General features: G+C 67.4%; 50 protein-coding genes (2 of these 50 only partly in view). 27 read left to right on the forward strand and 23 right to left on the reverse strand.

Annotated elements, in window-relative coordinates:
* The 3 genes in view from tssG to tssA are tightly spaced (at most 44 nt apart) and all read left to right on the forward strand, a layout consistent with a single transcriptional unit that may run on beyond the window.
* On the forward strand, positions 1–967 hold the 3' portion of the coding sequence (gene tssG, locus AC5LXX_RS02095) for a type VI secretion system baseplate subunit TssG (protein ID WP_493410335.1). It extends 134 nt beyond the left edge of the window; 967 of the gene's 1,101 nt are visible here — the last part of the coding sequence; its start codon lies beyond the left edge, outside the window; the stop codon is at positions 965–967.
* A gap of 43 nt (positions 968–1,010) precedes the next feature.
* Positions 1,011–3,680: a type VI secretion system ATPase TssH gene (tssH, locus tag AC5LXX_RS02100; protein ID WP_493410336.1), complete on the forward strand. Its 2,670-nt coding sequence runs from the start codon at positions 1,011–1,013 to the stop codon at positions 3,678–3,680.
* A gap of 44 nt (positions 3,681–3,724) precedes the next feature.
* Complete coding sequence (gene tssA / locus AC5LXX_RS02105) at positions 3,725–4,846, forward strand: type VI secretion system protein TssA (protein ID WP_493410337.1); 1,122 nt, start codon at positions 3,725–3,727, stop codon at positions 4,844–4,846.
* Positions 4,847–4,936: 90 nt separating this feature from the next.
* Here tssA and AC5LXX_RS02110 read toward each other — a convergent pair whose 3' ends face one another.
* The 4 genes from AC5LXX_RS02110 to AC5LXX_RS02125 form a co-directional block, all read right to left on the reverse strand.
* Complete coding sequence (locus tag AC5LXX_RS02110; protein ID WP_493410338.1) at positions 4,937–5,887, reverse strand: OmpA family protein; 951 nt, start codon at positions 5,885–5,887, stop codon at positions 4,937–4,939.
* A gap of 4 nt (positions 5,888–5,891) precedes the next feature.
* Positions 5,892–6,881, reverse strand: coding sequence for a type VI secretion system-associated protein TagF (gene tagF / locus AC5LXX_RS02115; RefSeq protein WP_124453244.1), 990 nt, complete (start codon positions 6,879–6,881; stop codon positions 5,892–5,894).
* Positions 6,878–10,825 carry a type VI secretion system membrane subunit TssM gene (gene tssM / locus AC5LXX_RS02120; protein WP_493410339.1) on the reverse strand — a complete coding sequence of 1,316 codons (3,948 nt, stop codon included), beginning with the start codon at positions 10,823–10,825 and terminating at the stop codon, positions 6,878–6,880. Before tssM ends, tagF begins: the two co-directional genes overlap by 4 nt.
* Before the next feature lie 301 nt (positions 10,826–11,126).
* Positions 11,127–11,972, reverse strand: coding sequence for a M15 family metallopeptidase (locus tag AC5LXX_RS02125; RefSeq protein ID WP_493402186.1), 846 nt, complete (start codon positions 11,970–11,972; stop codon positions 11,127–11,129).
* A gap of 121 nt (positions 11,973–12,093) precedes the next feature.
* Here AC5LXX_RS02125 and AC5LXX_RS02130 point away from each other — a divergent pair, with 121 nt between their 5' ends.
* Both AC5LXX_RS02130 and AC5LXX_RS02135 read left to right on the forward strand, forming a co-directional pair.
* Positions 12,094–13,062 (forward strand): phage tail protein, encoded by a 969-nt coding sequence (locus AC5LXX_RS02130; protein ID WP_493410340.1) that lies wholly within the window; start codon positions 12,094–12,096, stop codon positions 13,060–13,062.
* 206 nt (positions 13,063–13,268) lie between these two features.
* Positions 13,269–14,297 carry a transporter gene (locus AC5LXX_RS02135; RefSeq protein ID WP_493410341.1) on the forward strand — a complete coding sequence of 343 codons (1,029 nt, stop codon included), beginning with the start codon at positions 13,269–13,271 and terminating at the stop codon, positions 14,295–14,297.
* 27 nt (positions 14,298–14,324) lie between these two features.
* Here the strand turns inward: AC5LXX_RS02135 and AC5LXX_RS02140 are convergent, their stop codons facing one another.
* Both AC5LXX_RS02140 and AC5LXX_RS02145 read right to left on the reverse strand, forming a co-directional pair.
* Positions 14,325–14,477 (reverse strand): DUF1427 family protein, encoded by a 153-nt coding sequence (locus AC5LXX_RS02140; protein ID WP_081051886.1) that lies wholly within the window; start codon positions 14,475–14,477, stop codon positions 14,325–14,327.
* Between the two features lie 24 nt (positions 14,478–14,501).
* A complete protein-coding gene (locus AC5LXX_RS02145) occupies positions 14,502–15,479 on the reverse strand; it encodes a quinone oxidoreductase family protein (RefSeq protein ID WP_493410342.1) in 978 nt (325 codons plus the stop codon).
* Positions 15,480–15,640: 161 nt separating this feature from the next.
* Between AC5LXX_RS02145 and AC5LXX_RS02150 the strand changes: the two genes are divergently transcribed.
* Positions 15,641–16,561, forward strand: coding sequence for a LysR family transcriptional regulator (locus tag AC5LXX_RS02150; RefSeq protein ID WP_493410343.1), 921 nt, complete (start codon positions 15,641–15,643; stop codon positions 16,559–16,561).
* Between the two features lie 120 nt (positions 16,562–16,681).
* On the opposite strand, the gene AC5LXX_RS02155 is transcribed toward AC5LXX_RS02150, so the two are convergent.
* A complete protein-coding gene (locus AC5LXX_RS02155) occupies positions 16,682–18,850 on the reverse strand; it encodes a M1 family metallopeptidase (protein WP_493410344.1) in 2,169 nt (722 codons plus the stop codon).
* Here AC5LXX_RS02155 and AC5LXX_RS02160 point away from each other — a divergent pair.
* The 5 genes from AC5LXX_RS02160 to AC5LXX_RS02180 all read left to right on the forward strand — a co-directional run bounded on the left by AC5LXX_RS02160 (position 18,849) and on the right by AC5LXX_RS02180 (position 22,730).
* Positions 18,849–19,076 carry a hypothetical protein gene (locus AC5LXX_RS02160; protein WP_493410345.1) on the forward strand — a complete coding sequence of 76 codons (228 nt, stop codon included), beginning with the start codon at positions 18,849–18,851 and terminating at the stop codon, positions 19,074–19,076. The genes AC5LXX_RS02155 and AC5LXX_RS02160 overlap by 2 nt on opposite strands.
* A gap of 415 nt (positions 19,077–19,491) precedes the next feature.
* Positions 19,492–19,986 (forward strand): LEA/WHy family protein, encoded by a 495-nt coding sequence (locus AC5LXX_RS02165; RefSeq protein ID WP_493410346.1) that lies wholly within the window; start codon positions 19,492–19,494, stop codon positions 19,984–19,986.
* A 153-nt stretch (positions 19,987–20,139) separates the two neighbouring features.
* The gene (locus AC5LXX_RS02170; RefSeq protein WP_493402193.1) at positions 20,140–20,472 is read left to right on the forward strand and encodes a YegP family protein; all 333 of its coding nucleotides are present in this window, start codon (positions 20,140–20,142) and stop codon (positions 20,470–20,472) included.
* A gap of 138 nt (positions 20,473–20,610) precedes the next feature.
* Positions 20,611–21,744 (forward strand): methyltransferase, encoded by a 1,134-nt coding sequence (locus AC5LXX_RS02175; RefSeq protein ID WP_493410347.1) that lies wholly within the window; start codon positions 20,611–20,613, stop codon positions 21,742–21,744.
* 95 nt (positions 21,745–21,839) lie between these two features.
* Positions 21,840–22,730 carry a class I SAM-dependent methyltransferase gene (locus AC5LXX_RS02180; protein WP_493410348.1) on the forward strand — a complete coding sequence of 297 codons (891 nt, stop codon included), beginning with the start codon at positions 21,840–21,842 and terminating at the stop codon, positions 22,728–22,730.
* 68 nt (positions 22,731–22,798) lie between these two features.
* Here AC5LXX_RS02180 and AC5LXX_RS02185 read toward each other — a convergent pair whose 3' ends face one another.
* Positions 22,799–23,371 carry a DUF1415 domain-containing protein gene (locus tag AC5LXX_RS02185; RefSeq protein WP_124453212.1) on the reverse strand — a complete coding sequence of 191 codons (573 nt, stop codon included), beginning with the start codon at positions 23,369–23,371 and terminating at the stop codon, positions 22,799–22,801.
* 76 nt (positions 23,372–23,447) lie between these two features.
* Positions 23,448–24,068 (reverse strand): TetR/AcrR family transcriptional regulator, encoded by a 621-nt coding sequence (locus tag AC5LXX_RS02190; protein WP_493410349.1) that lies wholly within the window; start codon positions 24,066–24,068, stop codon positions 23,448–23,450.
* Between the two features lie 220 nt (positions 24,069–24,288).
* On the opposite strand from AC5LXX_RS02190, the gene AC5LXX_RS02195 reads away from it, so the two are divergent.
* From AC5LXX_RS02195 to AC5LXX_RS02205, 3 genes are all read left to right on the forward strand, one after another.
* Positions 24,289–25,572: an MFS transporter gene (locus AC5LXX_RS02195; RefSeq protein ID WP_493410350.1), complete on the forward strand. Its 1,284-nt coding sequence runs from the start codon at positions 24,289–24,291 to the stop codon at positions 25,570–25,572.
* Between the two features lie 157 nt (positions 25,573–25,729).
* Positions 25,730–26,335, forward strand: coding sequence for a nitroreductase family protein (locus AC5LXX_RS02200; protein ID WP_493410351.1), 606 nt, complete (start codon positions 25,730–25,732; stop codon positions 26,333–26,335).
* A 189-nt stretch (positions 26,336–26,524) separates the two neighbouring features.
* Positions 26,525–27,775 carry an Hsp70 family protein gene (locus AC5LXX_RS02205; protein WP_493410352.1) on the forward strand — a complete coding sequence of 417 codons (1,251 nt, stop codon included), beginning with the start codon at positions 26,525–26,527 and terminating at the stop codon, positions 27,773–27,775.
* A gap of 102 nt (positions 27,776–27,877) precedes the next feature.
* Here AC5LXX_RS02205 and AC5LXX_RS02210 read toward each other — a convergent pair whose 3' ends face one another.
* Positions 27,878–28,081 carry a cold-shock protein gene (locus tag AC5LXX_RS02210; RefSeq protein WP_006477070.1) on the reverse strand — a complete coding sequence of 68 codons (204 nt, stop codon included), beginning with the start codon at positions 28,079–28,081 and terminating at the stop codon, positions 27,878–27,880.
* 420 nt (positions 28,082–28,501) lie between these two features.
* Between AC5LXX_RS02210 and AC5LXX_RS02215 the strand changes: the two genes are divergently transcribed.
* On the forward strand, positions 28,502–30,100 hold the full coding sequence (locus tag AC5LXX_RS02215) for an APC family permease (RefSeq protein ID WP_493410353.1): 1,599 nt from the start codon (positions 28,502–28,504) through the stop codon (positions 30,098–30,100).
* A 108-nt stretch (positions 30,101–30,208) separates the two neighbouring features.
* Here AC5LXX_RS02215 and AC5LXX_RS02220 read toward each other — a convergent pair whose 3' ends face one another.
* The 7 genes from AC5LXX_RS02220 to AC5LXX_RS02250 all read right to left on the reverse strand — a co-directional run bounded on the left by AC5LXX_RS02220 (position 30,209) and on the right by AC5LXX_RS02250 (position 36,315).
* Positions 30,209–31,000: a DODA-type extradiol aromatic ring-opening family dioxygenase gene (locus tag AC5LXX_RS02220; RefSeq protein WP_175906653.1), complete on the reverse strand. Its 792-nt coding sequence runs from the start codon at positions 30,998–31,000 to the stop codon at positions 30,209–30,211.
* Between the two features lie 210 nt (positions 31,001–31,210).
* Positions 31,211–31,807, reverse strand: coding sequence for a UbiX family flavin prenyltransferase (locus AC5LXX_RS02225; protein WP_493410354.1), 597 nt, complete (start codon positions 31,805–31,807; stop codon positions 31,211–31,213).
* A 24-nt stretch (positions 31,808–31,831) separates the two neighbouring features.
* Positions 31,832–32,143 (reverse strand): Grx4 family monothiol glutaredoxin, encoded by a 312-nt coding sequence (gene grxD, locus AC5LXX_RS02230; RefSeq protein WP_006477066.1) that lies wholly within the window; start codon positions 32,141–32,143, stop codon positions 31,832–31,834.
* A gap of 67 nt (positions 32,144–32,210) precedes the next feature.
* Complete coding sequence (gene prmC / locus AC5LXX_RS02235) at positions 32,211–33,053, reverse strand: peptide chain release factor N(5)-glutamine methyltransferase (protein WP_493410355.1); 843 nt, start codon at positions 33,051–33,053, stop codon at positions 32,211–32,213.
* A gap of 7 nt (positions 33,054–33,060) precedes the next feature.
* The gene (gene prfA / locus AC5LXX_RS02240; RefSeq protein ID WP_493402204.1) at positions 33,061–34,143 is read right to left on the reverse strand and encodes a peptide chain release factor 1; all 1,083 of its coding nucleotides are present in this window, start codon (positions 34,141–34,143) and stop codon (positions 33,061–33,063) included.
* A gap of 82 nt (positions 34,144–34,225) precedes the next feature.
* Entirely contained in the window at positions 34,226–35,524 is a 1,299-nt protein-coding gene (gene hemA, locus AC5LXX_RS02245; RefSeq protein ID WP_493410356.1) for a glutamyl-tRNA reductase, read from the reverse strand.
* A 26-nt stretch (positions 35,525–35,550) separates the two neighbouring features.
* A complete protein-coding gene (locus AC5LXX_RS02250; protein WP_493410357.1) occupies positions 35,551–36,315 on the reverse strand; it encodes a response regulator transcription factor in 765 nt (254 codons plus the stop codon).
* Positions 36,316–36,486: 171 nt separating this feature from the next.
* On the opposite strand from AC5LXX_RS02250, the gene AC5LXX_RS02255 reads away from it, so the two are divergent.
* From AC5LXX_RS02255 to AC5LXX_RS02270, 4 genes are read left to right on the forward strand one after another with little or no spacing between them, the layout of a single operon-like run.
* Positions 36,487–36,741, forward strand: coding sequence for a DUF1129 domain-containing protein (locus tag AC5LXX_RS02255; RefSeq protein WP_059236402.1), 255 nt, complete (start codon positions 36,487–36,489; stop codon positions 36,739–36,741).
* An 18-nt stretch (positions 36,742–36,759) separates the two neighbouring features.
* The gene (locus AC5LXX_RS02260) at positions 36,760–38,574 is read left to right on the forward strand and encodes an aminopeptidase P family protein (protein WP_493410358.1); all 1,815 of its coding nucleotides are present in this window, start codon (positions 36,760–36,762) and stop codon (positions 38,572–38,574) included.
* Between the two features lie 55 nt (positions 38,575–38,629).
* Positions 38,630–39,181 carry a cysteine hydrolase family protein gene (locus AC5LXX_RS02265; RefSeq protein ID WP_493402208.1) on the forward strand — a complete coding sequence of 184 codons (552 nt, stop codon included), beginning with the start codon at positions 38,630–38,632 and terminating at the stop codon, positions 39,179–39,181.
* A complete protein-coding gene (locus AC5LXX_RS02270; protein ID WP_493410359.1) occupies positions 39,178–39,801 on the forward strand; it encodes an HAD family hydrolase in 624 nt (207 codons plus the stop codon). Before AC5LXX_RS02265 ends, AC5LXX_RS02270 begins: the two co-directional genes overlap by 4 nt.
* Positions 39,802–39,935: 134 nt before the next feature.
* On the opposite strand, the gene ettA is transcribed toward AC5LXX_RS02270, so the two are convergent.
* From ettA to gcvA, 3 genes are all read right to left on the reverse strand, one after another.
* Complete coding sequence (gene ettA / locus AC5LXX_RS02275) at positions 39,936–41,603, reverse strand: energy-dependent translational throttle protein EttA (RefSeq protein ID WP_124453182.1); 1,668 nt, start codon at positions 41,601–41,603, stop codon at positions 39,936–39,938.
* A gap of 186 nt (positions 41,604–41,789) precedes the next feature.
* Complete coding sequence (locus AC5LXX_RS02280) at positions 41,790–42,098, reverse strand: DUF3761 domain-containing protein (RefSeq protein WP_493410360.1); 309 nt, start codon at positions 42,096–42,098, stop codon at positions 41,790–41,792.
* 51 nt (positions 42,099–42,149) lie between these two features.
* Positions 42,150–43,088, reverse strand: a complete 939-nt coding sequence (gcvA, locus tag AC5LXX_RS02285) for a transcriptional regulator GcvA (RefSeq protein ID WP_493410361.1) — start codon at positions 43,086–43,088, stop codon at positions 42,150–42,152.
* Between the two features lie 193 nt (positions 43,089–43,281).
* Between gcvA and AC5LXX_RS02290 the strand changes: the two genes are divergently transcribed.
* The 4 genes from AC5LXX_RS02290 to AC5LXX_RS02305 all read left to right on the forward strand — a co-directional run bounded on the left by AC5LXX_RS02290 (position 43,282) and on the right by AC5LXX_RS02305 (position 48,240).
* Entirely contained in the window at positions 43,282–44,544 is a 1,263-nt protein-coding gene (locus tag AC5LXX_RS02290; RefSeq protein WP_493410362.1) for an MFS transporter, read from the forward strand.
* A gap of 83 nt (positions 44,545–44,627) precedes the next feature.
* Entirely contained in the window at positions 44,628–44,972 is a 345-nt protein-coding gene (locus tag AC5LXX_RS02295; RefSeq protein WP_322083504.1) for an MmcQ/YjbR family DNA-binding protein, read from the forward strand.
* A gap of 404 nt (positions 44,973–45,376) precedes the next feature.
* Positions 45,377–46,768 (forward strand): GABA permease, encoded by a 1,392-nt coding sequence (gene gabP / locus AC5LXX_RS02300; protein ID WP_493410363.1) that lies wholly within the window; start codon positions 45,377–45,379, stop codon positions 46,766–46,768.
* Positions 46,769–47,028: 260 nt separating this feature from the next.
* Positions 47,029–48,240 carry a MoaF-related domain-containing protein gene (locus AC5LXX_RS02305; RefSeq protein ID WP_493410364.1) on the forward strand — a complete coding sequence of 404 codons (1,212 nt, stop codon included), beginning with the start codon at positions 47,029–47,031 and terminating at the stop codon, positions 48,238–48,240.
* Positions 48,241–48,313: 73 nt separating this feature from the next.
* Here the strand turns inward: AC5LXX_RS02305 and ychF are convergent, their stop codons facing one another.
* Positions 48,314–49,408: a redox-regulated ATPase YchF gene (ychF, locus tag AC5LXX_RS02310; RefSeq protein WP_124453163.1), complete on the reverse strand. Its 1,095-nt coding sequence runs from the start codon at positions 49,406–49,408 to the stop codon at positions 48,314–48,316.
* A 246-nt stretch (positions 49,409–49,654) separates the two neighbouring features.
* On the opposite strand from ychF, the gene AC5LXX_RS02315 reads away from it, so the two are divergent.
* The 4 genes from AC5LXX_RS02315 to AC5LXX_RS02330 all read left to right on the forward strand — a co-directional run bounded on the left by AC5LXX_RS02315 (position 49,655) and on the right by AC5LXX_RS02330 (position 54,301).
* A complete protein-coding gene (locus tag AC5LXX_RS02315; RefSeq protein ID WP_493410365.1) occupies positions 49,655–50,833 on the forward strand; it encodes a UbiH/UbiF family hydroxylase in 1,179 nt (392 codons plus the stop codon).
* A gap of 90 nt (positions 50,834–50,923) precedes the next feature.
* Positions 50,924–51,652, forward strand: coding sequence for a DsbC family protein (locus tag AC5LXX_RS02320; protein WP_493402234.1), 729 nt, complete (start codon positions 50,924–50,926; stop codon positions 51,650–51,652).
* A gap of 105 nt (positions 51,653–51,757) precedes the next feature.
* A complete protein-coding gene (locus tag AC5LXX_RS02325) occupies positions 51,758–53,557 on the forward strand; it encodes a M61 family metallopeptidase (protein WP_493410366.1) in 1,800 nt (599 codons plus the stop codon).
* 147 nt (positions 53,558–53,704) lie between these two features.
* Entirely contained in the window at positions 53,705–54,301 is a 597-nt protein-coding gene (locus tag AC5LXX_RS02330; RefSeq protein ID WP_096472359.1) for an FMN-dependent NADH-azoreductase, read from the forward strand.
* 126 nt (positions 54,302–54,427) lie between these two features.
* Here the strand turns inward: AC5LXX_RS02330 and AC5LXX_RS02335 are convergent, their stop codons facing one another.
* Both AC5LXX_RS02335 and AC5LXX_RS02340 read right to left on the reverse strand, forming a co-directional pair.
* Entirely contained in the window at positions 54,428–55,342 is a 915-nt protein-coding gene (locus AC5LXX_RS02335) for a uracil-DNA glycosylase (protein ID WP_493410367.1), read from the reverse strand.
* Between the two features lie 13 nt (positions 55,343–55,355).
* Positions 55,356–55,967 carry the 3' portion of a CYTH domain-containing protein gene (locus AC5LXX_RS02340; protein ID WP_493410368.1) on the reverse strand. Its footprint extends 15 nt past the window's final position, so only the last 612 of its 627 coding nucleotides appear in the window; its start codon lies off the right edge, out of view — the gene reads right to left on this strand; its stop codon occupies positions 55,356–55,358.

A 55,967-nucleotide genomic window follows, 5' to 3' on the forward strand; every position in this document is an offset into this window, starting at 1 on the left:
CGCGTGGCGGCAGGGCGACGTGGTCGCGCAGCGCATCGAATTCCGCAACACGCTGTCGCTCGGCTTTCCGCCGAGCGAGATCGAACGCGTGCGTTCGTTCGACGACGACGGCATGCTGCTCGATTCGGACGAGCAGCGCGGCGCCGCGCTCGCGGCCGGCGAGCTCGGCCACGTCGAGCTGACGCCCGCGTTCTTCGGGCTGCTCGGCGGGCAGGGCGCGCTGCCGCTGCATTACACCGAGCAGATCGTCGCGCGCGAGCACCTGCGGCGCGATCACGCGGCGCGTGCGTTCTTCGACGTGTTCTCGAACCGCGCGACCGCGCTGTTCTACGCGGCGTGGAAGAAATACCGGCTGCCGTTCCATTACGAGCTCGACCGCGACGAGCGCTATCTGCCGCTGCTGCTCGCGATCGCGGGGGTGCCGAGCGACGAGGTGCGCGACAGCCTCGCGGCCGGCTCGGGCGGCGTGCTCGACGAGGCCGTCGCCGGCTACGCGCTGGCCGCGCGGCACCGGCCGATGTCGGCTGCGTACCTGCAGCGCGCGCTGTCCGATTACTTCCGCGTGCCGGTGAAGATCGACCAGTTCGTCGGCAAGTGGTACGACGTGCCGCCCAACCAGCTGAGCGTGCTCGGCGAAGTCAACGCGGTGCTCGGCGCGACGGCGCTCGTCGGCGAACGCGTCTGGCAGCGCGACATGCGTGCACGGATCGTCGTCGGCCCGCTGTCCAAGCGCGACTACGAGGCATTCCTGCCTGGCGGCGCGCAGGCCATCGCGCTCGAGCGGATGCTGACGTTGCTCGCGGGCGTCACGCTCGAGTACGAGGTGATGCTCGTGCTGAAGCGCACCGAGGTCGGCGCCAGCGTGCTCGGCGCGGGCTCGCGGCTCGGCTGGGATGCGTTCCTCTGCACGCGCGACGCGCCCGAGGACCGCTCCGACGCACGCTACGAACTGCACGTGATTCACTGATTCCGAACGACAACAACACGCAATCGAACCTGAGATCGACGCCATGAGCACGCCTCTGAAGACCCTGATCACCAAACTGAACCCGCTGTGCCGGCACGCGACCGAGCGTGCGGCAAGCGCGTGCCTGGCGCGCGGCCATTACGAGGTCGATCTGGAGCACCTGTTCCTCGCGCTGCTCGAGGAGCCGGCCGGCGATCTGCCGCTCGCGCTGCGCGCGAGCCGTGTCGATCCGCATGCGCTGCGTGCCGATCTCGAGCGCGAGCTCACGCGCCTGAAGACCGGAAACACGCGTACGCCGGTGTTCTCCGTGCACCTGATCGCGCTGTTCGAGCAGGCGTGGCTGATCGCATCGCTCGATTCGCAGCTCGGCCGCATCCGTTCGGGGCACTTGCTGCTCGCACTGTTGACCGCGCCGGATCTCGCGCAGTTCGCGCAGCGGATGTCGTCGCAGTTCGCGGAAGTGAACGTGACGGACCTGAAGCACAAGTTCGACGAGGTCGTGGCCGGGTCGAGCGAGGCCGCGCCGCGCCAGTCCGACACGGACGACGGCGGCGCGGCGCCGGCCGCCGACGGTGCGGCACCCGCGGCCGGCCCGTCGAAGACGCCCGCGCTCGACACGTACACGACCAACCTCACGCAGCGCGCGCGCGACGGCAAGATCGATCCGGTGATCGGCCGCGAAGCGGAGATCCGCCAGGCGATCGACATCCTGATGCGCCGCCGCCAGAACAACCCGATCATGACCGGCGAGGCCGGCGTCGGCAAAACCGCGGTCGTCGAAGGGCTCGCGCTGCGGATCGCGGCCGACGATGTCCCGCCGCCGCTGCGCGGTGTGGCACTGCACGTGCTCGACATGGGGCTGCTGCAGGCCGGCGCAAGCGTGAAGGGCGAGTTCGAGAACCGCCTGAAGAGCGTGATCGACGAAGTGAAGAAGAGCGCGCATCCGATCATCCTGTTCATCGACGAGGCGCATACGATCATCGGCGCGGGCGGCCAGGCCGGCCAGAACGACGCGGCGAACCTGCTGAAGCCGGCGCTGGCGCGCGGCGAGCTGCGCACGATCGCCGCGACGACGTGGAGCGAATACAAGAAGTACTTCGAGAAGGACGCGGCGCTCGCGCGGCGCTTCCAGGTCGTGAAGGTCGAGGAGCCGAGCGAGCCGCTCGCGGCCGCGATGCTGCGCGGGATGTCGGGCCTGATGGAGAAGCACTTCAACGTGCGGATCCTCGACGATGCGATCACCGAGGCCGTGCGCCTGTCGCACCGCTACATCAGCGGCCGCCAGCTGCCCGACAAGGCAATCAGCGTGCTCGACACCGCGTGCGCGAAGGTCGCGCTCGCGCACAGCGCGACGCCGGCCGCGATCGACGACACGAAGAAGCGGATCGAGCGGATCGATGCGGAAATCGCGTCGCTGGAGCGCGAGGCAGCGGGCGGCGCGCCGCACGACGAGCGGCTGGCCGAGCTGCGCGGCGCGCGCGACACGGCACTCGAACAACTCGCGAAGGATGAAGAACGCTACGAAGCCGAGCGTGCGATCGTCGCCGAGATCACCGAACTGCGCGACACGCTCGACAAGGCGCGCGGCCCGTTGGAAGACGGCCAGCCGGTCGACGTGCAGGCCACCCGCGACAAGCTCGCCGAACGCGTCGCGGCGCTGCATGCGCTGCAGGGCGGCGAGCCGATGGTGCCGCTGCAGGTCGACGGCCACGTCGTCGCCGAGATCGTCGCCGCGTGGACGGGCATTCCGCTCGGCCGGATGGTGAAGGATGAAATCGACACCGTGCTGAACCTGCAGCCGCTGCTCGCCGCGCGCGTGATCGGCCAGGACCATGCGCTGGAGGCGATCGCGCAGCGCGTGCGCACCGCGACCGCGAACCTCGAGGATCCGAACAAGCCGCGCGGCGTGTTCATGTTCGTCGGGCCGTCGGGCGTCGGCAAGACCGAAACGGCGCTGGCGCTGGCCGACATCCTGTACGGCGGCGAGCGCAAGATGGTCACGATCAACATGAGCGAGTACCAGGAAGCGCACAGCGTGTCGGGCCTGAAAGGCTCGCCCCCCGGCTACGTCGGCTACGGCGAAGGCGGCGTGCTGACCGAGGCCGTGCGTCGCAACCCGTATTCGGTCGTGTTGCTCGACGAGGTCGAGAAGGCGCACCCCGACGTGCTCGAGATGTTCTTCCAGGTGTTCGACAAGGGCGTGATGGACGACGCGGAAGGGCGCGAGATCGACTTCCGCAACACGCTGATCATCCTGACGTCGAACGTCGGGTCGGCCGCGGTGATGCAGGCTTGCCTGAACAAGCCGGCCGACGAGCTGCCCGATCCGGACACGCTCGCCGAGACGCTGCGCCCGCAGCTGTACAAGACGTTCAAGCCTGCGTTCCTCGGGCGCATGAAGGTCGTGCCCTACTATCCGATTTCCGACGACGTGCTGGTCGAGATCATCGAGTTGAAGCTCGAGCGCATCCGCCGCCGGATCGAGGCGAACCACAAGGCCGCGTTCGAATGGGACGAGTCGCTCGTCGAGGCGGTGCTCGCGCGCTGCACCGAGGTCGACTCGGGCGCCCGCAACGTCGACCATATCCTGAACGGCACGCTGCTGCCGGAGATCGCGGGCCACGTGCTCGGCCGGATCGCCGACGGCGAAGCCATCGCGCGCATCGCGGTGCGCGCGGACGAGGCCGGCGAATTCGCCTATACGGTCGAATGAGCCCCCGCACGCGACATCTCATGCATCAACGGATTCACTGAACCATGCCGATCAATCTCCCCGAGCTGCTGACGCCGATCAGCGACGCGTCGCCCAGCGGCGACGACCTGCTGTTTTCGAACGAATTCGACGCGATCCAGGACGCGCGGCGCTACGACGATCCGACGCTCGACCAGGGCGAATGGGTGACCGAGATCAAGGAGGCCGACTGGGGCTTCGTCGTCGACCAGGCGGGCGAACTGCTGCGCACGCGCACCAAGGACCTGCGGCTCGGCGTGTGGCTGACCGAAGCGCTCGCGCTCGAGGACGGCATCACCGGCCTCACCGAAGGCTATGCGCTGCTCGAGGGCCTGTGCCGCGAGTTCTGGGATACCGTGCATCCGCTGCCCGAAGGCGAGGACACCGAATACCGGCTCGGCAACGTCGCGTGGCTCTCCGGCCGCACGGCCGAGCTGCTGCGCGCGGTGCCGATGACGGACGGTGCGTCGAACGCGTTCAGCACGCTCGACTGGGAAGTGGCGCAGCACGTCGCGCAGTCGATCAAGCGGGACCCCGATCACGCGGACGAGATCGCGCGCGGCAAGCCGTCGCTCGACCAGATCGATTCGTCGCGGCGCGTGACGCCGATCGCGTTCTACACGACGCTGCTGGCGAACCTGAAGGCGTTCGAATTCGCGCTCGATGCGTTCGAGGAGCGGCTCGTCGAGCGCGCGGGAGATTCGGCGCCGAGCTTCCGGCAGGCGCGCGACGCGTTCGAGACCGTATACCGGCTCGCCGAGCGCTTTGCACGCGAGCAGGGCTATACGGGCAGCGCACCGCACTCGCAAGCGGCGCCGCAGGCGCAGCCCGAGCGTATCGAGCCGGTTTTCGGCAATCCGATCCAGACCGAGGAGACCCACGTGCAGCAGCAGACCGCTTCGCGTCCTCCGGTGACGCAGATGATCGCCGGCATCCAGAACCGTGCGCAGGCCGTCGACCAGCTGCGTGCGGTCGCACGTTATTTCCGCCAGACCGAGCCGCACAGCCCGGTCGCGTATCTCGCCGACAAGGCGGCCGAATGGGCCGACATGCCGCTGCACAAGTGGCTCGAGAGCGTCGTGAAGGACGACGGGTCGCTGTCGCATATTCGCGAGTTGCTGGGCGTGAGGCCGGACGAGCAGGCGTAAACGCAAAACGGGTGGCGCATTGCTGCCGCCACCCGTCGGGTGCCGTGCCGCGCCGCTTCGCCATCGAGCGAGCGGCCGGCCGATTCTCTGTTACTGCCCCACCCGGAACTCGATCCGCCGATTCCTCGCCCTGCCATCGGCCGTATCATTCGGCGCGATCGGCTGATCCGGGCCCACCCCCGTCGTCGTCATCTGCTGCGGCGGAATACTCTTCGTGATCAGGTAACCCTTCACCGCATCCGCGCGCGCCTGGCTCAGCGCGATGTTCGACGTCCGGTTCCCCGAGTTGTCGGTGTGGCCGATGATGTCGACCGTGCGGTTCTGCATCTTCGCGAGCGCGGCCGCCATCTGGTCGAGGATCAGCCGGCCCTGCGGCGTCAGCGTCGCGCTGCCGGTCTCGAACTCGATCGTCCGGTTCGCGAGCGTCTGGTCGAGCACGCCCTGCTCGGACGCCGACACGCGCAGCCCGTTCTTGATCGTATACGTCGGGTTCAGCGTGTTCGCCATGTCGCTCGCGAGCTGCTGGCGCTGCGCCTCGTTGTGCACCTCGCCCTTCATCTCGATCTGCGTGCCGTTGATCTTCAACTGGCCCTTGCTGATCTGCTTGAGCTGCGCGCCGAGCAGCTTCTGCACGTTGGCGCTCCAGTTCGGCGGCGTCGCGACGTCGCCGACCTCGATCTGGTCGACGACGTTCGCCGCGCCGTAGGTATCGCGCAGCTTCTGCAGCACGGCGGCCTTGGTCGCCTCGTCGGGCACCTTGCCGCCGGCCACGACCTGGCCGGGCGTCGCGTTCGCGGGCGGCGGCGTGATCGTGCCGGCCGTGCCGTGCACCACCGTGCCGGATGCGGCGCCGGCGTTCGGGTTCGACGACGGCAGCGCGGTCGTCGCGACCGTGCCGTTGCCGACCGGCGTGACGGTCGCGCCGGTGTTCTGCGCGAAAGCCGCACCGCTGGCGACGAGGCCGGCGGCGAAGAGCGCGGCGAGGGCGGGCGAGAAGGCGACCGGAAAACGGGTGCGCCGGGCGTGAATCGTGCGATGCATCCCGTCAGCCTCCGATGAACGCTTCGCGGAACGCGTCGATGGCGACACGCAGCGAGAGTTGCGGTTGGTCGAGGTAGCTGACGAGCTTGCTGATCTGCTGATCGTTTTGCGCATGGGCGTCGATCCACTCGGGATCGTCGATGTCGATGTTGTGGGCGGCGTAGGTCTGCGGGTCGACCACGCTCAGCAGCGTCTTGGCCGACGCGCCGTTGAAGCCGATGATGAGCCGTTCGCGCTCGGCGATCGTGCCGATGAAGATCGCGAGCTCGAAGTCGGCCTGCGCGACGAACGGCGCGATCAATTCGAGCCAGAACGCGGCGACGAGGCTGCGGTAGAACGGATCGACCGGCAGCGGCAGCGTGAGGCCGCGTTCGATGTGCGACGAGCCGCTCTGCATCACCGGCCGCAGCAGCGAGCCGAGCGCGAGCATCGCGCCGCGCAGCCGCACCGGATGACCGCTTTCGAGCAGCATCTGCTGGAGGCCGTACAGCGACTGGTGTTCGACGAAATCGTTGAAGGTGCCGTCATGCGACGTGCCGGGGCCGCCGACGTCGATCGGCACCTGCGTGTCGCCGAGCGCCTGCAGCGCGCCGGGCGGTTCGTCCTTGCCGAGCAGCGGCGGGATCTGCGTGGCGACGCGCGACCACAGCCGCGCGAACGCGAGCGGGCTGCGCGCGAGGAACGCGATCGGCCGGTCGACCTCGAGCGCGGTCGCGCCGAGGAACGGGAAGCGGCGCATCGACACGTCGTGGCTCGCGACCATGTGGCCTGCGATCGCGAGCTTGCTGCGCGAGCCGAGGAACGCGAAATGCATCGGCTTCGCATCCTCGTAGACGATCTTCCAGCGCGGATCTTCCGCGAGCAGCTCCAGCGCCTGCGCGATCCAGTGGTCGAGCGTCTGCAGCAGCTGCGGATTGTGTGCGCTCTTGACGAAGTCGCCGCGCGACGGAATCTTGCCGAAGTAGGCGATTTGCGCCTGAACGGTTTGCGTCATTGCGCCCCCTGTGCATTCGTTGCGTTGGCGGCCGCGACGGCCGGCGCCGCGGCCGGCGTGCCCGTGCCGGCGGACTGGGTTGCATTCTGCGCGGCGCCGGTGCTCGCGTCGGCGACCGACGACGGCAGCTGCAGGCCGCGCAGGCTCTGCTGCTGCGGCTGGTCACCGCCGCCGCTGGACGGTTGCGACGTGCTGATGATGCGCATCGTCACCGACACGTTCACGCTGCCCTGCGCCCACGTGAGGTCGAAGGTGCCGTCCGGGCGGCGCTTGCGCTGCGCCGAATTGATCAGCTTCTCGAGACCGTAGCGGCCCGGCTCGTTGACGAGCTGCACCGTGCGGCCGTCGAAGGTCGTCGCGGACAGCGTCGCGCCCGGCGAGCCCTGCGGGTTCGGCCACACAAAGTTGGTCCACTGCGGCGGCGTGTTGCGGTAGCGCAGTTGCTGGCCGTCGATCGCGATCGTGTATTCCGTCGTGCCCGTGCTCGGCTGCGGCAGGATCTGGAACACGGTCTGCGGCTCGGACGACGCTGCCGCGCTGCCGGCGGCACCGCCTGCGAGCGGCGCGACCCAGCGTGCGAAGCCGTTCGTGAAGTCCGGCGTGAGGCCGATGCCCATGTCGCCCCACGTGCGGGCGGCGAGCGTGTCGCCGCGGCGCACCGCGAGCGGCCCGAGCGTCGTGCCGACGAACTTCGCGATCGAGCCGTCCGGACCGAACACCTGGGCGATCTCGCCGGCGCCGGCCTCGACCTTCGCGCTCGCCGCGAACGGGTACTTCGTCGCGAGCGAGTTCTGGAACGGCTGGTAGACCTGCGCGTTCCACACCTTGTTGACTTCTGCGCTGGCCGGCTGGATCACGACCGCGAACGCCTGCATCAGCGGCCGCACGAGCAGCGGACGCAGCGACTTGCGTTGCGAATCGGTGAGGCCCGTCAGCATCTGCTCGTCGACGAGCTTCAGCGAATCGGCGAGTTCCGAACCGTTGCCGTCGAGCGTCTGCTGCATCAGCTGGCGCGCGCCCGGGCCCGGGTCGCCCTGGTTCTTGATCACGTTGAAGCGGGTACGGACCTTCGACAGCGAATCCATGTAGCCCTTGAGCATCGACGTGCCGTCATGCGTCGCGACGATCCGCGCGAGCCCGATGAACTCCTGGCCGATCGGACCCATCGGCACCTCGGCCGGATTGCCGTTGATGTCGATGTTGGCGGCCGCCACCTGGCCGGCCTGCGAGCGCGAGAACAGCTGCTTGACCCAGTTCACGACGCCCGTCTGCGCCTTCTTGATCGCCACGTTCGCGAGCGACGGGTTGTCCCACGAGGTCTGGTCGTACGCGGTCTCGAGGATCTTGCGGATCGGCGAATCCTGCGGGTCGCCGAGGCGGTTCATCCCGTCGACGGCCTGGCCGAAGCTGCTGAAGCCCTGCACCGCGATGCCCTGCATGAACTTCTGCCAGTGCTGCGCGTACTCGGTCTTGTACATGCCGACGAGCGTCTTCTGGATCTGCTCGGGGCTGCCCTCGAGCGTCAGGTCGTCCTGCGTCGACGTGTTCAGCACCCAGTCCTTCGCCTGCAGCTCCTTGGTCGCCGCGTCGCGGATCGCCGGCTGCACGTAGTCGAACCACGCTTCGCGCGTGAACGTGCCCGGAATCGCATAGCTGCCGGCCACGAGCGACTGGTTGCCGTCGCCGACGATGCGCGCGATGGTCATCGGCGCGAAGCGGGTCGACGCGCGTGCCTTGATTTCCTCGTAGACGCGCTGGCGGGCCGGCATGCCGCGCACGACGCGGCGCAGGTTCTCGCGGGTCTGGTCGACGAGCGCGAGGTTCGCGTCGATCATCGGCCAGTCGTTGTCGTTCACGCGGGACAGGTAGAACGAGATCATGCGCTCGGCGCTCTTGATCATCTCGTCACGCGGCATGTTGCCGCGATTCGTCTCGAGCCAGCCGCGCCAGAAGCGGGCGAGCTGGTCGGTCAGGTGCGCCTGCTCGACGTGACGCTTGTCGGACAGCATCAGGTACGTCTTCAGCGCGTTGTACGCGTCCTGGACGTTGGTCGGCGACGCGTCGCTGTAGAGCCCGCCCTGCGGTGCGGCAGCCTGTTGCGGGGCGGCGGCCGGCGCCGTGCCGGACGCGGCCAGTGCGGCGCCGGCCTGCGGCGCGGCGCCTGCCGCGTTGGTCGAGACCGGAATCGCGCCGCCCTGCACGGCGCCCGATTCGGGCGGGCGCGTCATCGGCACGAGCTGCTCGGGGTGCGCGTTCACATCCTTCATGAACGACGCGAGGTTCTGCGACACGGGGGCCAGCAGGATCTGGCGCACGCCGTTGTAGTACTCGGTCAGCAGATGCTGCTCGAGACGGTCGCCCTGGTACAGGCCGAGCGATACCGACAGCGGCTTGTCGCGACGGAACTGCTCGAGCTGTTCGATCCGGTCCTCGAGGATGTCCATCGCCTGCAGGCGCGACTGCAGGTCGTTGCGGCCCTGCTGCAGGCGCGTGACGTTGTCGAGGTCGGCCTGCACGTTCGACACGAGCTGCTGGTTGCCGATCGTCGACCAGGTCCAGCCGCCGAGCGCGAGCGCGAGCGCCGCGACGAAGCCGAAGAAGGTCGCGTAGCGCAGCCGCGTCTTGGTCGGGCTCGCGAACTGGCGCACCGTCTGGCGGTCGGCGAAGATCACCTTCGAGAACAGGTCGCGCAGGAAGAAGCCGTTCTTCGAGAACGCGCTGTGCGGCTTCGGCAGTGCGCTTCCGTCGAGGCCGAAGCGGTGCGCGATGCGCTGCGCGGCCGCGCTGTTGGTTTCGCCTTCCTGCAGCGCGCTGGTGAAGTAGAAGCCGCGGAAAATCGGCTTGTACTGGAACGGGTTGTTCTCGAACAGCGTCGCGAGGAACGCGCGCAGCGACGGCTTGATCGTCGAGAATTCGAGCGGGAAGCTCAGCTGGCCCGGCGACAGCTGGTTGCCGCGCGACAGCGACAGCTGCGCGACGCTGATTTCCTTCAGCCCTTCGTACAGCTCCTCGAAGTGCGTGTCGAACTGTGCGACGACGTCACGCTTGTCGTCGGGCTCGTAGGGCAGGGTGGCGCCCCACACGCGGTCGTACTCGTGCTTGTCGCTGCTGCTGAAGAACTCGGTGAAGCCGGTGATCAGGTCGGCCTTCGTGAACATCACGTAGACCGGCGCGAACACTTCCAGCTTTTCGGTCAGCTCCTGAACGCGCTGACGGAGGTTTTTCGCGAGGTTGATCGCGAATTCGGGGCGGTTGCCGGTGAGTTCGGCGATGCTCGCGGTGACGATGATGCCGTTGATCGGTGCCTTCGGGCGATAGCGCTTGAGCAGGCCGAGGAAACCGAGCCACTCGCTGCGGTCTTCCTCGTGCACCGAGTAGCGGCCGGCCGTGTCGAGCAGGATGCCTTCGGTCGTGAAGAACCAGTCGCAGTTACGCGTGCCGCCGATACCGTGGATCACGGCGCTGTTCTTGTCCGCGAACGGAAATTGCAGGCCGGAGTTGAGCACGGCGCTGCTCTTGCCCGCGGCCGGGTTGCCGATCACGATGTACCACGGCAGTTCGTACAGCGCGGAGCCGCCCGACACCTGGCCGATCTTCGACGTCTTGATCGTCTTCACCGCATCCGACAGGCGCGTGCGGAGCACGTCGAGGTCGGCGGTCTTCGAATCGGGCGCGAGCGCGGCGGCGGCGGGCGCGGTGATCTTGCCGGTTTCCGCCTGCTCTTCGAGCACCTGGCCGAGCTGCTGGTTCGCGCGCTTCACGCGCCAGCGGCGCCACAGCGCGACGACGAGCCACAGCGCGAGGATCGCCGCGAACGCGATCGCCGCCCACAGGAGCGGCAGCTGCAGCATGTCGGCGACGATGAAGAGGATCGCCGCTAGCGCGACGATCCCGACAATCGAGAGCGTACGCGGATGAGTCAGCACGTTGAGGATGCGTTGCATAGGACGTTCAGGTTCCGGTGCGATTCGGTGAGGCGACGCAGGCGCGCCGAGCGGCAAGGGTGGCGCCGCGATGTGTCGCCATGCTGTCAAACGGGATGAAGGGGGCTGGCATCAATGCGCCCGCGGCATCGGAGAAGGCGCGCGCATTAATGAAAGGACGCTGTGAGATTTAAAACGGAAGCGGCGGCCGGAAAAAATCGCGCACCGGAATGCCCGATTTTTTGTGTCGCCCATATCGTTTCCTGCCGCGATATTAAGAAGCCCCATGCCGCCCTCATTATTTCCTGTCCGGCAGCCCTGGCTAGCTGCCGCGTCCCAGTTTAAAACCGGGTTTATGGTATTCCACGTGCCCGAGATCCATCATTTTCCATCGGCCGCCCCAGGTCAGGCCGACTTCTTCGGCGACCTGGCCGTACAACTGGTAGCCGCGCATCGCCCAGGGATCTTTCTCGGAAATGACCAGCTTGCCGTCGCGCAGGAATGCGTTGTCGGCCGCCAGCCCGAATTGGTGATAACTCTGGAAGGCTGCCGCGTTGGTCACGTTGCCGCCCATTTGCGCCAGCCGGTTCTGCCGTTCCGGGCTTCGGTACCCTTCCAGCAGCGCCATTTCATAACCGTGCTGTTCGTGCATGATCTTGTAGACCAGCAGCAAACGCGTACGGAAATCCGGGTCCAGCAGGTTCCAGTCGCGGCTCGCATCCTTCAGCGCCGGGCGTATCTGCTCGACTTCCTTGGTGGCGAAGACTTCCGGCGGCAGCGGCGGCGGCGGCACGAGCTGCTCGCCCTGCAGCAGCGCGGCGATCTTCTCGTCGGGCACGCGCGCCGTGTCGTCGTACTGGAACAATTGCCGGCCGCGTAAAGCAATGGCGACCAATGGCGGCGTCGCAAGAATACCTGCCGATACCATAATCATCAAGCGCCGGCGAACCAGTAAATTTTGCACATCGTTTAATGCGCCGCGCGTCGCGCTTGCCGATTTAACAATCTGACTCCGCGTACGCGCGGCGCGATCGTTCGCACGGCGCGTAAGACGGCCGTGAAACTGGGCGACGGATTCGAAAACGGCCGCGCGGATACCCGGTAAAAGCAACAGTGCCGCGACCGCTACGGCAAGGGCGAAATAGGCGACGAGTGCGACGGCAATCAAAGAAATCCCCGGAAATTGGAATTGATTGTGTTTTGCAATGCTTGCTCTTAGAATCAGGCTGCTTCGAGAGGCCGGGCTATATTATCGCGGTGAATTAAACCAGGATTCAATGAGACGCTGAATGAGTGCGCCGGAAAATTCAAATTCGAAAACTCCGCCCAGCCTGCTGTCCGATACGAAACCGGCAGGCGAGGGAGGACCTCAGCAGTCGCGCATTCTCGCGAATCTGGAAGGCCGTGTCACGCCGCCCGCCGAACCGCCGCGCCGTTCGCTGAAGGCGCCGATCGCCGCTGTCGTCGCATTGGTGGTCGCCGTCGGTGGCTGGGGCGCGTGGCGCATGCAGCAGCACTCGGGCGAGCAGGTCGTCGCCGCGACGGCCGCCGCTGAGCCCGCCGCAGCCGCGCCGGCCAAGGCCGTACCGGCCAGCAGCGCCGCCGCGCAGGTCGCGCAGAATGGTGCATCCGCGGCGTCCGCCGTCCAACCGGCCACGATCGTCAACGACGATTCGGCTTCCCAGACCGTTGCATCCGCATCGGCCGCGTCCGCCGCGGACGGCAGCCGCCTGTCGCGCGCACTGGCCAACGGCGCCGCCGACGCATCGGGCGCAGCCACCGCCGGTGCAGCCGCAGCCGCCACGGCCGCCGCCGTCGCGACGACCAAGGCTGCGAAGGCCGATGCCGCGAAGAACACGAAGGTCGCGGCGCACGGCAAGGCCGACACGAAGGCCGAATCAAAGGCCGAGGCCCGCAAGCATCGGAGGGAACAAGAGGCGGAGCTCGCGCAGGCGAAGAAGCGCCGCGACGCGACGCCGACCCGTACCGCGAAAGCGGCCAAGGACGATCCGGATGCCGATCTGCTCGCGGCGCTAGTCGCGCGCACGAAGCCGGCCGACAAGAAACTCGCCGCGCAGAAGGGGCAGGTCGTGCCGACCAAGACGGCGGCGACGACCGGCTCGCTGTCGTCGCGCGTGAAGGAATGTTCGGAACGCGGTTTCTTCGAAGACCAGCTGTGCCGCTGGCGCGTGTGCGACGGCCACTGGGGCAAGGACCCCGCGTGCCCGAGCGCCGCGCAGTCGGAGACGCGGCAGTAACGCGTCTTGCACCTGCCGCCATGAATGGTCCGCGCCGCCCGTTGGGCGGCGCGTTGCTTTTGGGGCGAGGAGGCTGCCGGTATGATGCGGCACGATGCTGTCACGCGCGCGTCACGCGCGTCGGGCATACGTCTCCTTTCTTTTCCCGGCGCGGGCCCGCGACCCGCGATGTGCGGCGCGTCGCGCGCCGCACGACCTTCGACACGATGGACCTGATCGTACAGACTTACGGCGCCGATACGTCCGGCATGGTGTGCGGCTTCCGCTTCGTTCCGGGCGGCTCCGGCGCGACGCTCGATGCCGACGCGGCCGCCGCGTGGCTGCGCACGTGCCGCGCGCACGATGCGGGCGCGTCGGGCGATTTCGTCTGGCTGCACTTCAATCTCGCGCATGGTGCGAGCGAGCGCTGGATGCGCACGCATCTCGGGTTGCCCGACAGTTTCTTCGAGTTTCTCCACGAAGGGTCGCGTTCGACCCGCATCGAGCAGGAAGACGGCGCGCTGCGCGCGGTCGTCAACGACGTGATGTTCAATCTCGAGCTGACGCCGTCGGAGATCGCGACGCTGTTCGTCCACGTCGAGCAGCGCATCATGGTGACCGCGCGGCTCAAGCCGCTGCGCTCGGTCGACACGCTGCGCGCGTGCGTGCGCGACGGCGAGCAGTTCAGGTCGCCCGCGGAACTGCTCGTGCACCTGCTGCGCGACCAGGCCGACCTGCTGATCCAGATCATGCGGCGGACGAGCATCGACGTCGACCGCATCGAGGATCGCTTCCTGTCGCAGCGGCTCACGTCGAGCCGCATCGAGCTCGGTGCGATGCGCCGCACGCTGACGCGCCTGCAGCGCATGCTCGCGCCGGAACCCGGTTCGATCTTCCGGCTGCTCGCGAAGCCGCCCGCGTGGCTGCACCTGGAAGACGTGCAGGAGCTGCGCGAATCGACCGAAGAGTTCTCGCTGGTGCTCGCCGACCTGGCGGGGCTCAACGAGCGGATCAAGCTGTTGCAGGAAGAGATCGGCTCGCGTCTCGACGAACAGAACAACCGGACGCTGTTCACGCTGACGCTCGTGACCGTGATCGCATTGCCGATCAACATCGTCGCCGGCTTCTTCGGGATGAACGTCGGCGGCGTGCCGTTTTCCGAAAACAAGCACGGCTTCTGGCTGATGGTGCTGCTCGTCGCGGGCTTCACCGCGCTCGCCGCATGGTGGGCGTTCCGCCGCCGCGACGACCGCTAGCGTGCCCGCGGCAGCCGCGGCGGCCCGTCAACGCAGCAGCGCGATCGCGCGCTCGCCGATCACCATCCCGAGCAGGCCGACGAGCGCGACGAGCGGCGGGGCCGGCGAGCGCACGTGCAGCAGCGCGTACAGCACGCCGACGCCGAGGCCCACCGCGAGCGAAGTCACGTAATCCATCATGGCGGTCTCCCGTGTGGTCTGGTGTCAGGGCTTGAGGATTACGCGCTCGCGCGCACCGGCCAGCACCGCGCGGTACGCGTCGTGCGCGCGCTCGAGCGGGTACACGTAGTCGTCGCCGATCGGGAACGGGCGCAGCGTGCCGTTGCCGAAGCCGGGCGCGAGCGTGTCGAGGATCTGCGCGACCGCCGCGCCGCCGAGCTGCAGCGAATCGATGCCCACGAACGTATGCTGGCCGCGATAGAACGCGAAGATGTCGAACGGCACGCTGCGGTCGATCGTCGAGATGAAGATCTGCCGCGCGCCGATCGCCATCGATGCGTTCGCGGCTTCGAAATACGGGCTGCCGACCGTGTTGTAGACGATGTCCGCGCCGTGGCCGCCAGTCGCCGCGCGCACCGCGTCGGCGACCGGTTCCTTCGACGCGTCGATCATGTGCACGTCGCCCGACGCGTGTCCGCGATAGCCGCCGGCGCTGCGCTCGACGCCGATCACGGTCGCGCCGTGCGCACTCGCGAGCTGGATCGCGGCCTGGCCGACCTTGCCGTTCGCGCCGAACACGAGCACGACGTCGCCGGCTGCCGGCATGCCGGCCCGGCGCAAGCCTTCGTACGCCGTGACGAACGGCACGCCGACGCCGGCTGCTTCGTCGAGCGTCAGCACGGCCGGCTTGCGGCGCACCTGTGCCGCATCGAGCACGAGCCATTCCGCGTGCGAGCCGTTGCGCCCGACGCCGAGATCGCCGCCCGAGCCCCACACCGGCGCGCCGATCCAGCCGTCCGGGCCGCTGCGCACGATGCCGGCCCAGTCGCGCCCGGGCGTGCGCGGCCACACCGCGTGCGGCATGCGGCCGAGCGCGGCCTTCACGTCGCTCGGGTTCACGCCGGCCGCGCGCACCTCGATCAGCATCTGGCCGTCGGCCGGGACGGGCGTGTCGATTTCCCGGACGCGCGCGTCGAGCGACTCGATGTCGGCGGCGGGGACGTCGAAGCGGATGCTGCGCATGATGATCTCCGTGACGGATGGCTGCCGTGCGGCCCGGCGGGCCGGCGCGTGCAGCGGATGAAAAGGATGCGTGCAGTCTAGTCGGCGCGATTTGACGCGGAAACACGCAAAGGCGGATGATTGTTTTGCGATAAACGCATAGCCAAATCCGAAGGCCCCGCATGGACGACTTCCTTTCCCCGCATCTCGCGCTGTTCGTCGACGTGGTCGATCAACAGAGCTTCTCGGCGGCCGCGCGCCGGCTCGGCGTCGCCGCGTCGTCGGTCACGCGGCGCATCGACCGCCTGGAGGCGCAGCTCGGCATCCGCGTCCTGCATCGCACTACGCACGCGCTGCGGCCGACCGAGGCCGGGCAGTTGCTGTACGGGCGCGCGACGCGGATGCTGGCCGAACTGCGCGGCCTGCAGGAAGACCTGCACAGCCAGCACGACGAGCCGAGCGGGCTGCTGCGCGTCGACTGTCCGGCGCCGTTCGGCCGGCGGCACCTGATGGCCGCGCTGGCCGCGTTCATGCAGCGTCATCCGGCGCTGCAGGTCAACCTGGTGCTGACCGACAGCATGGTCGACCTGCAGGGCGCGCGGCTCGGTTCCGACGCCGACCTCGCGGTACGCATCGGTCCGCTCGAGGACACACGCCTCATCGCGACCGTGCTGGCGCCGCAGCGGCGCGTGCTGTGCGCGAGCGAGGCCTATCTCGCGCGGCGTGGCGAGCCCGCATCGCCGGATGCGCTCGCCGCCCACGACTGTCTCGCGTGGCACGGCGCGCCGCCGCCGGGCGCGTGGCGCTTCGGCGAGCGTCGCCACGTGCCGGCGCAGCCGCGGTTTCGCAGCAATCATTCGGAGGCGTTGCTCGAAGCGGCGCTCGACGGGCTCGGTCTCGCGCACCTGCCGACCTGGCTCGCGGGGGACGCGCTGCGCGACGGCCGGTTGCGTGCGGTGCTGCCGCAGTACGCGGCAGTACCCGAACCGGCGACGATTCACGTGCTGCGCCAGCAGGCGCGCGGCAGCGCCCGGACATCGAAACTCGTCGCGTTCCTCGCGACGTGGTTCGCGCAGCCGGCGTGGGATGCCGCGTGGGCGTGACGGCAAGCGGGCGCCGGCCGAAAGAAAAAAGGGCCTCGCACGCGAGGCCCGTCAAAGGTCGGAGAAGCCGGTACGCCGGCCGGCGCCGCTGGCTGCGCGGCGCCGGCCGGCTGCGCACCGTTACTGCGTCACTACCTTGCGCGGCTTGAAGACGCCCTGGTAGTGCAGTGCCGGGCGTTCCTTCGTCGTCAGCTCGACGCCGCCGAAGGTCGGCGTCTGGCGCAGCTTCATCGCGGCCGGCGAAGCGACCGAGCCGATCGACGTCGAGCGCGAGGCCGGCGCGAGGTTGTTCGCGACGAGCAGCGCGGCTTCGCTCTTCAGGTTCGCCAGCAGCACCGGATCGGTCGAGCCGTTGACCTGCGTGAGCAGCCCGCTCCAGGCCGCGTCGCTGTAGTTCACGACGTAGTAGTCGAGACCGCTCGGGTCGGCGACCACGCCCGTGCAGCCGTCGATCCGCGTCTGCGTCTGGGTGTCCTTCAGCGCGAGCGTCGTGCGTTTCGCGAGACCCTGGCCGTACGCGAGCGTGATCGGCACCGTCCACTGCACGCCCGGATACGCGTTCTTGTTCGGGAACGGCTGCTGTTTCAGCGTGACGACCGTCTGGTTCTTCGTCAGGTCGCATTGCGTGTCGAGCGAAATCAGCGGCACGCCGGTCTGGCGCACGTAGCTGTCGCCGATCGCGCCGATCGACTGGCCGCTTTCCTTCGACAGCGCATCCCACAGGCGCTTCGGCGTACCGTTGCCGAACGAGTAGTCGACCAGGTACTGCTGCAGGCCGCGGCGCAATGTCTGCTCGCCGAGATAGTTCTCGAGCGTCTTCAGCACGTGGCCGCCCTTGTCGTACGTGAACGCGCTGGCGCTCAGCACGAAGTCGTTCGACGCCCAGCCGTTGAAGTTCGGCGCGACCGGGAACGCGTTCGGGCCGATGTCACGATTGATCACGCGGTACTTGTTCTTCACCTGGTCGAGCCAGCTGAACTCGTTGGGGAAGAACTGGATCGTCGTCTTCGTCTCGAAGAACGTCGCGAACGACTCGTTGAGCCAGACGTTGTCCCACCAGTCGGCCGTGACGAGATCGCCGAACCACTGGTGCGCGACTTCGTGCGTCAGCACCTCGTTGCCGTAGTGCGACATCGGCTGGCCCGGCTGCGGCAGGATGTCGTCGGCGAACTCGAGAATCGAGCCCCAGTTCTCCATCCCGCCGAAGTTCAGGTCCTTCTGATCCTTGAACGCGTCGTTCGCGGCCACCGTGTCGAACTTCGTCAGCGGCAGCGCGATGCCGGTGTAGCGGTAGTAGAAGTCGAGCGCCTGCTTGGTGCGGTCCATCGCCGGCTTCGCCCAGTCGCTCATGCCCGGCGGCGTGAACACGCGCAGGTGCAGGCCGCCCTTGCCGCCCGGCAGCGGGCTCGTGAAGTCGTCCTCGTACGTGTCGAACAGGCCGCCGCCGAAGAACAGCAGGTACGACGGCATCGGCGGGGTCTTCTCGAACTGCACGAGCTTGTAGCCGCCGCCGACGTTGGTCGACGGCTTCTCGGCCGCGTTCGACACGACGCGCCAGTTCTGCGGCACCTCGGCCGTCACTTCATAGGTCGGGCGGAAGGCCGGTTCGTCCCAGCCTGGGAACCACTGGCGCGACAGGTTGGTTTCGCCCTGCGTCAGGATCGCGCCGCTCGTCTTGCCGTCGGTGCCCTTCAGGTCGACGCGGAACACGCCTTCCGCGGCCGAGCAGCCCGGATACGGATCGTCGCCGCAGCTGCCGCCCGTCTGCGTGGCCGGATCGTCGTACGACTTGAAGTTGATGATGCCCGACCATTCCATGTGCAGCGAATAGTTGCCCGGCGAGATCGAGCCGCTCACGGGGCGCAGCTGGTAGAAGTCGCCCTTGTCCTGCGGCGTCGCGATCAGCTGGATGTTGCCCGGCTGCAGCGTGATGCGGCCGTTCGTGAACTTGATCCGGTGGCCGGCGATCACGATGTTGTTGACCGGCTTCAACACCTTGATTTCGACGTCGGCGCGGCCGTCGAACGCGTTCAGCGCTTCGTTCGGGCGGAACCACAGCCGGTAGTTCACGGGCACCACGGTGTCCGGCAACTCGACAGGCGACACGCTCTTGTCGACGTTGGATGCGCTCGGCGGCGCGGTGACGGCGGGCGACGAGCCCGAATGCGGCGCGCCGGCGGAGCTGAGCGCGGAAGCGGAGCCCGCACCGCCGTCGTCGCCGCCGCACCCGGCGAGTGCCAGTGCGGCGACGAGCGGCAGATAACGCATCTTGCGAATATGGATCGACATGACTGAAACCTCGATTGTGGAAAGAATCGTTCAGTGCTGCGAAAACGCCGGGCAAAGCAATCCCCTCGCCGTTAATCAACAGCGAAAAAATGGCAATGACGGATTATTCGAAAAAAGCGGCGGCCGACTACGTGAAGGTAATCATGGTTTACTGCCCCCTCTGGATTTCCGGATATTGGTTAACTGGCCGGTTCAAAATGGCCGAGCGCGTGTTGTACTGAATTGATTTCGCGCGCACGACACGGGGCCGCACGCCCGGCGTGGGCGCGCAATCCCTTTGAACCGACGACCTACGGGGCTGGCCGGGCCAGTCCGCAGGACGGAAGGAAGGCGTGTTGCCGTTCCGTAAATTCGCCGTCATGCGGCTTCAAGGTTTGTCGGCTTGCTCCAAGGATGCGTAAATATACTTGATGGTTTTGGGTAAAGGAAACGAAAAATTTAGAAAGAGCATCTATTGATTTCTGCGCGCTTCATTGAATGCTGGAAGTCATTAATGCGCTTCCGTTCAGCTGATGATTTCGTAGTTTTAATCTATTAACGATCTTGCGTTGCCGCAGAAACTACGAAATCCGGCGTGGCGCGGCACGCTCGGTACAATGCATCGAAGACCCGTTCACCGATCGCCGCGAGGAGGCCCTTCCATGCCACGTACCCTGTTCCGTTTCGCGCCGCTGCGCGCCATGCCGATGTTGTTCGCCGCCGTGCTGCTGCTCGGCGGTTGCGCGGGGCTGACGCGTGCGCCGCTGAGCGTGTCGGTGGCCGGGCTCGATCCGCTCGTCGGGCAGGGGCTCGAGATGCGCTTCAACCTGAAGTTGCGCGTGCAGAATCCGAACGATGCGCCGATCGACTACGACGGCATCGCGGTCGCGCTCGACCTGAACGGCACGCCGTTCGCGAGCGGCGTCAGCGATCGCGCGGGCACCGTGCCGCGTTTCGGCGAGGCCATGCTCGACGTGCCCGTTTCGGTATCGGCTTTCGCCGCCGCGCGGCAGGCGTGGAACCTTCCCGGCGCGGCCGCGAACGGCGAACTGCCGTATGCGCTGCGCGGCCGGCTCGCGGGCGGCGTGCTCGGCACCGTGCACTTCAACGACGCGGGAACGCTGCGCATGCCTGCCATGCCGGGGTGGGGCGGGTAGCGTCTTGGGTCATGATTCAATGTCGGTCAAATGTGAACAAAATTCACCATTTGACGGTCTTCAACACTCATCTCCGTGGCATGTCGATTTTTGTCAGCGCGGCCCCTACACTTGCCGATGTCCGAGGGTCGGACATTCTTTTAGGGGAAATCCATGGCGGCAAAATTCGAGCTCATGAAGGCCACGAACGGTCAGTACTACTTCCACCTGAAGTCGGGGAACGGCGAGATCATCCTCGCGAGCGAGCGGTACGAGGAGAAAAGCGGCGCGAGAAACGGGATCGCGTCCGTGCGGGAAAATGCGCCGCTCGACGAGCGCTACGAGCGCAAGCTCGCCCGCAACGGCGAGCCCATGTTCAATCTGAAGGCGGCCAACCACCAGATCATCGGCACAAGCGAAACGTACAGCAGCGTGCAGGCGCGCGAGAACGGCATCGCGGCCGTCAAGCGCGATGCGCCCGTTGCGGAAACGTTCGATCTCGCCTGATTGACGATTGCGCCGCGGCGAACGCGCCTTCGGGCAGGCGCCGCGGCGCCCGTTTTGCCGGGTCGGGCAAAGCGCGGTATGGTGTGGTCCGCGCGGTGAATTCCCGCCGCCGTTGAAGTCAACCGTAACCGAGTTCGTGTGACCGATTCCCCTGTTTTCCACTGGACCGACGCCGACGGCGCCGATCATGCCGTGCGCTGGCGCTCCGAAGCCGGCGTGCAACCGCCGAAGCGCGCGGTGCCCGCCGACGATCGCCTCACTGCCGACGCGGCCTACCGCCTTGCGTGCGAGGGCACCGCGCTCGTCTGGCAGGGCGACTTCCAGAATGCGCGCCAGCTCGTGCAGGCGATGGCGCGCCGTGTCGAGCGCAAGCCGAAGAAGGCGAAAGCCGCGGCCGGCGTCGACGCATTCAACCTGCATCGTCTCGCGCAGTCGCAGCGCGCCCGCACGCTCGGGATGCTGCTGATTCCGCTCGACGCCGACTACACGATCCCGCTGCGCCGTGCGCCCGACGTGCGTGCCGCCTGCGAGGAGGCGTACGGCCCCGGCGGCGTGCCGTCGGTCGTGTCGCTGCGCGAACTGCTCGGTCTCGTCGGCGCACACGAGTGGCGCAAGAAGGGCGTACCGATCCCGGCGCTCGGCGGCGCGCCGATCCACCCGCACTACGGCGTGTTCTCGCCGGTGCGCGGCGAATACGTCGACCTCGTCGCGCGCGCGCCGCTGCCGGCCACGTCGCTCGCGTTCGACATCGGCACCGGCACCGGCGTGCTGGCGGCCGTGCTGGCGTCGCGCGGCGTCGAGCGCATCGTCGCGACCGACCAGGATCCGCGTGCGCTGGCCTGCGCGCGCGAGAACGTCGCGCGGCTCGGCCATGCCGGCCAGGTCGACGTCGTCGAAGCCGACCTGTTTCCGGCCGGACGTGCGCCGCTCGTCGTCTGCAACCCGCCGTGGGTGCCGGCCCGGCCGAGCGCGCCGATCGAATACGCGGTCTACGACCCCGACAGCCGCATGCTGCGCGGCTTCCTCGCGGGGCTCGCCGCGCACCTCGAGCCGGGCGGCGAAGGCTGGCTGATCCTGTCCGATTTCGCCGAGCATCTCGGCCTGCGGTCGCGGGAGACGCTGCTGCAATGGATCGACGAGGCGGGCCTCGTCGTGCGCGGCCGCGACGACATCCGCCCCGCGCATCCGAAGTCGACGGACGCCGACGATCCGCTGCATGCGGCGCGCCAGGCCGAAGTCACGTCGCTGTGGCGGCTCGGCGCGCGCGTCTGAGCCTGGCCGCGCATTTTCGGTAAACTGTCGCCATTCCTCACGAATTCCCGCCGCCGGGCCGTGGTCGACCGACCGTGGCCCGGCGCCGCATCACGATGTCGAACAAGACCCACGAAATCCGCCCGGAGCAGTCCGTCGAACTGCTGAAGGAACTGCACATCCTCACCCGCGACGGGAAGCTGAACCAGGACAGCCGCCGCAAGCTGAAGCAGGTCTATCACCTGTTCCAGTTCATCGAGCCGCTGCTCGCCGGCGTGCAGGCCGACAAAGGCAGTGTGACGCTCGTCGATCACGGCGCCGGCAAGTCATACCTCGGCTTCATCCTGTACGACCTATTCTTCAAGCAGCAGCCGGGGCACGGCACGCCGGCGTTCGCGTCGCACGTGTACGGGATCGAGACGCGCGAGGAGCTCGTCACGCGCTCGGCCGAGCTGGCCGCCCGCCTCGGGTTCGGCGGCATGTCGTTCCTGAACCTGTCGGTCGCCGATTCGATCACGTCGCCGCAGTTGCCCGAAACCGTCGACGTTGTCACCGCGCTGCACGCGTGCGACACGGCGACCGACGACGCGATCCGCTTCGCGCTCGCGAAGCGTGCGCAGCACATCGTGCTCGTGCCGTGCTGCCAGGCGGAAGTCGCGGGCGTGCTGCGCAAGAACAAGGGCAAGTCGCTCGCGAACGCGTTGACCGAGGTGTGGCGGCATCCGCTGCATACGCGTGAATTCGGCAGCCAGATCACCAACGTGCTGCGCTGCCTGCAACTCGAAGCGCACGGCTACCAGGTCAGCGTGACCGAGCTGGTCGGCTGGGAGCATTCGATGAAGAACGAGCTGATCATCGCGCAGTACAAGAACCTGCCGCGCCGGCGCCCCGGCGAGCGGCTGAACGAGATCCTCGGCATGTTCGGCCTGGCCGAACTGAACGAGCGCTTCTTCGTGGCGGAAGCCGCGGCGGCAGGCGGCGAAGCCGTCGAGCCGGCCGAAGGCTGACGCGCAGCCCACGCGGCGCACGCCGCAAGTTGCACGCTCCCGTTGCACGGCGCACGTGACACGCCGTGTCAGACGTCGTCGCCCGGCCGGCGCATCCATTCGCGCCAGCCGTCGTGGCCGAGGCGGCGCAGCGTTTCCTGATTCCTTTCGTAGATCGCGGACGCGTCCGGGAACGCGTCGACCGCGCGCGCGATGCTGTCTTCGCGCAGCAGGTGCAGGATCGGGTACGGCGCGCGGTTCGTGTAGTTCTCGATGTCGTCGGGCTCGCTGCCTTCGAATCGGTATTGCGGGTGGAAGCTCGCAATCTGCAGCACGCCGTCGAGCCGCAATTGCTGCACGAGCCGCTCGGCAAAGAACAGCGCGTCGTTGTAGTCGACGAAATCGGCGAACGCATGCGGGTAGATCACGAGCGTCGTATCGACCTGCTGCGGGTCCGCCGCCTCGAGCGCGCGCAGCTCGGTCTCGAGTTCGGCGAGCGCGTCTTCCAGCGTCGTCGCGTCGCTGATCGCGTAGCGCACCTGTTCCTTCACATAGACGCTTTTCGCGAACGGGCACAGGTTGAGCCCGATCACCGCGCGCGCGAGCCAGTGCCGCGTGGCGGCGAGGATGTCGTCGTGCGATTCGGGGCGGGTGTCGGTCATCGTGAAACCAGTCGGGCGGAAGAGCGGCGAGGGCCGCATTGTAGCGGGCCCGCCGGGCTCGGGCGGATGCGCGTCGTCAAGCGCACGCGGCTTCGATCAGCTGCGTGACGAGCGCGGGCGCCGTGCCGATCGGCGTTTCGCCGTGCCGGTACGTCTGGCTCGCCGCGTAGATGCCTTCGACGATCAACGCGAGCGCGTCGGCCAGCGCCTTCGGCTGCCGCGCACCGGCGCCTTCGCACAGCGCGACGAGCCGGTTCATCAACTGTTCCTTGTTCTGCGCGACGCGCTCGCGCGCCGGGTGCGACGCATCCGGGAATTCGGCGGCGACGTTGACGAACGGGCAGCCGCGATAGTCCTTCTGCGTCGCGCGCTCGGCTAGATCGACGAAATACTGGATCAGCTGCGCCTTCGGCTGGCCGGGGTGCTTCGCGGCGCTCGTGTCGAGGCGCTCGAAGAAGCACGCGTCCATCCGTTCCAGATACGCGAGAATCAGCTCGTCCTTCGACGAAAACTGGCGGTACAGGCTCATCTTGTTGACGCCCGCGCGCTCCACCACCGCCTCGACGCCGACGGTGCGGACGCCTTCCCTGTAAAACAGCTCCTCGGCGGCGCGCAGCAGGTGCTCCTGCGCGGTGGCGCCGTCGATCGGCCGGCGCGTGCGGCGCGCCGGCGGTTTGGCGATCTCGATGCCCGACATGATGACCCTCGGCTGCATAGTGGAATGGCTTGACATGTTACCGACTGGTCACTACGATCGCAACACACTTGTGACCGGTCGGTAACAATCGCGGCCGGATCGACAGACAAATGCCAAGCGTCGGCCCGGGTCAGCCGATGTTGAAATGTGCGGCGGAGGTGGCCTGGTTGGGGCGGGGCGGGCGCGATGGCGCCGGAACCGCCAACTGGAGAACGCGAAGATGAACTGGGCAGTGACACGAATCGGCGGGCGCTTCCACTACGGATGGCTCGCGGCGGCGGTGGTATTCCTGATCCTGTTGGCGGCAGCCGGCACGCGCGCGACGCCGAGCGTGCTGATGGTGCCGCTCGAGCGCGAGCTCGGCTGGAGCCGGGCGGCGATTTCGCTGGCGATCTCGGTGAATATCGCACTGTACGGCCTGACGGGCCCGTTTGCGGCCGCGGCGATGCAGCGCTTCGGGCTGCGCCCGACGATCCTCACCGCGCTCGTGACGATGAGCGCCGGTGTCGCGCTGTCGTCGATGATGACGCAGAGCTGGCAGATGGTCGTGATCTGGGGCCTGATGGTCGGCTGCTCGACGGGCGTCGTCGCACTGACGCTGTCCGCGACGTTCGTCACGCGCTGGTTCCATGCGCGGCGCGGCCTCGTGATGGGGATCCTGACCGCCAGCACGGCCACCGGCCAGCTCGTGTTCCTGCCGATGCTTGCGGCGATCGCGCAGCGCCACGGCTGGCGGCCGGTCGTGCTGGTCGTCGCGGTGGCGGCCGCGATCGTGATTCCGCTGGTCGCCTTCCTGCTGCCCGAGCGGCCGGCCGACGTGCAGCTGCGCCCGTACGGCGAACCGGCCGATGCGCCGGCCGCGCCCGCCGCGTCGAAGGAGAACCCGCTCGCGGTCGCGTTCCGCACGCTGCTGATGGCGAGCCGTTCGCGCGACTTCTGGCTGCTGTTCTTCAGCTTCTTCATCTGCGGCGCGAGCACCAACGGCTATGTCGGCACACACCTGATCGCGATGTGCAGCGACTACGGGATGAGCGAAGTGCAGGGCGCGTCGCTGCTCGCGGCGATGGGCGTGTTCGACCTTTTCGGCACGACGCTGTCGGGCTGGTTGTCCGACCGCTACGACAACCGCGTGCTGCTGTTCTGGTACTACGGGCTGCGCGGGCTGTCGCTGATCTACCTGCCGCATGCGTTCGGGATCGATTTCTTCGGGCTGCCGCTGTTCGCGATGTTCTACGGCCTCGACTGGATCGCGACCGTGCCGCCGACCGTGCGGCTCGCGACCGACGTGTTCGGCAAGGCCGCGGCGCCGGTCGTGTTCGGCTGGATCGTCGCCGGCCACCAGCTCGGCGCGGCGTTCGCGGCGCTCGGCGCCGGGCTGCTGCGCGCGAGCCTCGGCACCTACACGATCGCGTCGATGATCTCGGGCGGGCTGTGCATCGTCGGTGCGCTGATCGTGCTGCGGATCAACCGCGGCCCGTCACGCGCAGCCGCGCAGGCGGCCTGATCTCGGTGAACGCGGCCGGCCGCGCAGCCTGCGGCCGGCCTATGCAGGCAGGGAGATTTGCATAGCGCGGCAGGATCGGGCGCGCAGCCGCTCAAGCGGGTATGCTTGCGGTTCGCCGGGCGTTCGCGCCCCTTCATCGATGTCAGCGAGGAACCGCATGTCCGTCAAACCTGCTCCCACCACTGTTTCGATTCACGATCTGATCGCGGGCCGCTGGAGCCCGCGCGCCTATTCGGACGAGCCCGTCAGTGCCGGCGACCTGCACGCGGTGCTCGAAGCCGCGCGCTGGGCGCCGTCCGCGTACAACGCGCAGCCGTGGCGTTTCATCGTATTCGATCGCGCACAGGACGAAGACGCGTTCAAGCGCGCGTTCGCGACGCTGGTGCCGTTCAACCAGGGCTGGAATGCGCCGGCGCCCGTGCTGATCGCGGTGACCGCCCACACGCTCACGGCGAAGGGCGAGCCGGCACCGACCGCGTCGTACGACGCCGGTGCCGCCGCGATGTCGCTGGTGCTGCAGGCGCATGCGCTCGGCCTCGCCGCCCACCAGATGAGCGGTTTCGACACGAAGGCGTTTCGCGACGCGTTCGCGATTCCGGCCGATGTCGCGATCCTGTCGATCATCTCGCTCGGCCATTACGGCAACGTCGACAAGCTCGACCCCGTGCTGCGCGATCGCGAAAAGGCGCCGCGCACGCGCCAGGCGATCGGCGAAGTCGTGTATGCGGGCGCGTGGAAGAAGAGCTTCGACGCGGCAGCCTGACCACGCAAGCGGGCGGGCCGCATCCTCGTGCACCCCGTTCGCGCGTGTCCGCGGCGCGGCGCACCGCGCCGTTGCCATCGGCACCCGTTGAGCGGTACCGGTGGCCAGCCCCGGTTGTGATCCCGCGGGCTTCATGTTAAAAAGCCCGTCCTTTCCGTTTTCGCGCCGGCCCTGCTGCGGCAACTTCCCATGACTTACTGCGCGATCGATTTCGGCACGTCCAATTCCGCCGTGGCGCTGCCCGACGGCGACGGCATGCGCCTCGCGCCCGTCGAGGGCGACCACCAGACGCTGCCCACCGCCATCTTCTTCAACAACGACGAAGCGACGGTCGAATACGGCCGTGCGGCGCTGGCTTCCTATATCGACGGTTTCGACGGCCGGCTGATGCGCTCGATGAAGAGCATCCTCGGCTCGCCGCTCGCGGAAACGACGACCGATCTCGGCGACGGCAGCGCGATCGCGTACACCGAAATCATCGCGCGCTTCCTGACGCACCTGAAGCGCAAGGCCGAAGCGCGCGCGGGCGCGCCGATCGGCCGCGCGGTGCTCGGCCGGCCGGTGTTCTTCGTCGACGACGATCCGCGCGCCGACCGCCTCGCGCAGGATCAGCTCGAGGCGGCCGCGCGATCGGTCGGCTTCGCGGACGTTCACTTCCAGTACGAACCGATCGCCGCCGCGTTCGACTACGAATCGCGCCAGCAGGCCGAGCGCCTCGTGCTCGTCGCCGACATCGGCGGCGGCACGTCCGACTTCTCGCTGGTGCGCGTCGGGCCCGAGCGGATGGCGCGGCTCGAGCGCAAGGACGACGTGCTGGCGCACCACGGCGTGCACGTCGCGGGCACCGACTACGACCGGCGTGTCGAGCTGGCAGCGATCCTGCCCGCCTTCGGCTACCGTTCGCTCGACCCGGAAGGGCGCGAGCTGCCGAACAAGATCTACTTCGATCTCGCGACCTGGCACCTGATCAACACGGTCTACACGCCGAAGCGGATCGGCGAGCTGAAGCTGATGAAGCACCTGTACCAGGACGTGCGGCAGTACGACCGGCTCACGAGCGTGGTCGAGCAGCGGCTCGGGCATGCGCTGATGGCGCGCGCGGAAGAAGCGAAGATCGGTGTGGCGGCGGGCGGGGAGACGATGATCAACCTGAACGACGTGGAAGAAGACCTGCTGATCGCATTCGACGCCGATCGCCTCGTCGATGCGAGCCGCGACGACACCTCGCGGATCGTCGACGCCGCGCGCGAGACGGTGCGGCTCGCGGGCGTGGCGCCGCGCGACGTCGGCGCGCTGTATTTCACCGGCGGCTCGACCGGGCTCGCGTTCCTGTCGGGCGCGCTCGCGGGCGCATTCCCGGATGCGCAGCCGGTATTCGGCGACCGTCTCGCGAGTGTCGCGACGGGCCTCGGCATTCACGCGCAGCGATTGTTCGGCTGAATGGCAATTGGCGGGTTGGCATAGCCGCCATGCCGCTTCGGCGCCCAAAAACAAAAAGCCCCGCCGAAGCGGGGCTTTTTTTCACGAATTATCGCGCCAAGCTTAGACCGGACGGATGTTCGCAGCTTGCAGACCCTTCGGGCCCGTCTTCACTTCGAATTCAACCTTCTGGTTTTCTTGCAGCGTCTTGAAGCCTTCGACGCGGATTTCCGAGAAGTGCGCGAACAGATCGTCGCCGCCGCCTTCCGGGGTGATGAAGCCGAAGCCCTTTGCGTCATTGAACCACTTGACGGTACCGGTTGCCATGTTACTTGTTCCTAAAAAGATAAAACGGGGCCGAAGCCCATGGGGTGCGGAAAATCAAGGAAGGGGTAATAGGACCAACCGGAGTACCGTTGATGGGCGAACTACGAAAGAACCAATTCACTCGCCACTTGAAATCCTGCGAAGTCCTTTATACGGCTAATCGGTCTGATGGTCAACCGTATTTCCATGCTCTCAGGGTTATTGCGGAGATCAGGTTTACAAAGCTTGCAAGCGATGCGAATTTTTTGTAGGGGTCGATCGATTTTGGCGCCACGCCGGAGGTGCAACCGTTAAACTACGCGCCGCGCGGACGGGTTGCCCCGATCGGATGACCCGTCCCCCCAAGAATGCGTGCGCGGTGCTGTCCGAGCCGATCCCGGACCGCAGGCCGACCATGCTTTTTGAGACATAGGAGAGGATGTGAAGAGTTCTATTCAACGGAACATCGGCCCGTTTGCATTGATGCTGACGGGGCTGGGTTCGATTATCGGCTCGGGCTGGCTGTTCGGTGCCTGGAAGGCCGCGAAGATCGCCGGTCCGGCGGCGATCTGCGCATGGATCATCGGTGCTGTCGTGATTCTCGCGATTGCCCTGACGTACGCGGAGCTGGGTGCAATGTTCCCCGAGTCGGGCGGCATGGTGCGTTACGCACGCTACTCGCACGGTTCGCTGGTGGGCTTCATCAGCGCATGGGCCAACTGGATCGCGATCGTATCCGTGATTCCGATCGAGGCCGAAGCGTCGATCCAGTACATGAGTACATGGCCGTATCCGTGGGCGCATGCATTGTTCGTGAACGGCGAGTTGCAGACACTCGGCCTGCTGCTGTCGGCCGTGCTGGTCGTCATCTACTTCATGCTGAACTACTGGGGCGTCAAGGCGTTCGCGCGGGCGAACACGGCGATCACGATCTTCAAGTTCCTAATCCCCGGCCTCACGATCCTCGGCCTGATGCTGACGAGCTTCCATCCGGAAAACCTCGGCACCGCCTCCAATGCGAGCTTCGCGCCGTACGGCTGGTCGGCCGTGCTGACCGCGGTCGCGACGAGCGGCATCGTGTTCGCGTTCAACGGCTTCCAGAGCCCGGTGAACCTGGCCGGTGAAGCGCGCAACCCGTCGCGCAGCGTGCCGTTCGCGGTGATCACGTCGATCCTGCTCGCACTCGTGATCTACGTGCTGCTGCAGATGGCCTACATCGGTTCGGTGAATCCGGCCGACGTCGCGAAGGGCTGGGCGCACTTCAACTTCTCGTCGCCGTTCGCGGAACTCGCGATCGCGCTGAACCTGAACTGGCTGGCGATCCTGCTGTACGTCGACGCGTTCATCAGCCCGAGCGGCACCGGGACGACCTACATGGCGACGACCACCCGCATGATCTACGCGATGGAGCGCAACAACACGATGCCGAAGATGTTCGGCAACGTGCACCCGATCTACGGCGTGCCGCGCCAGGCGATGTGGTTCAACCTGCTCGTGTCGTTCATCTTCCTGTTCTTCTTCCGCGGCTGGAGCTCGCTCGCGGCGGTGATCTCGGTTGCCACGGTGATCTCGTACCTGACCGGTCCGATCAGCCTGATGGCGCTGCGCCGCTCCGCGACCGACATCGAGCGTCCGTTGTCGATTCCGCTGATGAAGCTGATCGCCCCGTTCGCATTCGTGTGCGCATCGCTGATCCTGTACTGGGCGAAGTGGCCGCTGACGGGCGAAATCATCCTGCTGATGATCGTCGCGCTGCCGGTGTACTTCTACTTCCAGGCGAAATCGGGCTGGACCGGCTGGGGCGCCGACCTGAAGGCCGCATGGTGGCTGGTCGCGTACCTGCCGACGATGGCCGTGCTGTCGCTGATCGGCAGCAAGGAATTCGGCGGTCACGGCTACCTGCCGTACGGCTGGGACATGCTGATCGTCGCGGCGATCTCGCTGGTGTTCTACTTCTGGGGTGTGAATACGGGCTACCGGACCCAGTATCTCGACGAGCGCGAGTCGCACGACGAGATCCTCGAAGGGGTCGGTGTCTGACGCCTGACCTGTCGCCGGATTCGGCGGCGGCAGGATGCGGCGAAAAAAAGCCCGTCCGAGCGATGCTCGGGCGGGCTTTTTGTTTGTGGCCGACGGTTGTGTCGCGGCTCAGGCGTTGGCGCTCGCGAACACGTAGTTCGTCATCGCGAGCACGCGCTGGTAGGTGCCGAGCGACTGAATGCCGAGCTGGTAGTCGTCGTCCGCCGCACCGAGCGCCGTGAAGACCGGCAGCAGGTGTTCGTCGGTCGGATGCATCAGCGCCGCGTGCGGCGCCTGCCGGCGGTAGTCGAGCAGCGCGTCGACATCGCGCGCGGCAAGCTTCGCCTCGAACCAGTCGGTGAATTCCGCGACGCGCGGGTCCGCGTCCTCGGGCGCGGCGCCGAAATCGGCGGCGCGCAGGTTGTGCGTGATCTGGCCCGAACCGATCACCATCACGCCTTCGTCGCGCAGCGGCCGCAGCGCGCGGCCGAGCGCGAAGTGGTGCGCCGCATCCGCGCGCGGCTGGATCGATAGCTGGGCAACGGGCACGTCGGCCTCCGGGAACATCAGCAGCATCGGCACCCACGCGCCGTGATCGAGCCCATGCTCGGTCGTCGCGGTCGCGATGCCGGCCGCATTCAGCAGCGTGGCCGCGCGCTCGGCGACATCGGGCGCGCCCGGCGCCGGATAGCGGATGTCGTACAGCGCCTGCGGGAAGCCGTAGAAATCGTGGATCGTTTCCGGATGCGCGGCGACGCTCGCGACCGGCCGTTGCGTGCCCCAGTGCGCGGACAGCATCAGCACCGCGCGCGGGCGCGGCAATTCGGCACCGAGGTGCGTGAACGCGCCGGACGGCAGCGTCGGGTCGATCGGCAGCGTCGGCGCGCCGTGGGACAGGTACAGCGAAGGCAAGCGGTTCATGGTGGTGGCCTGCTAAAAGGGTTTGCCTGTGACTATAGGCGCGTACCGAACATTGATAAATCGGCGTTTCGGAATTTGATTGACGCTTGTTTGTTGATAATAGGTGCAACGCGATGCATGCCGGCGCGGACGGTCGTCAGTTTGCGTCAAATCGAATGAGTTGCCGTGAAAATCGGCGAGGATGCGCGAAGAAGGGGGATGTGGTGGCGCTTACTGCGCGTGCCGGATGCCGGCCCACGGTGTCGTCTGCGGCGCGCTGAGCGCGAACAGGTCGAGCACGCGCGTGACGGTCTGGTCGACGAGTTCCTCGATCGTCTTCGGCATCGCGTAGAACGCGGGCAGCGGCGGAAAGACGATGCCGCCCATCTCGGTGACGGCGGTCATGTTGCGCAGATGCGCGAGGTTGAACGGCGTTTCGCGCACCATCAGCACGAGACGGCGGCGTTCCTTCAGCGTGACGTCGGCCGCGCGCGTGATCAGGTTGTCGGACAGCCCGTGCGCGACGCTCGCGAGCGTCTTCATCGAGCACGGTGCGATCACCATCCCGTCGGTCGCGAACGAACCCGACGCGATCGTCGCGCCGACGTCGCGCACCGAGTGCACGACGTCTGCACGGCCTTCGACATCGGCCTTCGGCAGCTTCAGCTCGTGCTGGATGTTGAGCCAGCCGGCGTTCGAAATCAGCAGGTGCGTTTCGACGCCGCCCGCGGCGCGCAGCAGCTCGAGCAGCCGGATGCCGTAGATCGCGCCGGTGGCGCCGGTGATCGCGACGATCAGCCGGCGTGGCGGCGCGCTGGGAGATGCCATCGAAAGGGGAGCGGGTGCCGCGTGTTAGGCGGCGGCGAACAGTTGCTGCAGTTCGCCCGACTGGTACATCTCCATCATGATGTCCGAGCCGCCGATGAATTCGCCCTTCACGTAGAGCTGCGGGATGGTCGGCCAGTTCGAGAATGCCTTGATGCCCTGGCGGATTTCGTCGTCTTCAAGCACGTTGACCGTCTTGAACTGGTCGACGCCGCAGGCTTTCAGCACCTGCACGGCGCGGCCCGAGAAGCCGCACATCGGGAATTGCGCGTTGCCCTTCATGAAGAGCACGACCTGGTTTTCGTCGACGATTTGCTTGATACGTTGTTGGGTGTCCATGACTGACCTTGCGTTTGCGGGGCGTTAGATCGAAATGATAGCGGATTTCAACCGGACGGGCCGGGCATCAGCCCGGCAGCCGGCCGCCTGTCGTGCGTTCGATCGCGGCGAGATCGGCGAGCGATTCGACCGCGACGAAGCCGTGCGAGGCGAGGATCGTGCGGACGGCTTCGGCCTGGTCGTAGCCGTGCTCGATCCAGAGCGTGCCGCCCGGTTTCAGATGGATGCCGGCACCCGCGACGATCGTGCGGATCGCGCTGAGGCCGTCGGCATCGTCGGTGAGTGCGCCGCGCGGCTCGAAGCGCAGGTCGCCCTGCACGAGATGCGGATCGTGCTGCGCGATGTACGGCGGGTTGCTGACGATCGTGTCGAACACGAGCGCCGGATCGAGCGCCGCGTACCAGTCGCTCTGCAGCCACTGCAGCGGGCCGCCGGGGCGGCGTGCGTCGAGCAGCTTGTCCGCGTTGCGTTGCGCGACGGCGAGCGCGGTCGGCGAGCGGTCGAGCGCCCACACGCGCGCATCGGGGCGTTCCGCCGCGATCGACACGGCGATCGCGCCGCTGCCGGTGCCGAGATCGAGCACGGCCGCATGCGGCAGCCCGTCGATCGCATCGAGCGCGGCTTCGACGAGCAGTTCGGTTTCCGGGCGCGGGATCAGCACGTCGGGCGTCACGTCGAACGGGCGGCCGAAGAACTCGCGCATCCCGACCAGTTGCGCGACGGGCTCGCCGGCGACGCGGCGCGCTTCGAGCGCGCGGTAGCGTTCGACCGCGGCCGCGTCGAGCGGCGCATCGCCGCGCGTGATCAGTTGCGTGCGGGTCCAGCCGAGCGCGTGCGCAAGCAGCACGCGTGCATCGACCGCGTCGAGCGGCGACGCGCGCAGCAGTTCGTCGGCGGTGGTGTCGGGCATCGCGGCCTCAGTCGGCTTCGCCGAGCGACGCCAGCAGCTCGGCCTGGTGCTCGCTGACGAGCGCGCCGATCAGTTCGTCGAGATCGCCGTCCATGATCGCCTCGAGCCGGTACAGCGTCAGGTTGATCCGGTGGTCGGTCATCCGGCCTTGCGGGAAGTTGTAGGTGCGGATCCGCTCGGAACGGTCGCCGGAGCCGATCAGGCTCTTGCGCGTCGCGGCTTCCTTCGCATGCTGCTCGTGATACTGCTTGTCCTTGATGCGCGCGGCGAGCACCTTCAGCGCGCGGTCCTTGTTCTTGTGCTGCGAACGGTCGTCCTGGCATTCGACGACGATCCCGGTCGGGATGTGCGTGACGCGCACGGCCGAATCGGTCTTGTTGATGTGCTGACCGCCCGCGCCGGACGCGCGGAACGTGTCGATCCGCAGATCGGCCGGATTGATCTCGACCTCGCCGATCTCGTCGGCTTCCGGCATCACCGCGACCGTGCACGCGGACGTATGGATGCGCCCCTGCGTCTCGGTCGCCGGCACGCGCTGGACGCGATGGCCGCCCGATTCGAATTTCAGGCGCGAAAACGCGCCCTGGCCCGCGATCCGCACGATCACTTCCTTGTAGCCGCCCAGATCCGACGCGCTCTCCGACATCATTTCGACCTGCCAGCGCTGGCGTTCCGCGAAGCGCAGGTACATGCGCAGCAGGTCGCCGGCGAACAGCGCCGATTCGTCGCCGCCGGTGCCCGCGCGGATTTCGAGGAAGATGTTGCGGTCGTCGTTCGGATCCTTCGGCAGCAGCATCTTCTGCAGCTCGGTCTCGAGGCGCGCCATGCCGTCGCGTGCGCTGCGGATTTCGTCTTCCGCGAAGTCGCGCATCGACGGATCGGCGAGCAGCTCCTGCGCGGCCGTCTCGTCGCTGCGCGACTGGCGCCACAGCGCGTATTGCTCGACGACCGGGCCGAGTTCCGCATGTTCGCGCGTCAATTTGCGGTACTGGTCGAGGTCGGCCGTGACGTTTTCGCGGCTCAGCAGGTCGTTCAGTTCGGCCAGCCGTGTGGACAGCTGGTCGAGCTTGCGTTGCATGCTCGTCTTCATGGTGTGGAGCGGCGCTCCCGGGCAAGGGGTATTCGGAAAGGATAGGCCGGCGCGCGGCCGGCGGCGGGGCAAGCGGCCGGCGCTAGTGGCCGGACTGGTCGTTCGAGCGCGGCGCGTGCTGGTAGAAGCTGCGCATCAGGTCGATCAGCGAATCGCGATCGGCGCCGTTCACGCGGTTGAGCGCGCTCGTCGGGCCGTGGATCAGCTTGTTGGTCAGCGCCTGCGACAGCGCTTCGAGTACGGCGGCCGGATCGTCGCCGCGTGCGAGCAGCTTCTGCGCCTTCTCGACTTCGGCGCGGCGCAGCGCGTCGGCCTGCGTATGCATGTGACGAATCACCGGCACGACGCTGCGCGTGTCGAGCCATTGCATGAAATTCTGCACGCGCGTCTCGATGATCGCTTCGGCCTGCGCGACCGCGGCCTGGCGCGACGCGTTGCCCTCGCGCACGATCGCGCCGAGATCGTCGACGGTGTAGAGGAACACGTCCTTCAGCTTGCCGACTTCGGGCTCGATGTCGCGCGGCACCGCGAGGTCGACCATGAAGATCGGGCGGTGGCGGCGTGCCTTCACCGCGCGCTCCATTGCGCCGAGGCCGATGATCGGCAGCGTCGACGCCGTGCACGACACGATGATGTCGAATTCGTGCATGCGGGTGGGCAGGTCGGCCAGCGGCATCGCGCGGCCGTTGAAGCGTTCGGCGAGCCGCTGGCCGCGTTCGGCCGTGCGGTTCGCGACGACGAGTTCGCGCGGGCCTTGCGCGGCGAAGTGCGTCGCGCACAGCTCGATCATTTCGCCGGCGCCGATGAACAGCACGCGCTGATCGGACACCTTTTCGAAGATCCGCTGCGCGAGGCGTACTGCGGCGGCGGCCATCGACACCGACTGCGTGCCGATTTCGGTCGTGCCGCGCACTTCCTTCGCGACCGCGAACGTGCGCTGGAACAGCTGGTTCAGATAGGTGCCGAGCGCGCCGGCTTCCGTCGCGGTGCGCACGGCGTCCTTCATCTGGCCCAGAATCTGGGTTTCGCCGAGCACCATCGAATCGAGGCCGGATGCGACGCGGAATGCGTGCCGGACCGCTTCGGACTGCGGCAGCGCGTACACGTGCGGCGCAAGTTCGTCGACCGGAATCCGGTGATACTCCGACAGCCAGCGGACCGCGCCTTCGCGTGCCGCGCGATCGTCGGTCGCGCAATACAGTTCGGTGCGGTTGCAGGTGGAGAGGATCGCCGCTTCAGGCGTATTGGGCGCCTGGGGGCCGAGAAACACGTTCTTGAACGTGACGAGAGCCGGCTTGATCTGCTCGAGCGGAAACGCCACGCGTTCGCGCAGGGCGACAGGCGCAGTGTGGTGATTGATTCCGATCGTGAGGAGTTGCATATCAGGGGCTATCGTTTAGCCCCATATTATAGCGTTTCAGCGATTTCCTCACTCGCTGCATACCGGGCATCGGCGTGGTGGGGCCGTGAATTTGGGGGCTCGATCGGCACGCGGTCGAGCTGGTAGCCGAAGCCGTAGAGCGGCAGCAACCGGTAGCCGCGTTCCGGAAGCAGCCGCAATTTGCTGCGCAGCCGGGACGCGTGCGTATCGAGCGTGCGCGACTTCATGTCGCGGCGGCGCCCCCATACCGTTTCGAGGATATGGGCGCGCGACACGGGCCGCGACAGGTTCGTGAACAGCAGCTGGGCGAAACGGAACTCCTTGGGCGTCAGTGAAACGATTGCGTCGCCGAAGCGCACGAGATCATGCGTGGCGTCGAATGCATATTCGCCATACATTTCGCGCGAGCGGGTGGGTGGGCGGCGTACGCCGGCGCGCCGGCTCAGCGCATTGACGCGTGCAAGCAGCTCGGGGCCGCTCACGGGCCGCGCGAGGCAATCGTCGGCACCCGCGTGCAGGCACGAGACGATTTCGCTTTCGCGCGGTGACTGCATCATGGCGATGGCCGGCAAACCGGGCAGGATTGCCTGCGCGCGCGGAATGACTTCCTGGGCCGGCTGGTCGCCGGCCCAGTGGCCGGTGATCAGCATGTCGCAGGTGTTGTCTGCGGCGAGCCACGCGAAGAATGCGGCGCTGGACGGAAACGCGTGGCACACGTGACCGCCCGCGAAGAGCAGGCGGTTCAGGAGTGCGACATGACGCGACTCCGGATCGATCAGAGCGATTCGCATGAGAATTTCTTCAATACGGCAGCCGGTGCGCGCTTGCCATAACGTCGAGTCGGCCCCTACACTCGAATGTTCGCGGCACCCGGCTGGTCCCGGGTTCGATGGATGAATCGATGCTAGCCGCTGGTAACGTTCACGCCTATGGGACGAATCTGAATTTATAGAAGGCGTTGAATGAACTGGTTTGGAATCCTTGTCCTGGGAGCGGCCGTCGGGCTGTTCGGCCGCTGGCTGCATCCGATGCGGCGCACGGGCCGGCCGGCATGGTGGATCGCCGTGCTCGCCGGCATCGTGGGCGCGGTCGCCGCCCGCATGGCCGGCAATCTCTCGGGACTGTTTTACGATGGCGAGACGCTCGAATGGCCGGTCTGCACCGGCGTCGCGTTCCTTGCCGTAGCCGTGACGGTCGCGCTGTCGGCCCGTCGCTGAATGCTCTCAGGTGAAATCATGAATGCCCGTCTTCCCGAAGTCTCGCCGGTGCCGGCCCGCCTCGCGCTGCTGCGCGGCGCCATGGCCCGCGAGGATCTGGCCGCCTATCTCGTGCCGTCCGCCGACCCCCACCTGTCCGAATACCTGCCCGAACGCTGGCAGGCGCGCCGCTGGCTGTCGGGCTTCACGGGCTCGGTCGGCACGCTGGTCGTGACCGCGGATTTCGCGGGGCTGTGGGTCGACAGCCGCTACTGGGTGCAGGCCGACGCCGAACTGGCCGGCACGGGCGTGCAGCTGATGAAGATGACGGGCGGGCAGCAGAGCGCGCCGCACGTCGACTGGCTGGCGCAGAACGTGCCGGCCGGCATGACGGTCGGCGTCGACGGTGCGGTGCTCGGCGTCGCGGCCGCACGCGGGCTGACGGCCGCGCTGAGCACGCGCGGCATCGCGCTGCGCACCGATCTCGACCTGCTCGACGCGATCTGGCCCGAGCGGCCGGGGCTGCCCGGCGACGCGGTGTTCGAGCACGTGGCGCCGCAGGCCGACACGACGCGCGCGAGCAAGCTGGCCGACGTGCGCCGCGCGATGCACGCACAGGGCGCGCAGTGGCATTTCGTGTCGACGCTCGACGACCTCGCATGGCTGTTCAACCTGCGCGGCGCCGACGTCAACTTCAATCCCGTGTTCGTTGCGCACGCAATGATCGGCGCTGATCGCGCGACGCTGTTCGTCGCCGACGGCAAGGTGTCGCCGGCACTGGCCGCGTCGCTCGCGCAGGACGGCGTCGACGTCCGTGCCTACGACGACGCGCGCGCGTCGCTCGCCGCGCTGCCCGCCGGCGCGACGCTGCTGGTCGATCCGCGCCGCGTGACGTTCGGCACGCTCGAGGCCGTGCCGGCCGGCGTGACGCTCGTCGAGGCCGTGAATCCGTCGACGTTCGCGAAGTCGCGCAAGACGTCCGCCGAGATCGAGCACGTGCGCGTGACGATGGAGCACGACGGTGCAGCGCTCGCGGAATTCTTCGCCTGGTTCGAACAGGCCGTGAACCGCGAGACGATCACCGAGCTGACGATCGAGGAGAAGCTCACGGCCGCGCGCGCACGGCGCCCCGGCTACGTGTCCGCCAGTTTCGCGACGATCGCCGGCTTCAACGCGAACGGCGCGATGCCGCATTACCACGCGACGCCCGAGTCGCACGCGACGATCGCCGGCGACGGCCTGCTGCTGATCGATTCGGGCGGCCAGTACATGACGGGCACGACCGACATCACGCGCGTCGTGCCGGTCGGCACCGTCAGCGACCTGCAGCGGCGCGATTTCACGATCGTGCTGAAATCGATGATGGCGCTGTCGCGCGCACGCTTCCCGCGCGGCATCCGCTCGCCGATGCTCGACGCGATCGCGCGCGCGCCGATGTGGGCGGCCGGGCTCGACTATGGGCACGGCACGGGGCACGGTGTCGGCTACTTCCTGAACGTGCACGAGGGCCCGCAGGTCATCTCGCACTACGCGCCGGCCGAGCCGCACACGGCGATGGAAGAGGGCATGATCACGTCGATCGAGCCGGGCGTGTACCGCCCCGGCCAGTGGGGCATCCGGATCGAGAACCTGGTCGTGAACCGGGCGGCCGGGAAGACGGAATTCGGCGATTTCCTCGCGTTCGAGACGCTGACGCTGTGCCCGATCGACACGCGCTGCGTGCTGATCGAGATGCTGCACGACGAAGAGCGCGCGTGGCTGAACACGTATCACGCGACGGTGCGCGAGCGCGTCGGCCGGCACCTGAGCGGCGATGCGAAGGCGTGGCTCGACGCGCGCACGCAGCCGATCTGACGCAACGAGCGACATCGGCCGGACGACGGCCGAACGACAAAACCGAGGGCAAGCAATGGCGGACACCGCAGTGATCGTGATCGACATGCAGCGCGGGCTGCTGGAGCGGGCGCAGCCCGCTTACCGGCTCGACGACGTCGTGTCGGGCATCAACCGGTTGACGGCGGCGGCGCGCGCGGCGAACGCGCCCGTCTGCTTCGTGCAGCACGACGGCGATGCGGACGACGATGTCGTGCCCGGCACGCCGGGCTGGGAGTTGCATGCGGGGCTGGTCGTCGGCGACGACGACTGGCGCGTGCGCAAGCAGATGAGCGATTCGTTTCACGACACGCCGCTCGCGGCGCAGCTCGATCGCCACGGCATCCGTTCGGTGCTGATCTGCGGCTACGCGACCGAATTCTGCGTCGATTCGGCCGCGCGCCGTGCCGCGCTGCTCGGCTACCGGACGACCGTCGTGTCCGACCTGCACACGACGAACGAGCGCACGCACCTGTCGGCCGCGCAGATCGTCGCGCACCACCACTTCATCTGGAACAACAACTCGCTGTCGGGCAACGCGGTGACGCCGCGCCCGCTCGCCGACGTACTCGCGACGGAGTTCGCATGACGATCAAGGCCGTGGTGTTCGATTTCGGCGGCGTGCTGATCGACTGGAGTCCCGAGTATCTTTACCGTGAACTGATTCCCGACGAAGCCGAGCGTCGCTGGTTCCTCACGCACGTGTGCGCGATGGACTGGGTGGTCCGCCAGGACGGCGGGCAGACGATCGACGAAGGCACGGCCGAGCTCGTCGCGAAGTTTCCGGAGCACGAGGCGCTGATCCGCGCGTTCTATGCACGCTGGCACGAGATGATCGGCGGTGTGCTCGAAGAAGGCGCCGCGCTGGTCGACCGGCTGGACGCGCAGGGGATGCCGCTGTTCGGGCTGACGAACTGGTCCGCGCAGACGTTCCCGTATGCGTGGGACAACTTTCCGGTGCTGCGGCGCTTCAAGGACATCGTCGTGTCGGGCCGCGTGAAGCTCGTGAAGCCCGATCCGGCGATCTATCGCGAGATGCATGCGCGGATCGAACCGCACCTGCCGGGCATCGCACCGCACGAACTCGTGTTCATCGACGACAATGCGAAGAACGCGGAGGCCGCGACGGCGCTCGGCTGGCACGGCATTCATCATACGAGCGCGGCGGCGACCGAGGCGCAGTTGCGCGAACTGGGCGCGCTCGCGTAAGTATCAGGCGAGGGGTCTGGGGCGGATAAAAAAGCGGGCCGTCGGCCCGCTTTTTCTCTGTGCTGCTCCGGAAGCGAGGCCCTTTGGGATCCAGCCCCGCGTTGCCGCGGTGCCGGGCGCCCGGGCCGCGCCGGTCAGCGGCTGATCGGCTTGTAGCGCAGGCGCTTCGGCTTCGCGGCTTCCTCGCCGAGGCGTGCGCGCTTGTCGGCTTCGTACTCCTGGTAGTTGCCGTCGAAGAACGTGACCTGTGAATCGCCTTCGAACGCGAGGATGTGCGTCGCGATCCGGTCGAGGAACCAGCGATCGTGCGAGATCACCATCACCGAGCCCGCGAATTCGAGCAGTGCGTCTTCCAGCGCACGCAGCGTTTCGACGTCGAGGTCGTTCGACGGTTCGTCGAGCAGCAGCACGTTGCCGCCCGAGATCAGCGTCTTCGCGAGGTGCAGGCGGCCGCGTTCACCGCCGGACAGGTTGCCGACGATCTTCTGCTGGTCGCCGCCCTTGAAGTTGAAGCGGCCGATGTACGCACGCGATGGCGTTTCGTACTTGCCGACCGTCAGCACGTCGGCGCCGCCCGAGATTTCCTCGAACACCGTCTTCGAGCCGTCGAGCGCATCGCGGCTCTGGTCGACGTACGCGAGCTTCACCGTCGGGCCCATCACGACTTCGCCCGAATCCGGCTGTTCCTTGCCGGTCAGCATCTTGAACAGCGTCGACTTGCCGGCGCCGTTCGGGCCGATGATGCCGACGATCGCGCCGGCCGGAATCTTGAAGTTCAGGTTGTCGATCAGCAGGCGATCGCCGAACGACTTGCTGACGTTCTTGAACTCGATCACTTCGTTGCCGAGGCGTTCGCCGGCCGGAATGAAGATTTCCTGCGTTTCGTTGCGCTTCTGGTATTCCTGGCTGCTCAGTTCCTCGAAGCGCGCGATACGCGCCTTCGACTTCGCCTGGCGGCCCTTCGGGTTCTGGCGCACCCACTCCAGTTCCTTCTTGATCGCCTTCTGGCGTGCCGATTCCGACGCTTCTTCCTGCTTCAGGCGCTCTTCCTTCTGGTCGAGCCAGCTGCTGTAGTTGCCCTTCCACGGAATGCCGTGGCCGCGGTCGAGTTCGAGAATCCACTCGGCCGCGTTGTCGAGGAAGTAGCGATCGTGCGTGACGGCGACCACGGTGCCCGGGAAGCGCACCAGGAACTGCTCGAGCCAGTCGACCGATTCGGCGTCGAGGTGGTTGGTCGGTTCGTCGAGCAGCAGCATGTCCGGCTTTTCGAGCAGCAGCTTGCACAGTGCGACGCGGCGCTTTTCACCGCCCGACAGGTGCTCGATCTTCGCGTCCCACGCCGGCAGGCGCAGCGCGTCGGCCGCCACTTCGAGCTGCTGCTCGGGGCTGCCGCCGTCGCTCGATGCGAGGATCGCCTCGTACTTCGCCTGCTCGGCCGCGAGTGCGTCGAAATCGGCGTCGGGTTCCGCGTAGGCTGCGTAGATTTCTTCCAGCTTCTTGTTGGCCTGGAACAGGTCGCCGAGGCCTTCCTCGACGGCTTCGCGCACGGTTTTCGTCGGATCGAGCTGCGGTTCCTGCGGCAGGTAGCCGATGTTCAGGTTCGGCATCGGCGTAGCTTCGCCTTCGATGTCCTTGTCGACGCCCGCCATGATGCGGATCAGCGTCGACTTGCCCGAGCCGTTCAGGCCGAGCACGCCGATTTTCGCGCCGGGAAAGAACGACAGCGAGATGTCCTTCAGGATCTGGCGCTTGGGCGGCACGATCTTGCCGACCCGGTTCATCGTGAAAACGTATTGGGCCATTTCGGTGTGAAAGTCAGAAGTGGTTGAGACGGCCGCGCAGCGCGCAGGCGTGGCGGCGTCGGGTGATTCGGTACGGAGCGTGCCGCGCGGGGCGCGGCGGCGTCGCCGCGTGTCAGCGGCGCGAGCGGGTATTGTACTTCGCCGCCGGCTGCCGCTGGCGCAGCGCAGCCATCCGGATGCGTCGCGTTACAGCCAGGCGGCGACGCCGCCATGCCCCGAGCACGTGCCGCGTCGATGGCGGCTGAAGCTGTACGTGCCGTCGCGGCAGCGCGCGCTCGCGCCTTCCGGCACGCGGCCCGATTTCGAATGCGCGGGCGCGTGCACGGTCTCGCCGTCGCGGTTGCGATAGGTGTCGTGGCGGTCGAGATCGGCTTCGTCGCCGTAGCCGGGCGAGGTGCGGTACGCATGCGCAGGCTGGGGCAGCGCGGTGCACGCGAAGAAGAGCGCGGCGGACAAGGTTGCGATGTGCGTCGCGCGGCGGAGCAGGGCGGGCATGGTCTCTCGGTCCGTTGTTATCGGTGTCGGGCCAGTGGCCCGCGCCGCATGTTAGCGGATCGGGGCCGGATCGGTATCGGCGCCGGACATCGACGCCGCGCCGTCGGCACGCGCGGCGTCGAGAATCCAGCGGCGGAACGCGGCGACCTTCGGCCGTTCGGCGTGATGCGGCGGATAGACGAGGTAGTACGCGAAATCGTCGAGCCACGCGACGTCGGCGAGTTGCACGAGCCGGCCGCTCGCCAGTTCGCCGCGCACCATCGCGGCCGGCAGCAGCCCGGCGCCCTGGCCGGCGACGATCGCCTGCAGCAGCAGGCCCGAATCGTCGAACGCAGGGCCGCGCGGCGGGCCGAAATCGTCGATCCGCTGCGCGCCGAACCAGATGTGCCAGCCCTTGCGCTCGGCGTCGTGCAACTGCGGCCAGCCGACGAGATCGGCCGGCGTCGCCGGCATGCCGAGCCGCGCGACGAGCTCGGGCGCCGCGAGCGCGACGATCTCCACGGTCAGCAGGCGTTCGCTGCACAGCCCGATGTAGCGCCCGAGGCCGTGACGGATCGCGACATCGACGCCGTCGCGCGAGAAATCCGCGAGCGCATGGCTCGTGACGACCTGCAGGTCGACGTCCGGGCACGCCTGCCGGAACTGCGCGAGGCGCGGGACGAGCCACGCGGACGCGAAGAACGGCGTGACGCTCACCGTCAGCACGCCGCTGTCGGCGGCGCCCGACACGCGCTGCGACGCATCGGCAATCTGCCGGAACGCGTTGCGCACCGGCGGCAGGTAGTCGCGGCCGGCGGCCGTCAGCAGGATGCCGCGGTTCACGCGTTCGAACAGCTGCACGCCGAGATGCGTCTCGAGCGTGCGGATCATCTGGCTCACCGCGCCGGGCGTGACCGACAGCTCCTCGGCCGCCGACTTCACCGACAGATGGCGGGCGGCCGCTTCGAAGGCGCGCAGCGCGTTGAGCGGCGGCAGGCGGGAACGATTCATTCAGTTTTTCTAAAGCGAATGGCCGACGAAATATCGTTTGAGGTGACGTATATGCGCGAGTACCGTTGACGCATCGGATCGCGTGCTTCGTGGCCGTTTTACGGTGGCCGATGCGATCAACATAGTTCATCTATATCCATGAGGCAATCCGGACGCCGCCCGGCGGCCGGTGGAACCTAAGAGGAGCATCGTCATGAACCGCCCGGGCGCATCGCGCCTCTTCTACGGCTGGTACGTGGTGGCGGCCGCGTTCGCCGTCACGTTCGTCGGGTTCGGCAGCGCGTACACGTTCAGCGCGTTCGTCGAGTCGCTGCAGCGGGATTTCGCCGCGTCGCGCGGGCAGATCTCGCTCGTGTTCTCGCTGGCCGGCTTCCTGTATTTCGGTTTCGGCATCGTCAGCGGGCCGCTGGCCGATCGCTTCGGCTCGCGGCGGCTCGCCGTCGCCGGGATGCTGCTGACGGGTGCGGGGCTCGCGGCTGCAGGCGCCGCGCAGTCGCTGCTGCAGGTCTATGTCGCGTACGGGCTCGGTGTCGGCCTCGGGGTCGGCTGCGCCTACGTGCCGGCCGTCGGCGCGGTGCAGCGCTGGTTCGTGCGCCGGCGCGGCTTTGCGTCGGGGCTCGCGGTCGCGGGGATCGGCGTCGGCACGCTCGTGATGCCGCCGCTCGCGTCCACGCTGATCGCCCATGTCGGCTGGCGCGGCGCATATTTCACGCTGGCTGCGATCGCGGTCGTGCTCGGAGCCGGCATGTCGCTGCTGATCGAGAACGATCCGCGCGGGCGCGGCGTGTTGCCGGACGGCGATGCTGCCGGCGACGGCGGCAGCATCGCCGGTGCCGCGTCGGCCGGCGTGAACGTGCGGGCCGGCGCGACGGTGCGTGAAGCCGTCACGTCGCGGCCGTTTGCGAGCCTTTACGCGGCCTGCCTCGTCTGCTCGTTCGGCGTGTTCGTCCCGTTCGTTCACCTCGTACCGTATGCGCTCGATCATGGCGTCGCGCCCTCGACGGCCGTGTTGCTGCTCGGCGCGATCGGCGTCGGCAGCACGGCCGGCCGCTTCTTTCTCGGCGGCCTGGCCGACCGCTTCGGCCGCCGCGCGTCGCTGCTCGCGATGTTCGCCGGCATGGCCGTTGCGCTCGTCGCATGGGCGGGCGCCGGCACCGTCGCGACGCTCGCCGCGTTCGCGCTCGTGTTCGGCGTGTTCTACGGCGGCTGGGTCGCCGTGCTGCCGGCCGTCGTGATGGACTACTTCGGCGGGCGCAACGTGAGCGCGATCATCGGCATCCTGTACACGAGTGTCGCGTTCGGCACGCTGATCGGGCCGGCCGCCGCCGGTTTCATCTACGACGCGGGCGGCGGTTATCTCGTGCCGATCCTCGCGAGCGCCGCGGCGAATGCGATCGCGTTCGCGATCGTCGCGACGACCGGACGGGCGCCGGCGGCCGCGCGCGCGGCCGGCTGACAGCGCACCCGGCTGGGCGCGCCGCGCGATTTCCGGTAGGGTGGGCGGACCGTCGACCATCGACGAACGCTCGGGGAGGCAACGTGACATTCGACGAAGTCCGGCAGATCGCACTGGCGTGGCGCGGCGTCGAGGAAGGCACGTCGTACGGCACGCCCGCGCTCAAGGTGAAAGGCAAGATGCTCGCGCGGCTGCGCGAGGACGGCGACACGCTCGTCGTGAAGGGCGTCGGCCCCGACGAGCGCGCCTGGTTGATCGAATCGGAACCCGACGTGTACTACGTGACCGATCACTATGTCGGCTGGCCGATCGTGCTGGTGCGCCTGTCGGCCGCGCATCCCGACGCCGTGAAAAACCTGCTTCTGCGAGAATGGGGGGCGATCGTACCGGCGAAGTGGCGGGACGAATCGGCGCGCGGCACGAACTGAGTGCCCGGCTCACGCCGTGGCCGGCATGCCCGTGATGGGCGAGCGCGAGTCGTCGCCGAGCCGCAGCAAGCGTTGCATCGGTTTGCATCGATGCAACAAGTGGTTCCATCGAAATTCTTCAATTGGTTCTTAGTGAAGAACCGTTTGATGCTTACACTCCTTCGCTTCGAAGGCGGCTGACGAAGGCCGACGGAATGGGCGCACGCGATGCGCCGGCGCCTTGCGCGCCGCATCGCACCCGCAGCTTCGCAGACTGCGGGACGCGCCGACCCGTACGGCCTCATCCGGCCTCATGCCCGCGTGCGACGCACGCGCGGCCGCAGCCGGACTCAACAACGACAACTCCCCGCGCCGCCTTCATGCGACACCCGGTCATACCGGAACCGTTTTTTGGAGAGAGACAGATGAGTGGAAGCAACACAGGCCTCGGCACGGGCCTGAAGCAGCGTCACGTGACGATGATGTCGATTGCCGGCGTCATCGGCGCGGGCTTGTTCGTCGGCTCCGGCCATGCGATCGCGGAAGCCGGGCCGGCATCGATACTCGCGTATGCGATCGCGGGCGTGCTGGTCGTGCTGGTGATGCGCATGCTCGGCGAAATGGCCGTCGCCCATCCGGACAGCGGATCGTTCTCGACCTACGCCGATCGTGCGATCGGCCATTGGGCCGGCTTCACGATCGGCTGGCTGTACTGGTGGTTCTGGGTACTCGTGATCCCGATCGAGGCAACGGCCGCCGCGACCATTCTCAATGCGTGGTTCCCGGGCATCGCGACGTGGATCTTCGCGCTCGGCATCACGCTGCTGCTCACCATCACCAACCTCTTTTCCGTCAAGAACTACGGCGAATTCGAATTCTGGTTCGCGCTGATCAAGGTCGTCGCGATCGTCGTGTTCCTGTGCATTGGCGGCGCGGCGATCGTCGGCATCATTCCGGCGCCGGCCGTGTCGGGCGTGTCGAACCTGTTCGTGCACGATGGCTTCATGCCGCACGGCGCGAGCGCGGTGCTGGCGGCAATGCTGACGACGATGTTCTCGTTCCTCGGTACCGAGATCGTGACGATCGCTGCCGCCGAGTCGGACAACCCGCAACGCCAGATCGTGCGCGCGACGAACTCGGTCATCTGGCGTATCACGCTGTTCTATCTCGGCTCGATCCTGATCGTCGCGGCCATCGTGCCGTGGAACGACCCGCTGCTGCCGAAGCACGGCTCGTATCAGCGCGCAATGGAACTCATCGGCATCCCGAACGCGAAGGCGATCATCGACGTGATCGTGCTCGTGTCGGTCGCGAGCTGCCTGAACTCGGCGCTGTACACGGCGTCGCGGATGCTGTTCTCGCTGTCGAAGCGCAAGGACGCGCCGGCGTTCCTGCATCGCACCGATTCGACCGGCACGCCGCGCGCGGCCGTGCTCGCGTCGACCGCATTCGGTTTCGTGACCGTGATCGCGAACTACCTGATGCCGGAACAGGTGTTCGGCTTCCTGCTCGCGACGTCGGGCGCGATCGCGCTGCTCGTCTATCTGGTGATCGCGATCTCGCAACTGCGGATGCGCAAGACGCTCGAATCGACCGGCGCCGACCTGACGCTGCGGATGTGGCTGTTCCCGTGGCTGACGTGGGCGGTGATCCTGTTCATCTGCGGCACGCTGACCGTGATGTTCGTCAGCGAGGATCACCGGATGGAAGTCGGTGCGACGGCCGTGCTGGCGTTGATCGTGCTGCTCGCGTCGTGGCTGAACAAGCGCGGTCGCGATGCGCAGGCGAGCGCGGGGCGGCGGGTGTCGGCGACGTGATGAAGTGACGTGACGGCGGGGCGGGGAGCTCCGGTCATGAAAAATGGCCCGATCGGCGTTTGCCGGTCGGGCCATTTTTGTTGCCGTCGCTGCGTCGGAGCGGGTAATGGCCCGGCCGGCATCCGCTCAAACAGCCGTGTCGCGATGTGTGGCGATCGATTCATTCCTGTTGGGAAATAGATCATCGACAAGTGGAATATTTGTTACCGTCATGGTTTCATTTAATCTACGGACACTCACCACCCATCAAGAGTCCGACCATGTCGATCCGTCATCTGTTTTCTTCCGCATTCGCGGCGACTGCGCTGCTCGGCGCCGCATCCGCGAGCATCGCCGCCCCGCTGACCGTCGATGTCTACAATCCGGGCGCGCATGCGATCTTCCCGGTTTCGTCCGAAATCGTTTCGGGCAAGACCGAGGCGATCCTGATCGACGCCCAGTTCCAGCGCAACGACGCGCAGGCGCTGGTGAGTCGGATCAAGGCGAGCGGCAAGACGCTCAAGGCCGTCTACGTGAGTCACAGCGACCCCGACTATTACTTCGGGCTGGAAACCATTCACGCGGCTTTCCCGGATGCGAAGATCGTCGCGACGTCGCAGACCGCCGCCGCGATCGAGGCCAGCAAGGACGGCAAGCTCGCCTACTGGGGCCCGATCCTGAAGGACAATGCGCCCACCTCGGTGATCGTGCCGCAGCCGCTCGACGGTAATACGCTGCGCGTCGACGGCGAGCCGCTGCGCATCGTCGGGCTCGACGGCCCGACGCCCGATCGCACGTTCGTGTGGATTCCTTCCACACGGACCGTGGTCGGCGGCATCCCGGTCGCCGCGAACATTCACGTCTGGATGGCCGACACGCAGACGCCGCTGTCGCACGCGAACTGGCTGGCGACGCTCGACCGGATCGATGCGTTGAAGCCGGCGCGCGTCGTGCCCGGCCACTTCCTGCCGAACCGTGACGGCAGCCAGCCGTTCACGACCGGCGTCACGTTCACGCGTAATTACGTGAAGGCGTTCGACGAGGAAACGGCGCGCGCGAACGATTCGGCGACGCTGATCGCGGCGATGGAGGCGCGCTACCCGGATGTCGGCGAGAAGTCGTCGCTCGAGCTGAGCGCGAAGGTTGCCAAGGGCGAGATGCAGTGGCCCGCGCCGGCGCCGTTCCCGGCGGCGGGCAAGACGGTGCGTGCCCGGTTCGGCGCTACCGCGTTCGACCTGCACTTCCAGGACGACAAGACGATGTCGTTCGTCGGCACGGCCGGCCAATTCAAGGGTGTGACGGATACGGTGCAGTACACGGCGCGCGAAATCCGCCCGCAGGTGTACATGGTGTACTGGCATGAGCCGTCCACCGGTTCGAACGTCGTGCACGTCGAGGATTTCGAACGCGGAACGGTGGATACGAACATCGCGACGAAGGACGGACAGTTCCTGCATATGTCCGGGACGCTGAAGATCGTCGGTCGGGAATAAGCTGGTTTTCCGTCATCGAAAAGAAAAAGCCCGCATTCAGCGGGCTTTTTTATGCTTGATGCGGCAGCAACGCTCAGACGTTGAACAGGAAGTTCATCACGTCGCCGTCGTGCACGACATATTCCTTCCCTTCCGCGCGCATCTTGCCGGCTTCCTTCGCGCCTTGCTCGCCCTTGTACGTGACGAAGTCGTCGAACGCGATCGTCTGCGCGCGGATGAAGCCGCGCTCGAAGTCGGTGTGGATCACGCCGGCCGCTTGCGGCGCCGTGTCGCCGATATGGATCGTCCACGCGCGCACTTCCTTCACGCCCGCGGTGAAATAGGTTTGCAGCCCGAGCAGCTTGAAGCCCGCGCGGATCACGCGGTCGAGGCCCGGCTCTTCCATGCCCATGTCGGCGAGGAACGCTTCCTTGTCCGCGTCGTCGAGATCGGCGATTTCGGCTTCGATCGCCGCGCACACGGCAACCACCGGCGCGTTCTCGCTTTCCGCGTACTTGCGCACCGCATCGAGGTGCGGGTTGTTCTCGAAACCGTCGTCCTTCACGTTGGCGACGTACATCGCCGGCTTCGCGGTGATCAGGCAGAACGGCTTGAGCAGCGCCTCTTCGTCGTCCGACAGCGCAAGGCCGCGCACGGCCTTGCCCTGGTCGAGCTGCGCGCGCACTTTCTCGAGCACCGCGACGAGCTTCGCCGCTTCCTTGTCGTTGCCCGACTTCGCGGCCTTCGAGTAGCGCGTGAGCGCCTTCTCGACGGTGCCGAGGTCGGCCAGCGCGAGTTCGGTGTTGATCACCTCGATGTCGTCGATCGGGCTGACCTTGCCGGCGACGTGAATGACGTTCTCGTCCTCGAAGCAGCGCACGACGTGCGTGATCGCATCGGTTTCGCGGATGTTCGCGAGGAACTGGTTGCCGAGGCCTTCACCCTTGCTCGCGCCCGCGACGAGGCCCGCGATGTCGACGAATTCGACGACGGCCGGCACGACACGCTCCGGCTTGACGATCTCGGAGAGCGCCTTCAGGCGCGTATCGGGCACTTCGACGATGCCGACGTTCGGCTCGATCGTGCAGAACGGGTAGTTCTCGGCGGCGATGCCGGCCTTGGTCAGCGCATTGAACAGGGTGGACTTGCCGACGTTGGGCAAGCCGACGATGCCGCATTTGAGACTCATGGAATCCTTCGGACGGGTAAGGCGGCGCGGCCGGACAGGGCACGGCGGCGCGGGAAAAAAGGGCGGCCGGCGCGTGGGGCGCGGCGGGCCGACGGGCAAAAACGCTATTGTACCGTGCCGACGCCCCGGATTCCGGGGTTGCGCCGAACGGCCGATGCGGCGGGCCGCCGCGCCGCGCCCGCCGCCTGCGATTCTGCTGATTTCCCGCAAAGTCCGGCCGCGTAAGGGTTTGGCCCCGCGGCTATAATGCCCGCCATGACTGCCCACCACATCTTCGACGTCGCCGTGGTCGGCGGCGGGCTCGTCGGCAAGACGGCCGCGCTCGCGCTGACCCAGTCCGGCTACAAGACCGCCTTGCTCGCCCAGCCGGCCACGCCGCGCCCCGCCGATCTCGCGTTCGACACGCGCGTCTACGCGCTGTCCTCCAGTTCGCAGGCGCTGCTCGAGCGGCTGCGGGTCTGGCAGGCGCTCGACCACGGCCGGCTCGCGCCCGTCTACGACATGCGCGTGTACGGCGATGCGCACGCGGAACTGCATTTCTCCGCGTACCAGGCCTCCGTGCCGCAGCTCGCGTGGATCGCCGAATCGTCGCTGGTCGAGACGTCGCTCGACGCCGCCCTGCGGTTCCAGCCGAACCTCACGTGGTTCGATGCGCGCGCGCAGGGCTTCGACGTGCGCGACGACGCGGCCGTGCTCACGCTGTCGTCGGGGCAGGTGCTGGAAGCCGACCTGATCGTCGGCGCCGACGGCGCCCATTCGTGGGTGCGCTCCCAAATGGGGGCCAGGGTCGAGCGGCGCGATTACCGGCAGACGGGCGTCGTCGCGAACTTCAAGGCGTCGCTGCCGCACCGCGAGACGGCCTACCAGTGGTTTCACGAAGGCGAGATCGTCGCGCTGCTGCCGCTGCCGGACGGCCATGTGTCGCTCGTGTGGTCCGCGCATACCGCGCATGCCGATGAATTGCTCGCACTCGATCCGGCGCAGCTCGCGGCCGAGGTCGAGCGCGTGTCGCACGGCCAGGTCGGCACGCTCGAATGCGTGACGCCGGCCGCCGGTTTCCCGCTCGCGCTGCAGACGGTCGACAAGCTGATCGCGCCGCGCGTCGCGCTGGTCGGCGATGCCGCGCACCTGATCCACCCGCTCGCGGGGCAGGGGATGAACCTCGGGCTGCGCGACGTCGCGGCGCTCGCCGATGCGATCGCGGGCAAGGAGAGCTTCCGCAACCTCGGCGATACGGTGCTGCTGCGCCGCTACGAGCGTTCGCGCCGCGAGGACATCCGCGGGCTGATGGTCGCGACCGACGGCCTGCAGCGGCTGTTCGCGGTGCCGGGCTCGCTCGCGAAGGCGGTACGCAATGCGGGGATGGCCTTCGTCGGCGCGCAGCCGCTCGTGAAGCGCTGGCTCGTGTCGGCCGCGCTCGGCTGAGCGAACCTTCGGCTGTTTCGCCGGTCGGACTCCGTTCCGTTACGGCGTACACTGTGCCGTGCACTCCGATTGAGCTGAAGGAAGATTTCGATGAAAAAAACGATCCGCATCGCGTCGCTGGCGCTTGCCGTCACGATGGCGACGCTCGGCTGCACCGCGCAGGCCGACCAGACCACCGACAAGCTGAAAGCCACGCTGCAAGCCCGTCTCGGCAACGACGCGCCGATCAAGAGCGTGGCGAAATCGCCGGTCGCGGGCCTCTACGAAGTGAACCTCGGTACGCAGATCATCTATAGCGATGCGGCGGGCGATTACGTGCTGCTCGGCGACCTCGTCGACACCAAGTCGCACAAGAACCTGACCGACGCCCGCCTGTCCGAAATCAACAAGATCGACTTCGCGAGCCTGCCGTTCGCGAATGCGATCAAGATCGTCAAGGGCAACGGCGCACGCAAGATCGCGGTGTTCTCCGATCCGAACTGCCCGTACTGCAAGAAGCTCGAGACGACGCTGCAATCGGTCGACAACGTCACCGTCTACACGTTCCTGTACCCGGTGCTGTCGCCGGATTCGACCGCGAAGTCGAAGGCGATCTGGTGCGCGACCGACCGTGCGAAGACATGGGAAGGCTGGATGCTCGACCACCGTGCGCCGTCCGGCGCCGGCACCTGCGATACCAGCGCGCTCGACAAGAACCTCGCGCTCGGTCGCGGCATGAACGTCACGGGCACGCCGACGATCTTCCTGCCGGACGGCCGCCGTCTGCCGGGCGCGGTCTCGGCCGACCAGCTCAATCAGGCGCTCGCCTCGAGCAAGTAACCGACCACACGCCGGGCACATGGCCCGGCCAGCGAGGGGCGCCCGCATGATCTGCCGGCGCCTCTCTTCGTTTTCGCTGCCGTATTCGACCGACCGATTGCCACGATGACCCAGCCGATCCGCTATTCGATTGTCCCGAAAGATCTTGCCGCGCACCTGTTCGAAGTATCGGTGACGGTCGCCGATCCCGATCCCGAAGGCCAGCGTTTCTCGCTGCCGGTGTGGATTCCGGGCAGCTACCTCGTGCGCGAGTTCGCGCGCAACATCGTGACGCTCGGTGCGTTCAACGATGCGGGCCGCAAGGTGCGCATCGCGAAGACCGACAAGCACACGTGGCAGGCCGCGCCCGTGACCGGCGCGCTGACGCTGCGCTACGACGTGTATGCGTGGGACCTGTCGGTGCGCTCCGCATATCTCGACGAATCGGGCGGGTTCTTCAACGCGACGGCCGTGTTCCTGAGCGTCGCCGGCCGCGAGGATGCGCCGTGCGAAGTCGACATCGCGAAACCGGCCGGCACGGCGTTCCGCACGTGGCGCGTCGGCACCGCGCTGCCCGAGGCGCGCGGCACGAAGCGCTATGGCTTCGGCGCGTACCGTGCAGCGAACTACGACGAGCTGTCCGATCATCCGGTGACGATCGGCGAATTCGCGCTCGCGACGTTCGACGCGCACGGCGTGCCGCACGACATCGTGATCGCCGGGCGCGTGACGCAGCTCGACATGGAGCGTCTGCGTACCGACCTGAAGCGCGTGTGCGAAGCGCAGATCGCGCTGTTCGAGCCGAAGTCGAAGAAGGCGCCGATGGACCGCTACGTGTTCATGACGCTCGCGGTCAGCGACGGCTACGGCGGCCTCGAGCATCGTGCATCGACCGCGCTGATCTGCAACCGTACCGACCTGCCGGTGAAGGGGCGACCCGAAACGACGGAAGGCTATCGCACGTATCTCGGCCTCTGCAGCCACGAGTATTTCCACACGTGGAATGTGAAGCGCATCAAGCCGGCGGCATTCGTGCCGTACGACCTGTCGAAGGAAAACTACACGTCGTTGCTGTGGCTCTTCGAGGGCTTCACGTCGTATTACGACGACCTGATGCTGGTGCGCAGCGGGCTGATGTCGCAGGACGAATATTTCGCGGCGCTGGGCCGCACGATCGGCGGCGTGCTGCGCGGCACGGGCCGGCTCAAGCAGAGCGTCGCGGAAAGCTCGTTCGACGCGTGGATCAAGTACTACCGCCAGGACGAGAACGCGACCAACGCGATCGTCAGCTATTACACGAAGGGTTCGCTCGTCGCGCTCGCGTTCGATCTCGCGATCCGCGCGCAGACGCGCAACCGGAAGTCGCTCGACGACGTGATGCGCCTGCTGTGGCAGCGCTACGGTCGCGATTTCTATCGCGGCAAGCAGGCGGGCGTCGAGGAAAACGAAGTCGAGGCGCTGATCGAAGAGGCGACGGGCGTTGCGCTCGGCCGCCTGTTCACCGACGCCGTGCAGGGTACGCGCGACCTGCCGCTCGCCGAGCTGTTCGCGCCGTTCGGCGTGACGCTCGCGCCCGATGTCGCGAACGGCGCGGCCGCGAAGCCGACGATCGGCGCGCGCCTGCGCGGCGGCGCGGACTGCACGTTCGCGGCGGTCTACGAAGGCGGCGCCGCGCATCGCGCGGGGCTGTCGGCCGGCGATACGCTGATCGCGGTCGACGGGCTGCGCGTGACGGGCACGAACCTCGATGCGCTGCTCGCGCGCTACCGGCCGGGCGACAAGGTCGAGGTTCACGCGTTCCGCCGCGACGAGCTGCGCACCGCGAAACTGAAGCTCGACGGCCCGGAAGTCACGCGCTACCGGCTGACGGCGGCCGCGAAGCCGGCCGCGGTCTCGAAGGCACGGGAAGCCTGGCTGAAGGGTTGAACGCCAGGAAGCGGGTATCAGGGCGCGATCGAGGATTGTTCTGCTGCTGCAACAATCCGTCGCCCTGAACCCGCTTTTTCGCGGTCATGCGGCCACGCACAATGGGGTCACTCGCGCTACCGAAGCGCAACCCTACTGGAGCCTGACATGACGACCATTCTGCAAATCAATTCCGCTGCACGTTCGCAAGGTGCGCAATCGACGCTGCTGGCCAACGAGCTGACGGCAAAACTGCAACAATCGAACCCCGGCGCGAAAGTCGTGGTTCGTGACCTGCTGGCCGACGCGCTGCCGCACCTCGACGAATCGGTGCTCGGCGCGTTCTTCACGCCGGCCGAGAACCGCACTGCGGAGCAGAATGCGATCGTCGCGAAGAGCGATGCCCTGATCGCCGAATTGCAAGCCGCCGACATCATCGTGATCGGCGCACCGATGTACAACTTCGGCATCTCGTCGCAACTGAAGACGTACTTCGACTGGATCGCCCGCGCAGGCGTCACGTTCCGCTACACGGAGAACGGTCCGGAAGGCCTGATCAAGGGCAAGAAGGTTCACGTCGTGACGGCCCGCGGCGGCAAGTATGCCGGTACGCCGAACGACAGCCAGACGCCGTACCTGCGCACGTTCCTCGGTTTCGTCGGCATGACCGACGTCAGCTTCATCTTCGCGGAAGGCCTGAACCTCGGCCCGGATGCGCAAAGCGCCGCGCTGGCCAGCGCGCGCGAAGCGATCGCCGCTGCGTAAGGAAGGTCGGCGCAGGTGCGGCGCACCTGCTGCATCGCCCGATAAGGAAACGCCGCGTCCCCGAAAGGGGCGCGGCGTTTTTTGCATGCCGGCCGGCTGCCGGCTCGAAGGAGCCGGCGCGGTGCGTTACGCGAGCGTTTCCGCCACGTCCGGCAGGCGCCAGTCGATCGGTTCGCGGCCGGCGTCGACCAGATAATCGTTCGCGAGCGCGAAATGGCGGCAGCCGAGGAAGCCACGGTGCGCGGACAGCGGCGACGGATGCGGCGCCTCGAGCACGCAATGCGCGTTCGCGTCGAACAGTGCGCGCTTCGCCTGCGCGTGCGCACCCCACAGCATGAAGACGAGCCCGCGATGGCGGCCGGCGAGTTCGCGAATCAGCGTGTCCGTGCATTGTTCCCAGCCGCGCTTCGCGTGGCTCGCGGCCGCGCCGCGCTCGACCGTCAGCACGGTGTTGAGCAGCAGCACGCCCTGGCGCGCCCAGGTGTCGAGACAGCCGTGACGCGGCGTGTCGTGACCGAAGTTCGCGGCGATTTCCTTGAAGATGTTGCGCAGCGACGGCGGCGTGCGGACGGCCGGCGGCACCGAGAACGCGAGGCCGTGCGCCTGCGGCGTGCCGCGATCGTCGCCGTGGTACGGATCCTGGCCGAGGATCACGATCTTCACGTCGTCGGGGCTCGTCAGGCGCAGCGCGCGGAACACGTCGGTCGGGTAGACCGTCTTGCCGGCGGCGCGCTCGTCGTCGACGAAGCGGCACAGCGGCGCGTACGCGTCACTGTCGGTGAACGGTTTCAGCACGTCGCGCCAGACGGCCGGCAGCGCGTCGAATTGCGCGGCGAGATGCGGCACGTCGGCGGCAGCGGGCCGCGGCGGCGCTACCGCGGCGGCTGGAGCTGCCGGTTCAGCGGATTTCTTCGCGGATTTGCGCCCGGCGGCGGGCGTTTCGGGCGCCGGGGACGGGACATCGGCCGGTGCCGATTCCGGCACGGGATCATCGAACAGCGACGCCTGTTGCGGCGCGCGGGAAGTCTTGCGGGTTGCCATGCGTGATGCGTGTTTATTGCGCGCGCAGCCGGTAGCCGCGCTGCGCCTTGCTGATGTTTTCGGGAACGAGGCCCGGCAGCGCCTGCTGCAGTTCGGCGGCGAGCGTCGAGAGCGCCGCTTCCGGGCCGTCGATCAGTTCGAGTTCGATTTCGCTGATCGGTTCGCGGCGCGTTTCGTGTTCCGCCTGGACGACGATCTCGCCGAGGTCCACCGCGGCTTCGACGGTTGCGCCGCCGATTGCGATGCGCCACAGCGTACGCGAAAAATCCGTTCGGAACAGCGCGTACAGCGCGCCGGCCGCGTCATTCAGCGCGACGGCGGCCTCCGGCACGTCGCAGGCCGCGACGAGCGCGTCGATCTCGAGCGCGTCGCCGGCGACCGGCAGTTCCCATTCGTGGCGGCGATGCAGCCCGCCTTCCGCGCTGCCGACCGTCTTGAACGTCTGTAGCCAGCCGTCCGGCGTGCGGCGCACGCGCACCGCGCTCTTCGAGCGCGCCAGCGCGAGATCGGGCGTGTCGTAATAGACGTTCGCGAGCGTGATGCCGTGACCGGGTTCGCCGGTCAGCGTCTCGAAGAAGCGTCGCGCGGCGTCGGCCTGGCCGGCCGGCAGCGCGAGCTTGATTTC

The sequence above is a fragment of the Burkholderia torrens genome, assembly GCF_984668525.1.

Bases quoted from the DNA above. Each gene is read 5' to 3' on its own strand.
- AC5LXX_RS02260 (WP_493410358.1), top strand. From the start codon at position 36,760: ATGAATGCCCGTCTTCCCGAAGTCTCGCCGGTGCCGGCCCGCCTCGCG.
- AC5LXX_RS02325 (WP_493410366.1), top strand. From the start codon at position 51,758: ATGACCCAGCCGATCCGCTATTCGATTGTCCCGAAAGATCTTGCCGCG.
- AC5LXX_RS02330 (WP_096472359.1), top strand. From the start codon at position 53,705: ATGACGACCATTCTGCAAATCAATTCCGCTGCACGTTCGCAAGGTGCG.
- AC5LXX_RS02270 (WP_493410359.1), top strand. From the start codon at position 39,178: ATGACGATCAAGGCCGTGGTGTTCGATTTCGGCGGCGTGCTGATCGAC.
- AC5LXX_RS02155 (WP_493410344.1), bottom strand. From the start codon at position 18,850: ATGTCGATCCATATTCGCAAGATGCGTTATCTGCCGCTCGTCGCCGCA.
- AC5LXX_RS02280 (WP_493410360.1), bottom strand. From the start codon at position 42,098: ATGCCCGCCCTGCTCCGCCGCGCGACGCACATCGCAACCTTGTCCGCC.
- gabP (WP_493410363.1), top strand. From the start codon at position 45,377: ATGAGTGGAAGCAACACAGGCCTCGGCACGGGCCTGAAGCAGCGTCAC.
- AC5LXX_RS02220 (WP_175906653.1), bottom strand. From the start codon at position 31,000: ATGAACCGCTTGCCTTCGCTGTACCTGTCCCACGGCGCGCCGACGCTG.
- gcvA (WP_493410361.1), bottom strand. From the start codon at position 43,088: ATGAATCGTTCCCGCCTGCCGCCGCTCAACGCGCTGCGCGCCTTCGAA.
- AC5LXX_RS02190 (WP_493410349.1), bottom strand. From the start codon at position 24,068: ATGTCGGGCATCGAGATCGCCAAACCGCCGGCGCGCCGCACGCGCCGG.
- AC5LXX_RS02205 (WP_493410352.1), top strand. From the start codon at position 26,525: ATGACTTACTGCGCGATCGATTTCGGCACGTCCAATTCCGCCGTGGCG.
- AC5LXX_RS02290 (WP_493410362.1), top strand. From the start codon at position 43,282: ATGAACCGCCCGGGCGCATCGCGCCTCTTCTACGGCTGGTACGTGGTG.
- tssH (WP_493410336.1), top strand. From the start codon at position 1,011: ATGAGCACGCCTCTGAAGACCCTGATCACCAAACTGAACCCGCTGTGC.
- AC5LXX_RS02160 (WP_493410345.1), top strand. From the start codon at position 18,849: ATGACTGAAACCTCGATTGTGGAAAGAATCGTTCAGTGCTGCGAAAAC.
- AC5LXX_RS02195 (WP_493410350.1), top strand. From the start codon at position 24,289: ATGAACTGGGCAGTGACACGAATCGGCGGGCGCTTCCACTACGGATGG.
- AC5LXX_RS02145 (WP_493410342.1), bottom strand. From the start codon at position 15,479: ATGCGCAGCATCCGCTTCGACGTCCCCGCCGCCGACATCGAGTCGCTC.
- tssA (WP_493410337.1), top strand. From the start codon at position 3,725: ATGCCGATCAATCTCCCCGAGCTGCTGACGCCGATCAGCGACGCGTCG.
- grxD (WP_006477066.1), bottom strand. From the start codon at position 32,143: ATGGACACCCAACAACGTATCAAGCAAATCGTCGACGAAAACCAGGTC.
- AC5LXX_RS02210 (WP_006477070.1), bottom strand. From the start codon at position 28,081: ATGGCAACCGGTACCGTCAAGTGGTTCAATGACGCAAAGGGCTTCGGC.
- AC5LXX_RS02225 (WP_493410354.1), bottom strand. From the start codon at position 31,807: ATGGCATCTCCCAGCGCGCCGCCACGCCGGCTGATCGTCGCGATCACC.
- AC5LXX_RS02185 (WP_124453212.1), bottom strand. From the start codon at position 23,371: ATGACCGACACCCGCCCCGAATCGCACGACGACATCCTCGCCGCCACG.
- AC5LXX_RS02255 (WP_059236402.1), top strand. From the start codon at position 36,487: ATGAACTGGTTTGGAATCCTTGTCCTGGGAGCGGCCGTCGGGCTGTTC.
- AC5LXX_RS02335 (WP_493410367.1), bottom strand. From the start codon at position 55,342: ATGGCAACCCGCAAGACTTCCCGCGCGCCGCAACAGGCGTCGCTGTTC.
- tagF (WP_124453244.1), bottom strand. From the start codon at position 6,881: ATGACGCAAACCGTTCAGGCGCAAATCGCCTACTTCGGCAAGATTCCG.
- AC5LXX_RS02140 (WP_081051886.1), bottom strand. From the start codon at position 14,477: ATGATGGATTACGTGACTTCGCTCGCGGTGGGCCTCGGCGTCGGCGTG.
- prfA (WP_493402204.1), bottom strand. From the start codon at position 34,143: ATGAAGACGAGCATGCAACGCAAGCTCGACCAGCTGTCCACACGGCTG.
- AC5LXX_RS02135 (WP_493410341.1), top strand. From the start codon at position 13,269: ATGGACCTGATCGTACAGACTTACGGCGCCGATACGTCCGGCATGGTG.
- AC5LXX_RS02180 (WP_493410348.1), top strand. From the start codon at position 21,840: ATGTCGAACAAGACCCACGAAATCCGCCCGGAGCAGTCCGTCGAACTG.
- AC5LXX_RS02165 (WP_493410346.1), top strand. From the start codon at position 19,492: ATGCCACGTACCCTGTTCCGTTTCGCGCCGCTGCGCGCCATGCCGATG.
- ettA (WP_124453182.1), bottom strand. From the start codon at position 41,603: ATGGCCCAATACGTTTTCACGATGAACCGGGTCGGCAAGATCGTGCCG.
- AC5LXX_RS02305 (WP_493410364.1), top strand. From the start codon at position 47,029: ATGTCGATCCGTCATCTGTTTTCTTCCGCATTCGCGGCGACTGCGCTG.
- AC5LXX_RS02315 (WP_493410365.1), top strand. From the start codon at position 49,655: ATGCCCGCCATGACTGCCCACCACATCTTCGACGTCGCCGTGGTCGGC.
- AC5LXX_RS02110 (WP_493410338.1), bottom strand. From the start codon at position 5,887: ATGCATCGCACGATTCACGCCCGGCGCACCCGTTTTCCGGTCGCCTTC.
- AC5LXX_RS02200 (WP_493410351.1), top strand. From the start codon at position 25,730: ATGTCCGTCAAACCTGCTCCCACCACTGTTTCGATTCACGATCTGATC.
- prmC (WP_493410355.1), bottom strand. From the start codon at position 33,053: ATGCCCGACACCACCGCCGACGAACTGCTGCGCGCGTCGCCGCTCGAC.
- ychF (WP_124453163.1), bottom strand. From the start codon at position 49,408: ATGAGTCTCAAATGCGGCATCGTCGGCTTGCCCAACGTCGGCAAGTCC.
- hemA (WP_493410356.1), bottom strand. From the start codon at position 35,524: ATGCAACTCCTCACGATCGGAATCAATCACCACACTGCGCCTGTCGCC.
- AC5LXX_RS02130 (WP_493410340.1), top strand. From the start codon at position 12,094: ATGAGTGCGCCGGAAAATTCAAATTCGAAAACTCCGCCCAGCCTGCTG.
- AC5LXX_RS02150 (WP_493410343.1), top strand. From the start codon at position 15,641: ATGGACGACTTCCTTTCCCCGCATCTCGCGCTGTTCGTCGACGTGGTC.
- AC5LXX_RS02265 (WP_493402208.1), top strand. From the start codon at position 38,630: ATGGCGGACACCGCAGTGATCGTGATCGACATGCAGCGCGGGCTGCTG.
- AC5LXX_RS02250 (WP_493410357.1), bottom strand. From the start codon at position 36,315: ATGCGAATCGCTCTGATCGATCCGGAGTCGCGTCATGTCGCACTCCTG.
- AC5LXX_RS02170 (WP_493402193.1), top strand. From the start codon at position 20,140: ATGGCGGCAAAATTCGAGCTCATGAAGGCCACGAACGGTCAGTACTAC.
- tssM (WP_493410339.1), bottom strand. From the start codon at position 10,825: ATGCAACGCATCCTCAACGTGCTGACTCATCCGCGTACGCTCTCGATT.
- AC5LXX_RS02320 (WP_493402234.1), top strand. From the start codon at position 50,924: ATGAAAAAAACGATCCGCATCGCGTCGCTGGCGCTTGCCGTCACGATG.